The sequence below is a fragment of the Micromonospora sp. DT81.3 genome (assembly GCF_049847225.1).
Classification (GTDB): domain Bacteria; phylum Actinomycetota; class Actinomycetes; order Actinomycetales; family Microbacteriaceae; genus Microbacterium.
Genome location: NZ_JBNCNY010000009.1, coordinates 57,672 through 112,406, shown reverse-complemented (window position 1 = coordinate 112,406; position 54,735 = coordinate 57,672). Strand labels below are relative to the sequence as shown.

Here is a 54,735-nt window from a genome sequence, read left to right as displayed (position 1 = left end):
CGATCAGGTCGTCGGCGACCGGCTCGACGGCCAGCACGACGGAGATCGCCATGCACCGCTCCCCCGCGGCGCCGAAACCGGCGTTGACCGCCTGGTCGGCGACGAGGTCGAGGTCGGCGTCGGGCAGCACCAGCATGTGGTTCTTCGCCCCTCCCAGAGCCTGCACGCGCTTGCCGTTGCGCGACGCGGTCTCGTAGATGTACTGAGCGATCGGGGTGGAACCGACGAACGAGATCGACTGCACGACCGGGCTGTGCAGCAGGCCGTCGACGGCGAGCTTGTCGCCTTGCAGCACGGTGAAGACGCCGTCCGGGAGTCCGGCCTCCTTCCACAGCTCCGCAAGCCACAGCGCGGCCGATGGGTCCTTCTCGCTGGGCTTGAGGACGACGCTGTTGCCGGCGGCGATTGCGATCGGCACGAACCAGAGGGGCACCATCACGGGGAAGTTGAAGGGCGAGATGACGCCGACGACGCCGAGCGGCTGCTTGAGCGAGTACACGTCGATGCCGGTCGAGGCGTTCTCGCTGAACGCCCCCTTGATCAGGTGCGGGAAGCCGGTCGCGAGTTCCACGACCTCCTGGCCGCGCAGGATCTCGCCCATCGCGTCCGAGACGACCTTGCCGTGCTCGGAGGTGATGATCTCCGCGAGCTCCAGCTTGCGAGCGTTCAGCAGCTCCCGGAACGCGAACAGCACGGTCTGGCGCTTGGCGATCGAGTACCGGCTCCACAGCTGGTAGCCGCGCTGGGCGGATGCGAGGGCCTCGTCGATCTCGGCCTGATCGGCCAGCGCCACCCGGGCCTGGACGGCGCCCGTCGCGGGGTTGTACACGGGTGCGGTGCGCCCGCTCGAGGACGGGCGCTCGGCGCCGTCGATCCAGTGGGAGATGACCCGCGTGGGCGCGGCCTCCGTGGCGGGGGCGGAGAAAGTGTCTGTGGTGCTCATGAGTTGTCCTTCTGGGGGTTGATCAGGCTTGGGGTTTGATCAGGCAACGACGCTCAGCGTGGGGTGGACCATGGCGGCTGCCGTGTCCACCGCTCCGGCCACATCGCCGTCCGGGGGATAGAGGAGGGTGCGTCCGACCGTGAGGCCGCGCACACCGGGAAGGGCGAGCGCGTCCTGCCAGGCGGCGAACGTCTCGTCGGGATCGACGCCGGAGTCCCCGCCGAGGAGCAACGTCGGCATGGTGGTGGCCTCCATGACGCGTTCCATGTCATCGACCACGGGCAGCTTCATCCACGTGTACGCGCTGCTCGCGCCCAGCCCGGACGCGATCGCGACCGAGAGGATCACGGCATCCGTCGACAGGTCGTTGACGATCCGGCCGTCCTGCCACCGGCTCATAAACGGCTCGAGCATGATCGGCAGGCGGGCAGCGGCGGCCTGCGTGACCGCATCCGCCGTCGCCTGCAGGGTCGGCGCGGTGCCCGCGTCGTCAAGGTTCACGCGGATGAGCGTCTTGGCGAAGTCGATGCCCGCGGCGGTCATCGACGCGACGTCGAAGCCGGTGTACCGGTCGTCCATCTCGAAGGATGCGCCGCGCAGCCCGCCCCGGTTCATCGAGCCGACGATCAGCTTGTCGTCGAGCAGACCCAGGGCGGCGAGATCGTCGATGATGTCGGGTGTACCGAGCACGCCATCCACGCCGGGACGGCTGAGCGCGGTCGCGAGCCGGTCGAGCAGTTCGTAGCGGTTCGCCATCGCGGTGGCGTTCTGGCCGACGGCCAGGGCACCACGCGCCGGGTGATCGGCCGCGATGATGAACATGCGTCCGTCGCCGCGCAGCACCTCACGGCGGCTGCGCGTCGCGAAGGCCCGTGCGATGGCGCCCGGCTCATTCGCGCGGATGTCGCGCAGCCGGTCGAAGTCGAGGGCCGTGAGGATGTCGTTGCTCATGTCAGAATCCCCTCTGAAGGATGGCGTCGACCTCTTCGGTAGTCGGCATGGCGGTCGAGCATTCAAGCCGGGATGCGACGAGGGCTCCGGCGACGTTGGCGAAGCGCAGAACGCGCTCCAGTTCCCAGCCTTCGAGGAGGCCGTGGCAGAGCGCGCCGCCGAAGGCGTCGCCGGCTCCGAGGCCGTTGACGACGTCGACGAAGTAGGGCGGGACCTCAACGGTCTCGTCTGCTGTCTTGGCCAGCACGCCCTTGGGGCCCTGCTTGACGATCGCCAATCGCACGCCGCGCTCGAGCAGGGCGTCCGCCGCGCGCAGCGGCTCGGTCTCGCCGACGGCTACCTCGCACTCCTCGCGATTGCCGACGGCGACGGTGGCGTGCTCGAGCGCCCGCGCGACCTGCGCGGTCGCCTCCGCCGCATCCGTCCAGAACATCGGCCGGTAGTCGAGGTCGATCACCGTGTTCTCGGCACGCCCGCGCGCCTGCAGCGCCGCGTGGTGGGCGGCGCGGCTGGGCTCCTGGCTGAGACCGGTCACGGTGAACCAGAACACCTTGGCAGCGCGTACCGCGTCGAGGTCGAGCTCGGCCGGCTCGACGTTGAGATCGGGAGCCTTGGGCTCGCGGTAGAAGTAGAGGGGGAAGTCGTCGGGCGGAAAGATCTCGCAGAACGTGACCGGAGTCTTCAGGGAGGGGTCGGTCGCCACGTAGCGGTTGTCGACAACGAGCCGGTCGAGCTCCCGCAGCAGGTAGCGGCCGAACGGGTCATTCCCGACGCGCGAGATGAGCGCCGAGTGGTGACTGTAGCGCGCCGCGGCCACCGAGACGTTCGCCGCGCTGCCGCCGAGATACTTGCCGAACGTCTGCACGTCTTCGAGGCCGACCCCGGACTGGAGCGGGTAGATGTCCACTCCGAGGCGGCCGATCGCCAGGACGTCGGGGGTGCTGGATGTCTCAGTCATACTCCGCTGTACAACTCTCTCGTGCGCGATGGGCAGGGCCAGTGGGTGTCCGATACAAGGACCGTGACGGACGAATATGTCCTAACAATAGCACAAAGATTGGACTCGGCAAATAGAATCTTCGCGTCGGGGGCTTGCCGCTCCGCTGACAAAGCGGGGTCCGTGTAACGTTGTCCCGACAATAGGACGTCAAAGGTTCCAGGGGAAGGCCGGCCGATGGCAAGCGACCAGACTGTGTGGCCCGACGAGCTCTTCCTCGACCTGGACCGCACCGGGCCTGTGCCTCTCTACTTCCAGGTGTCGAGCCGCCTCGAGGCGGCGATCCGGTCGGGGGCGATACCCGCGGGCGCCCGGCTCGAGAACGAGATCGCCATCGCCCAGCGACTCGGCCTCTCCCGCCCTACCATCCGGCGAGCCATTCAGGACATCGTTGACAAGGGTCTCCTCGTGCGGCGACGAGGGATCGGAACGCAGGTCGTACAGGGAACCGTGACCCGGCAGGTCGAGCTGACGAGCCTCTACGAGGATCTGCAGAGCGCCCACCACGAGCCGGGCACGAGGGTCCTGACGCACGAGATCGTCCCCGCGAGCGACGCGGTCGCAGCCGGGCTGGGCCTGACCGCCGGAGACGACGTCGTCTACATCCGCCGCCAGCGCAGCACGGATAACGTCCCCGTCGCCGTGCTCGAGAACTACCTCCCGGTGGAGTTCGCCGACATCTCCACATCCCAGCTCGAGGAGCGCGGGCTGTACCAGATCATGCGCGCACGCGGCGTGACCATCCGCATCGCCAAGCAAAAGATCGGCGCACGCCGAGCGCACGGCGACGAGAGCGACCTGCTGGACATCGACAAGGGCGGCCCCGTGCTCACGATGGAGCGCATCGCCTTCGACAGCTCCGGACGCGCCATCGAGTTCGGCCATCACTGCTATCGCCCAGACATGTACAGCTTCGAGACGACACTCGTAGCCAAATAGTCGCGCAGTCGACGAGCGATGCCGGCTCCCGAGTGCTCGCGAGCCTACGCGACATCCCCCGCCCGCTCACGCGACTCTGGCCGCCAGATCGAGGGACGCTCACCGGCCGCCTCGGCTCTAACCCCAACCAAGCGGCGATCGATGCCAACTCGGTTCCATCCTCGAATTTGAGCGGGAGTATTGCAAGCACACACCCCTGGTTTTGGGCGGGCCTGCTCGTCATGCGCTTTGCCTGGACGTTGCGCGTCAAGCAGACCTCTACCGGTCCCATGAGCGACTCGAGCTGAGCCTGGATCTCGGCTAGTTCCCGGCCGCCAATGCTGTGCAAACCGCCTCCGTAGTGCACGTCAATGCGCTTCATGAACGCCCCCCCCCGGGGTCGGGACGGTCCCCGGCTCGAGGGGTTCCGGTACCGCGTACTGTCCGGTCGGCGAGTTTGCAGTGAGCATCAGCACGTCGATCCAGGCCTTGTTGATGGCTGGTGGAACCTAGTAGCTGTCGCACCCTCGAGATCGTCTAATGATCCGAAGACGTCAGAGCGTCGGGTTGGGGTACACCCCATCTAGACGTCAGTCTCCCCCCGCGAGAGCCGTCCAGTTAGGACCCGGTCTGGCCGCATCGGCACCACTCCCCGCCCAACTCATAGAGTTCAACTTGACGCTCTCGGGCGGGACGACCGTCGAAGAGGACACGCGGGCAACCATCCTGGATCAGCGAGGAGCCACCGACCATCCTCTCGGCACTGAGCAGGCCGCCTTGAAGGCACCGCGCCGCCGGGCTACTGACAAGATGTTTGGCGCTACTGACACGTCGATGGCGCTACTGACAAGATGTTTGGCGCTACTGACAAGATGTTTGGCGGCGAACAAACACCGACGCAACACTGCTGCCACCACGCTTGACACCGTTGATAGGATGGCCCCGCCGCAGTGCCGAAGCGAAGCGAGGTAAGCGGAGGCGGGCCACCCCACCCCCGGGTCGCTTTTTCAGCCGCACATCCCTCTAGCGGTATAGCGCAACACCGTCTGCATATCGCCGCAACATCGTCGGCAACATCAGTTAGTCGGTCTCGGTGGCCTGGTCTTGCCGGCGTCTTTCCCACTCCGCGCGCAGCCATTCGCCTTGTCGCTCTGCCGCGGCGCGACTCACCCCGCGAGCCGTGTCTGGGGCGGGTGGGAACGGGGCGCCGGCGTTGTGCAGCTGCTCGAGGCGCGAGGCCTCCTCGGTGAAAGCACGCTCGACGAGACCGGCCAACGACGGTGCACCGTCGGGATTAGCCCGACTGGCCCACCAGGCGGCCTTGAGCCGCGCATGCAACGCCACCGGGAGGTAGTAGGCGCGGTGGCCGTAGCCGGTGACTCCGCGCGGGTTCGTACCCTGTGCGCGCAGCGGCGCCGGCGGGAACGGGGCGCCAGCGTTGTGCAGCTGCTCCAGGCGCGAGGCTTCTTCGGTGAAAGCACGCTCGACGAGACCCGCCAAAGAAGGTGCGCCGTCGGGCTCATCTCGAGTCGCCCACCAGGCGGCCTTGAGCCGGGCATGCAACGCCACCGGGACGCGATAGGCGATCGAGCGGTAGCCGGTCGCGGAAGCGCCATGCAGCGGCTTTCGCGGGCCGTTTCCGCTGGTGTCGCTGGTCGGTTGGAGCACAGATCACCGTCTGGAAATCGGAATGGGAGCCGGTTCGGGTCCGGCCATTCCGTAGCCTACCGGTCCGGTTTTCCAGACGTAATCGAAGACCCAAAACCCGCGATGACGCGCTTTTCAGGGGGTTAGAGGCGGCGGCAACTTCCATCGTTGGGGCAGACCTCGATGCCGAACAGGCGCATGAACTCCTCCGGGTTGACGAAGTCGCTGTAGTAGCTCGGGGCGCCCAGCGTGCCGGCGGTGGTGAGTTGCGCGACGGCCGGATTGGTGTTGCCGGTGACACTCATTGCCAGGTGCAGGTGGCAGCCGCCGCTGGGTGGCACGTTCCCGGTCAGGCCTATCTGCTGACCTGCTTCGACGGTGTCGCCGACGTCGACGAGACGTTGGCTCTTGTACATGTGCAGGTAGTGGACGGTGAACCCGTCCGGGTGCCGGATGGAGAGCCAGAGCTCGCTGCTGACGGTGACGGTGCCTGGCAGGATCGCGTAGACGTTGTCGCCGCACGGTCCGGGCCACAGCTGCAGGTCGATGCCCGCGTGCCAGCTCGAGGCGCCCTCGACGGTGACCTCGCGGGGACCATAGTCGGAGGTCATCTGGTATCCGGGGTCCATCGGGTAGGCGGCCTGACCGGCGGTGCCGCTTCCGCAGGTGATGGATCCACCGACAGTGGTGACGATCTTCTGCGCCGCCAGCTCCCACTTGTCGTAGGCGTCGGGATACGCCGAGTTCTGCACTGTTTGGGCGGCTTCGCCCAGTGGCATGCTCTCCCAACCGGGGATGTCGAGCAGTCCTCGAGGCGACCCCGCGTTGGGTCCTTCGGGTCCTCCGAAGAAGGCTTTGGCGGCGTAGGTAGGGTCCATCAGCTGAGCGACCGTGCCCCAACCGGAGACGCGCTGCTGGAAGAAGTTGACCGAATCGTGGTCGGAGCCGACCGCGTCATGCGGGTAGTCGAGCGACTCCGGAACAGTGGAGTTGGCGTACATATGCAGCCCCGACTCCTGCAGCGCGGTCATCATCGCGATCTGCTGCCCCTGCAGCGGCACTCCCAGCGTGCGGGCCACGGCGAGGATGCCGGCAGCGTTCGTGAGCTGCTTCTCGTTGAGCGTGCGGGTCGCTCCCCCGGTGGTCTCGACCTCGAGCTGGGTGACTGTGGAGCCTGCGCTGGCGGTGCAGGCTCCTGACGAACCGCCGAGCGTGGTGCCCAGGAACACCATGATGAACATCGTGTAGCCGGCGATGATCACGATCGGCACCAGGATCACCGCGCCGATGATCAGGATGAGCTTCCTGTTGCCGGCGTCGCCGTTGTCGGTACCGACCTCGGGGCGCTCGAGGGTTCCTATCGACATGAGGTGGCTACTTCTGTGCGATCGCCAGCCGTGTGCGCAGCTCGGAGTTGCGCGGCGACTGCACGCGGGCGGGCAGCGACGAGATGTCCTGGATCTCGCTCGAGCGGCGCACGACGTGGCCGACACCTGAGCTGTCAACGACGATGCGCCGGGCCTCGGGGGTTCGGGCAGACTGCGGTGCGACGACCATCGGTGCGACATGCAGCGCGGTCTGCGTGGCCGTGGCGGTCTTGCTGGGCGTCCCATCGTTGGCTCTGGTGCTGGACTCGATGGCTTTGGACGCTCCCTTCTTGGCGATGCGGCCGCCGACCTCGATGCCGGCGGCCGCGATCACGCCGGGAACGCCGCCGGCGGCGCCGCCCTTGGCGATCCGGGCGCTGGTGAACACGAGATCCGCGGTCCTCTCCGCCTTCGATCCGCCAGCAGTGCCGCTGGGGGGACCGCCAGGGCCGCGCTGCGGCGCCGGAAGCGCCGGACGGCCTGTTGCCCCGCCCGTCGGCCCGACAGGGCCGGAGGGGGCCGCAGGCGTTCGTGTGGCGGTCATCGTTCCGATGTCTGCTGTCGCTCCTGGAGCACCTGGAGCTCCTGGGCCGAAGTGGATGGACCGGGCGTCGACGTTGCGGTCGGGACGTCGGAATGCGGCCGCGGCGACCGCGGAGAGTGCGCTCATGGTGGCGACGGCCTTCATGCCGTCGTTGTCGCTCGCCTCGTTGCCCTTGTTGAGACCGAACTTCGAGAGCTGTTCGGCCATCGTCCGGCCTGCCTTCTTGGCCCCCTTTCTCGCGCGAAGCAGAAGGAAGATCAGCACGAGCATGACGAGGTTGGCGAAGATCATCATCGCGGTGATCGGAAGTCCGAGGTCCATGAGCCCGGTGATCGAGGCGACGGTGAGTTTGAGAACGGCAGCCATGACGACCGCCATGAAGACGATGGATACGAGTCCGGTGAAGGTGTCAGCGAGGGACCGCCACAACGGGTACCGGTTGATGGGCAGGATGCCGAGGTAGACGTTCCACATGGTCTTGAGCGCGGCGATCAGGAACCCGAAGACCGTGACCAGCATTAGGACGCCGATCGCCATCGGGATGATGAACACCGTTAGAGCACCCGGCGCGATCGTCGCAGCCGTCATCACCTGGCCGAAGTTGGGGTTCTCGTTGTACGCCTTCGCGGTCGGGTCGCATCCGTTGACGGAGTCACGGACGGCGTTGCCGCCACCGGCGACCGGTGAGGACGTCAGCATCGAGTCGGTGAACCCGCTGGCGCACGCACCGTCGAGGACCTTCCCGAAGGCGATCGTCTGGGCGGGGATGCGCACGAAGATGTCGACGAGCTGCGACGAGACCGCGGAGGAGAGCAGGTCGTCGTCGGCGATCTCCACGCTGGTGATGTCCTCGCTGACCACCGCCGCGGCGATCTGGCCGCCGTACTCCTGAGCGGTGTCGAACGCGCCACCTGCTGCCGTGAGGGTGGCGACGGGGTTGGCGAGCATGCCCACGGCCAGGACGGCGCAGGTCGCGGAGATGAAGACTTCGGCCCACCCGGAAGCGTGGCGGCCGAGCATGATTGCGATGCCGGCGGAGCCGCCGGCGATCATCAGCGCGACCGGGATCCAGTGGATCTCGCCAAGGAAGTCCTGAAGCAGGTCGGCGAGGATGTTGAACGGCGCAGCCACCACGCTGACCCACTCGAAGGAGACCAGCCAGTTGCAGAACCAGATCATCCACGACACCAGTCCGAGGTGCCCCGTCCAGATCGGGTCCAGCCAGGCGGCGATGAACGCCTTGCCCCAATTGAAGACGTCCCCTCGGTCGATCGGCAGCATGGCGTAGTTGATCAGCGGCACGCCGTTGCTGTCAGTGATGGTGGTGTCCAGGATGTACGGAGCTGTCGGATCCACGGTGGCCGCGTAGGCGATGTAGACGTTGCCGAACACCACAAGCAGCAGGTCGATGACGACCACGGCGATGACCCGCGTCCACCAGGGATGCTCGTGCGCAAAGTGCCGCACCCGCCACAACCCACCGGTGAGACTCGCGAAGGTGTGTCGGTAGAACGTGATCACGTCGCCACCAAGGAGGGAGTCGACAGGACCGCACTGCGCCGGTCAAGACGCTCGGGAAGGGTCTTGCGGAACTTGCCGATTCGACCGCGCTGGTCGACCATCAGGCCCTCGCCGCGGCGATCCTGGGGAACCGCTCCGTCGGGGCCGAGCGGGGAGAGCTCCTCGGTGACGATCTTCACCATCGCGGCATCTGCGGTCTCGCCTGTCAGCCATTCGATCGCCCGCCGCGCGAGCTCCTTGTCGGTCTGGCGCATCACGAAGCGGGTCTTGAGGAGGCCGCGGGTCTGCACGTCACCGAAGTCTGCGGGGTCGTGGGAACCGAGACCGAAGAACGCGCGGTGCTTGCGGCCGTCGCGGATGCCGATCCGGAGGTCGCGTTCACCTTCCGGGGACGCGGTGACGTGGTGAGTTTCGTCGTAGAACCCGCCGGCCAGCTCCCGCGGGTTCATGAAGCAGACCTCGCGGGTGACGCCCATCAGCATCGCGTACATGGCCCGGCCGTAGATCTTCTCCAGCGGCATCTCGTCGTACAGGTGCTTGTGCTCGAGCTCGGTCTTGTCAGGCAGTGAGAGCCCGTGCGTGAGGAACACCAACGCACGGGACTTCAGATCGACTGCGGGGAGCCCGTCGTTGAAGAGGACCTCCCCGATGTCCTTGGAGGCGACCAGGTTGATCAGGTCTGCGAGCTCGTCGGTTTCCGGGGACGAGAACGACTTGAGGTGTGCGATGAGCTTGCCCAGGCTGCTGATGTCGTGCGCCGCCATGTAGTCGGGCTCGAGCAGCTTGGACAGGGCCACACCGCGGTTGTCTCGAGCGCGGATGCCGAGCATCACCGCGAAGAGGCTCTGCACCATGCGGGCCCCGATCCGTGGGCCGAACACCCGCAGAGGGTCCACCGAGTACGACGGGTCCATCAGGTCGACGATCATCGTCGTGTCCGGCTGCAGGCTGCGCGCGAACGAGGCGTACTCCTTTGCCTCAGTGCGGTCGATCGCGACGATGCGGCCCTGCCTGTCGACGACGTCGCCGATCTCGCACTTGAGCAGCACGCTCTTTCCGGCGCCGAGCTCCGCCACGACACCGAAGCTGGCGCTGGTGTCAGCTTGGATGCTGCCGTCCGCGTCGCGGAGGATCGGCGTGTGCCGTGCGGTGGAAATGTTCTCGCCGAACCGCGCGCCCTTCTCGTCGCCGAGCTCGTTGCTGACGAGTGGAACGCCGGTGGCGAACTCGCGGCCGGTCGTGATTTGAGTGAGCTCGCGAGCGATCCTCGTGGTCGGGATACCGGGAAGCATTGACCACCACAGCTCCTCCTGGACGCCCAGCGGCGCCTCGAGGATGAAGTCGGCCCTCTTGTACTCGGCTGCTACGAACCGGGCCTTCCTCTGGGCCAGCTCAGCGGTGTCTGCACCGACCGTGAAGATCATGGTCGCCTGGACCTCGACCTCCCTGTCTGAGCGGTTGAGTGAGGCGTGGTAGGCGGCCAGGGACTCGGCAATCTGCGCGAGGTCGGAGCCACCGCCGGTGATTGTTGCGCTGCCCTCCTGGTGCTGGTACTGCTCACGCAGCGCGGATTCTGCCTTCTTGTTGCGCCGCTTGACTTCATCGGCGCCGGTCACGGTGAACCGAATCCCCCAGTCAACATCCAACGGCAGCTGGTCGACGTGGGACATCCATTCGACGCCCGGGGACTGCCACCCGGCCTTCGGCGCCGCGACGAGCACCTGCATGACCTGGTAGGACGACTCATCGCCGGCGTAGGGACTGTGGACCTTGAGGTATCGCCGCTTGAAGGGGAGGAACTGCTGCCCGGTCTTCGGGTTGAGGTCGCTCTGGCCGCCCTCGTCAATCCAGGGATTGGGCATGCTCGAAGGCATCTGGAACTGCGCGAGCGAGTCCGCGTCGAACCCGTCCGCTTCCCCTCGAGCAGGAGGAACCGGAGCTACCGCATCGACCGAGAGGCCGCGCTGCTGAGAGTGCAGCGCGATCCAGATCTGCTCGGCCGCGGTTGCACGGGTGGGCTGGAATGCGGCCGGGATCCGCGCCTCGATCTCCTTGGCCATCCGCATCGCCGCATCGATCTCGCCCTGTGTGGGCAGCTGGCGCGGCAATGCAAGCGCATCCCTGAGTGCCTGGTCACCCGAGCGGAGCGCGGACATGAGACGAGCTTTGGGATCGCCGGCGGCCAGAGGGACCGCGAACCAGAACGCGCGAGTTCCGAGCGGGACCTGCTCGAGCGCATCCAACGTGAGCTCGACCTCTTTGGCCCAGTCGGGGCATTCGTCGATTCGGACCCCATCGAGCATCCGCTCGACGATCGTCACAGGATCCAGATCCGCGCACAGCCCGAGCAGAAGACCCTCGCCGCGGTGCGCCTGGAAAAGCGCCTGGTGGTGCGCCTTCACGAGTCCCTTGGTCGTGGCCGTGGCGTAGGAGAAGGGCAACGGCTGCAGACGCCAGGTCGCCCAGACGACCCCCGATCGGGTCCACATCAGGTTGCTCGTCATGGCGGTTGCGGGAATCTTCATTGCTGCCCTCCTCGGGCTTGCTGCAGCAGTCGCTCAACACCGCTCACCGCTTTCGCGTATGGAGGAGTCGGCTGCGCCGTCGAGTGCTGCTGCGGGCTCGGCTGCGGCACGGATGCCACAGGGATCGGTGTTGTGGACACGTCCACCTCGAGAACGGAAGCTGCGATGTCCTCGGGCAGCTCGCTTATCGAAGTGCTGCCCCCCGCGTAGTGCGGGGTGCGTATCTTGAGCGTGCCGGCGCGGTACCTGCCGGCTGTCGGGCGGGTCATCGCCGACAGGGAGCTTGCGGCAATGCTCAGCATGTTGCGACGGGTGCTGGGGAGGCGGCCGGCACCCCACGCCGCCCCCCAGGCGATCACCACGGCGAGTGGGATGTCGACGATCGGATTGCCTGTGCCCCAGATCTTCACGGTTGTCAGGCCGAGGATCAGCACGCCGGCCAGGACCACCCCCTGAGCGATCGTGTAGGGGCCCCCGATGATCCGCGTGCCGTCAGGAAGACGGCCGATGACCTTCGGGAACCGGCGGCTGCCCGTGTAGAACCGGGCAACTTCGATTCCTTCGCCGGGCTCGGCCATGGCGCCCCCTACGCGACCAGCACGTAAGCGGTCGCGCCGAGGGCGTTGACGGTCTCTCCCTGGATGAGAGTCATGACCCACTCGCCGCCGCCGAGCGCGAGGAACATCGCGAATCCGCACAGCAGGCCAGTGATCACCGTTGTCGCGACGGCGAACTTCACCTTTGCCGCCACGACGAAGAAGATGATGGCGGCGACCACCGTCACGAAACCGCGGAATGCGGTGGCCAGGTCGAGCGTGATGCCGTTGAACCAATCAAAGAACCCCATGATCAATTTCCTTTCGAGTTGCCGTCACCGGTCGGTGACGGTTGGGGCGTTGCCGATCCCGAGGTGGGGATCGCTTGCGGTGCAAGATCAATGGCGCTGACTTCCCAGCGCGATGCGCGAACAGTCAGCGTGAGCGTGTACGTCGACGTCAGCTGCTGCTCGAGTGGGCTGAGGAGTGACACCGTCACGAGAGCGCGGATGGTGTCGCCGTCGGACAGCGACGTGGACGGGAGCACGTCGGAGCGGAGATCGATGACCTCGACCATCACGTAGGGGGCGGGGTCGAGAGCGATGAAGTCTGTGCCGGGCGAGCTGTAACGGGAGAGATCGCCGGATCCGGCGAGGTATGCGCCGAGGAACGCCGTCACCGTTTGAGCAGCAGGGTCGGAGGAGCCGATCGTCTGCGTATAGATCAGTACCGAGGTCGATCCCTGGACGGGAGGTGCGACCGGCGCCGGCAGCCCGACCACGCGCAGCGCGCCGTCCTCGAGCGACACGGCAACCTGGAAGTAGCGACGCGGCCAGATCTCGGTGCTGCCCTCCCCCGTCTCGCTCAAGCTGAGCTCTTTGACGTTGGCAGCGACGACAACGTTGACGAAGCCGCTGTCTTCAACGGGTGTGACTGTTGCAATGCCGAGATCCCGGTATTGCCATGCCTCCTCCGACACCTGGCGCAGTGCACCGACGTCGATGTAGTTCGCGAGATCCCCCGGGAGGTTCTTGGTCGCGCTCAGCCATGAGGCGACGAATCCGAGCGCGTAACCGCCGGCGCGCTGCTGGTCCACGCTGAGGCCTTCAACCTGTGACTGCGGTGCAGCTGCGATAACCGGAGTAGGACGAGAAAGCGACGCGACAAGCGCAATCGGTCCGCAGGCGATCGCGCCGATCAACAGTCCGGACACCATCCGCCCGCCGAGGGCTCGCCCTTGAGTCCATGAACTCCCGTGAGCGTCCGGCGACCTCTTCTGCCGGCGCGGCTTCTTCTCCTGCTTCTCCCCCGCCATCAGACGCCCCCACCCGACTGCAGCTGGGCCACCCGAAGCGCCGCCGGCACGGACTCCCGGAGCTCCTGCACGGCCGCGACCACGCGCCCATGCGTGCTCAGGTCGAAAGGACGATCCAGCGTCACAGCGACCGCATCCTCGAAGCCCTGGCTGGCACGAATGGCGCGCGCGGCGTCTGGCTTGAACCCCTCCCACATCGCGTCGTCGACGCTGCTGTCCTTGGTCACGTCTGTTCCTTCCGATCTGCCTGATGGCCGCCGTCAGGAGCGGGGCCTACAGGTATAGGCCCCCGTTTCGGGGCTTCGCGGACATCGCAGATCGAAGAAATGTGGCGGGAATGTTGCGTGGATGGGGCGCGATGAATATCCGCCGCTGACCTGGTTTTTACAGGGGCATGGTGGGACCGCCACCGACTGGAAGAGGCATCGGATATCGGTCGTGACCCGGGAGCGCTGATCTTTTCCAGGATCTGAGCCAGGGGTGCTGAGGAACGTGGCCCTTCGTCAATACGACGTCACGACGAAGGGCCATTTCGCATGACTACAAGCACGGGTACCAGTCCCCTAGCCACCCACCTCTTCGATGAGTGGAACGCGACTCTCGCCGACACCTTGCACCAATTCGGAGCTCTCGGGGAGCTCACCTGCGATGAGGCAGTAGACCTCATCCGCATGCCCCAGCCGGCTGAGCAACGGGACGCGGTTCTGCTCGAGCTGCTGACCCTCGAGCACGATGGCGACACCGTCGCGGGCCGAGTCATCCTGAAGTCGTTCCTGCCCCTGGCATTCCGGCTGGCGCGAACGAATGGCCACACCCGGGACCTCTGGATGCACGACCGCGCGGATGCCACCACCACAGCCATCGGTGTCCTCTGGGAGGTCATCCACAGCTACCCGCTGACCCGACGCGCTGCGGTCTCAGGCAACATCCGAGGCGAGATGCTCAAGCTCCTCGAATCTGGCTTCGGCAGCCCGCGCAGCGTGGACGACGTCGCCGTCGAAGACGACATGCTCGATCGCATCGTCGGGGCGGACGAGACCGACGACGTCTTCCGCGACCTCGTCACGATCCTCACCTGGGCGATCGACTCCGGCGCGCTCCGCCGGGACGAAGTCCAACTCCTGGCGCGCATCGAGCTCGCCGAGGGCGACCCTGGACAGGCCCGCGAAGACACGGCGGCCGAGCTCGGGATCTCCCGGGAGACGCTCGCCAAGCGCGTCAGTCGCATCCGCGGGAAGCTCATGCACGCCGTGTGCGGTGATGTGCAGGCGAAGGTCGCCTACTCGCCTCGTCGCAGCTGAATCCCACTCCCCCGCCCCTATCGCCGGCATCCATCGATTGCCCGGTCGACCCCCGAAGCCGACAGGGCCCCTCGGATGGGCCCCCAGGGGCCCTGTCTCCTCCTAACGCGGTACAGGAACACCGAACATGGCCAAAACACGCTCAGCGGGCCGCACAGCGGCCCCCAGGGGATATTTCACCCAGCAGGACGACCCCGCATCTGTCGCAGATCCGATCAGGACGACGACGATGAACGCTCGCACACTCACAATCACCGCCCTACTGCCACGTTCACGCCCTACCCGTGGTGGCATTGCCGCGATAACCTCGTCCCACCGTCGCAACACCTCTGCAATGCGGCGCAGCCCCCGGCGCTATACGGTGAACGCTCCCCCTGAAGACGTGGCGCTCGTAACGCAGAGGGCTTGCACAGCACTTGCGTTAGATGTTGCGCCTGATGTTGCGGATGGGATGCGCTATACCTTCGCAGTAGGTGGCGACGATAATTGCTGGCCGTCGACGCGGGGTTGTTGCGTACTAGTCGCGCCGTGCAGATATACGCAACTGCGCTGTACTTGCGCCAGTTATAGTCAGCGCAATGCGCACGGACCTACTACGTTGTGGAACATCTGTCGCGTCACCCTGGCGCAGAACACGCACAATAAATGTTGCATCCTTGCGTGAATGTGACGCTACACTGGCGGCCATGAACCCGTCTTCGCTTCACAGGTCGGGCGCAGGCGTGCCCGACTGCAGCTCGCTGACCCGCGCCGCCCACTTCTCCTTCCCGCTCGAGGTGACGGAGTGAGGATCCTGGCCCTCGTAGGCCAGAAGGGGGGAGTGGGGAAGACGACGACGTGCATGAACCTCGCTGCGTCGCTCGCTCGTGACAATCGCGTCATCGTCGTCGACGTCGATCCGCAGCAGTCGGCCACTCGCTGGGCAGAACGCGCTGGCGATGATCTGCCCTTCGACTTCGCTGCGGACGCTGATCCTGAGAACATCGCGCAACTGCGTGAAATCGACTACGACATCGTGATCATCGACACGCCTGGCAGTCACGAGAACACCGGTGTCCTCGACGCCGTCCTGCGGGTCGCTGACTTCGTCATCCTCCCTGTGGAAGCGAGCACCATGGCGATCGAGTCGATCGCAGACACCATCGCCGGGCATGTTCTACCCAACAACCTCGAGTACCGGCTGCTCATCAACAAGGTGAACCGGCAGCGGGGGATGCGCCGCCTCGAGGACTGGGAGTCCTTCATCGATCAGGGCGAGCTCATCGAGGGACAGGTCGGGATCCCGAGGTTCCGCAATCACATCCGCTTGTCAGCCAGCGTTGAGGACGCTCCGCTGGACGGCAAGGTGGTCACGCAGTACACCGACACGCGCGCCAACCAGGCCGCGATCTTCGATTACAGCAGTGTCGCTCTCGAGCTGACTTCACTGTGGGCCAACCAGACGAAGGGCAACTGATCATGGTGCGCCAAGACCTCTCCAAGATCGCTAAGGCAAAGGTGCCGCAGCCGACCCCCTCAACCGACCAGCCGGCACCAGATGAGACGGCCACTAGGACGGTCCCGGCTCCCGCCGCAGCGCCGGTAGAGGCAACGAGGCAGGCGAAGGGGCCGGCCTCCCGCCGCGCCACCAGCGCAGCTCCTCGAAACGAGCAACCAGCAGCAGAGACCGCGAGCGTGGGCGTGCCGTTTCACCTGCCGGATTCTCTCGACAAGCGGCTCGCCGCCTACATGCAGAAGACCGGAAAGAGCCACCACCGCGTACTGCTCGAGGCGATCGCGAGAACGTATCCGCAACTGCCCGATCTGGTCCGTAAGTCCATGTCGGGGGAGGACGTCGAGGAGTCCGAGCTCGACGAGGTCACCGCCCTCTTCGACCTGCCCGATTGGTCCGCCCCCCGGACATCTCAAGAGCCCCGGGTGAAGCACACCGTTCGTGTCAGCCCCACCAACCGAAAGAAGTTGGAAGACATCCGCCACGAAGTCGGGGCCCCTTCCCGGAACCTCCTCATCGTCACCGCCTACAACGCATTCCTTCCGTCCATCAACGAGAGCTGAAACCCCCATGTCAACCACCACGAGCGACCAACGCACCAAGCGCGGCAAGCAGCCCGCCGATCAGGCCCAGCAGCCCGAGCCGCGCCAGGCAGCCATCCTGCGGCCCACGAAGTCGCGGCGGCGCCCTGTGATCATCGCCCTCGGTGTGGCCCTCGCCCTGCTCGGCGGGGTCGGTACGTGGTGGGTGACCACCAATCTCACCCGGACAGTCAGTGTGATGGCCACCGGCGTCGACGTCGCGCGCGGCGAGACGATCACCGCGGAGGACCTGACCACGATCCAGCTCGCCGGCGGCCAGCAGGTGGACTCGGTTCCCGCAACCGATGCAGCCGAGGTCGTCGGTTCGACGGCGCTCGTCGACCTTCCCGCCGGAACCCTCATCACCTCGGCGAACACCGGCAATGCGATCGCCGTAGCTTCGGGGGAGTCCATCGTCGGTGTCTCCCTGACGCAGGCCCAGATGCCCGGCTACCCACTAGCGGCCGGCGACCAGGTGCGGGTCGTGGAGACTCCGGTCACCCAGGGCGACCCGCCGGCCGAGACCCCCCGAAGCTTCGAGGCCACCGTCTTCACCACTCGATTCGACGCCGAGACAGGTGTGTGGGTGGTCGACCTCGTCGTGCCGGAACGAGAGGCCGCGGACATCGCCGCACGCGCATCCACCGGCCGTGTCGCGCTTGTCATCGACGCGACGGGGGAGTAGCAGACGATGGCCATCCTTCTCCTCGCGAGCACTGCGGGTGCTCCAGGCGTCTCCGCTGCGGCCGTCGCACTCGCGATGAACTGGGCGAAGCCCACCATCCTGGTGGAAGCGGACACCAGCAAGACCAGCAGCATCATCCCCGGCGCACTCCGCGGACAGGTCTACCACCGCACTGGCTTGACCGAAGCCGCCGTCGCCGAGCAGTACGGCGCTCTCACCGCCGAAAAGCTCTGGGAGCAGACCGTCGAGTTGGGGCCGCAGAAGGTGCTCATCCCCGGCTTCAAGAGCCTTCAGGGTGCGGCCGGAGCGGCACCGCACTTCTGGCGGTCGCTTCTCGACGCACTCCGCCCCTATGAACGGACCGGATACGACGTCATCATCGACGCAGGGCGTCTCCAAGTCGCGGATCCGCGCATCCCGCTGCTGCGTGAGGCCGACAGCGTCACGATTCTGGCCGACCCGACACTTCCCTCGATCGCCAGCATCCTTCCGCACTGGCAGAGCCGCGACCAGCAGCGGCAGTCGACGCCGGAGTGGCTCATGGGCGCTCTCAGCGAGGTCGGTCACGCCGGATACGTCAACCTCGTCATCACCGAGCGGCCCACAGCGCAAGAAACCTGGCCCGGGCATGAGGTCGCCAAACTGACCGGACTCAACCTCCTCGGCACGATCCCCTGGGACCCCAAGGGCGCCGCGACATACGCCCTGGGGGCGGCCTCGCTCCGCGGCCAGCGCACCCCATACGGACGTGCGATCGGAGCGCTCCTGCACAGCTACGGAGAGCTCCTGAGCACCCGCACCTACACCTCAATCCAGGAGGGACAGCAATGAGCAACCCCAACGTGGACGCCAGCCCTGGTCCAGCAGACCTGACCAGCCTTCCCTTCTTCGCCGCCCCCGCACCGGCCGAGCCAGCCGTGAACCCTAACGCGGGGCATGCAGCCGCCCACCTCAGCCGCGCAGCCCAGCGGCTGCCCGGCGCCATCCCCGCTGGTACGCCGGCCCTGCCCCCGCTGCCGCCCGTGCAGCCACTGGTCGACCTTGCAGTGCCGCCCAGCACGGAGGCCACGCTGATTGACCGCAGCGACCTGCCCTGGGACGAGATCGCGGCCATCCGGGACGAAGTTTCGCGCGACCTCGCGAACATCTACAGCGAGGCCATGGACATCAGCCTCGAGCAGCGTGAGCAGGCCGCGCAGGACAACATCGTCGACCGAGTCCGCACGCGCGTCGACGAGCAGACCCGACGTCCTGGTGACCAGCGATGGTCACCACGGATGCAGCAGCTGATCCGCCAGGCCGTCTTCGATCTCCTCTTCCGCCTCGGCCGCATCCAGCCCCTCGTCGACGAGCCTGGAGTGGAGAACATCCACATCAACGGCTTCGACGACGTCTGGCTCTCCTACGCGGACGGCCGCGTCGAGAAGTACCCGTACACGATCGCGACAAGCGACCGCGAACTCGCCGAGGAAATCAACCTGCTCGCCGCGCGATCCGGGGAAGGCGGCCGCAGCTTCACCCGCGCCCGCCCGCGCCTGCACCTCGATCTGCCGAGCAACGCTCGCCTCGCCGCGGTAGCAGAGCCGATCGCGACACGACCCACCGTCGTGATCCGCATCCACCGCCTGGTCGACGTCACGATTGAGCAGCTCGTGGAACGGGACACCCTCAGCCGGCAGGCCGCGGCGTTCCTCACAGCCGCGGTCGAGGCCGGCGTCTCCATCGTCACCAGCGGGTTCCCCGGCGCGGGGAAGACCACCTTGCTCCGTGCGCTCGCGGATGCGATCCCGCCGGAGGAGAAGATCGTCACGATCGAGATGGAGCGGGAGCTGTACCTGCACAAGATCCCGGAGCGGCATCCGCGGGTCGTCGCCCTCGAGTACCGGCCGGGGGAGGGGGAGCCGGGCGCGGACGGCAAGCTGCCAGGTGAGATCACCCTCGAGGACCTCGTCTACGACACGCTGCGCCTCGATACGCAGCGCTTCATAGTTGGAGAGGTCCGCGGACCGGAGATCTACGCGATGCTGCAGGCGATGCAGTCCGGCGTGGGATCCCTGTCCACATTGCACGCCGCCAGTGCCGACGACTCGATCGACCGCATGTCCGCGTTGATGCTCTCCAAGGGCAGCAACACGACGCCCGTCTACGCCTATCGAATGATCGAGCAGAACATCAAGCTCATCGTGCAAATCGCCAAGATCACCGACTCCGATGGCAAGCCGCGTCGAGTCGTGACAGAGATCGCCGAAATCGAGAAGGGGGAGGACCAGAACAACTTCCGCCCGATCGCCAAGCAGGTCTTCCGGTTCGACCGCTCAACCATGAGCCTCATCCCTGCGGAGCTGCCCTCCAAACGGCTGCTCGAGACACTCCGCCTGTACGGGTTCGACGACACCAACCTGGGGGTGTGACATGTCCCCAGCAGCACTCGCAGTGAGCATCGTCGTCGGCGTCGTCGGCGTCATCCTGATCGTCCTCGGCTTCGCCGGCCGGGACACGACCGCCGGCCTGCCTGCGTCGCGCACCACCACCCGCACATCGATCACGCTGACGCGCGCTCAGAAGATCCAACTGATCGGAGGCGCTGTAGCCGGCCTGATCATCGCCCTCATCACCGGATGGTGGGTGCTGGTCGTGGTTGTTCCCGTCGCCGCGTTCGGCATGCCGTGGCTGCTCGCCAAGGGTCCCGAAGAGCACGTCATCGCCAAGCTGGACGCCCTCGAGTCATGGACCAGAAGCCTCGCCGGCCTTACCGTCGCGGGCGCCGGACTGGAGCGCACCATCTCCGCCTCACTCGAGAGCTGCCCCGATGCGATCCGTCCGGAGGTCACCCAGCTGGTGGCTCGCCTCAACGCTCGGTGGACCACCAGCGCTGCACTGCAAGCGTTCGCCGACGACCTGAACGACGAGACAGCAGACGTCCTCGTGATGCACCTGCTGCGCAAGGCCGAGCTCCGTGGCGCTGGCCTGGCGGACGCGCTCCAGGATCTCGCGAAGAGCATCTTCGAGCGGGTGAAGATGCGTCGACAGATCGAGGCGGACCGCGCCCAGCCGCGAAGCGAGACGCGCACCATCGTCTACTTCACGATCGCGCTCCTGGTCGTTCTCGTGCTCGCCCACGACTACGCCGCGGCCTACGGCACACCCGTCGGCCAGCTGCTGCTCACCATCTACCTGGCCATCTACACGGTGCTGCTGCTGGCGATGCGTCGCATCAGCCGAGGCAAGACTGCGCCACGCCTTCTCGTGGTCTCCGACAAGGGCGGTGTGAAATGAACCCGGCACTCGTCGTCATCCCCGGACTCATCTTCGGACTCGGGGTGGCGCTCATCATCGCGGCCCTCACCCCGTCACAGCCCAGACTGTCGGCCGCGCTGGACCGGATCGGCACCACAACCGTCACCGAAGACACCTTCTACGCCAACACCTTCGAGAACAGGATCGGGTCCGCGGTCCTTCGCCGGTTCAGCGACAACCCTGCTCTGCGCATCCCCACCAGCGACCTGCGCCTCATCGGTATGAGCGTCAACCGGTACCTCTACCAGAAGGTGCTGTCGGCTGGCCTCGGCCTGATCGCCCCGATGTCGATCGGAGTCGTCTTCCAGGCGCTCGGGCTCACCGCTTTCTACATCCCCGCCCTCCTCGGCATCCCTCTCGCAGTCGGGGCATGGTTTCTGCCGAACCTGCTCGTCCGCGACCAGGCAAAGGAAGCCCGCGACGAGTTCTCCCGCGCAGTCACCGTGTACATGGAACTGGTCGGCGCCGAACGAATCAGCGGCGCATCGCCGAGCACCGCCCTGGACAACGCCGCACAGGTCGGCCGGAGCTGGCCCTTCGTCCGGATCCGCCAGACCCTCACCGAAGCCCGCTACGCCGGCGTCGCCCCCTGGGATGCGCTCGAGCAGCTCGCCCACGAAATCAACGTCCCGGACCTCGGCGAAATCGCCCAGGTGATTCGCCTCTCGGGGGAGCAGGGCGCATCGGTATATGAGACACTCAGGGCACGAGGGCAGAACCTTCGCGACCGGCTCATGAACGACGAGAAGACGGAGGCGAACAAGGAAACCACCAAAATGTTCATCCCCATGTCACTCACGGGCGTGATGTTCATGATCATCCTCGCTACCCCGTTTTTGCTGGATGTGTTCTTCTAGACCTTCATCTGTCCGCGAAGACCCTGCTCCGGGGCCTATACCAACGAAGACCGCACACCCCCACCAATGAGAGAAAGGAACAGGATCACAACATGTCGACCCTGAGCCGCGAGTTCCGCTCCCGCATCCGCGGGCGTGTCACTCGCTTCACCACCGAAGATCCCGAACGCGGCGCCATCAGCCTCGAGCAGGTGATCTGGGCATCGATCATCGGCGCGGCCGCCGTGATCGCAGCCGGCGCGATCGTCGCGATCATCGTCACCTTCACCAGCCAGATCCCCACGGGCTGAACTAGCAAGGACGCAAGGATGATGAGCACCACCCGACTCGATCATCGGTCAGGGATCCTCCGATCTCTGACCGATGATCGAGGTGCCGTCACCCTGCAGAATGTGATCATCGCTCCTCTACTGCTGACGATGTTCGCGGTCTTTCTGCACTTCGGGATCCTGCTGCACGCCAACAACCTCGCCCAGGCCGCAGCGACAAGCGCCTACAACGCCGCACGGAACTACAACGCGAGCAGCTCGGACGGAACGACCGCAGGGCTGGCCATCCTCTCCCAGAGCGGCTCACCTATCGACGCCGCCTCTGTGGCGGTCGACCGCAGCGCCACGGTCGTCACCGTCACCGTCACGGGTCAGGCGCCCTCCTTCGTCCCCGGCATGGCGACCGCGATCGACGTCACCGTCACCGGCCCTGTGGAGAGGTGGGTGAACTGATGCGCACCCTCCGTCGACTCATCTCCCGATTCGGGGACGACCGCGGGTCCTCTGGACTGGAGATCGTGATTCTGGCTCCAGCCTTCGTCGCGATCCTTGTGCTCCTGGCAGCCGGCGGTCGCCTCGCGCTCGCTGGCAACGCCGTCGAGTCAGCGGCATCCGCCGCCGCCCGCGAGGCATCGCTCGCGCGCAGCTCGAGCAGCGCTCAGACTGCCGCGGAGGCCATGGCACGCACATCCATGACCCAAGCCGGCGTCAACTGCCAGACCCTCAGCGTCGTTATCGACTCCTCGGGGCTGAACGCCCCGATCGGCACCACCGGCACAGTGGGAGCCACCGTCACCTGCACGGTCGCGCTGAACGCCGCCGCCATGATCGGGCTGCCAGGAACGCGAGATCTCACCGGCGCAGCCATCTCGCCCGTCGACGCCTACCGGGAGCGCAGATGAGAGCCTTCATCGCCCAGCTGCGGGAGAAGCTGCAGGAGGACAAGGGGATCGCGACGCTCTACTTCGTGATCATGGTTCCCGTCTTCCTCGGCCTCGTCGCCCTCATCATCGTCGCGGCCGGCAAAGTCCAGGCCAACCAGCAGGCCTACAGCACAGCTGCCGGCGCCGCACGCGCCGCGGCGAACGCCGTCAGCGGCCAGGCCATCATCAACGGCACGGCGGTCATCGACGCGGGCGCCGCAGCAAGCGCCGCCAACAGCTACCTGAGTGCTGCCGGCGTCGGCGGATCGGTCGCCGTCGATGGCGACCGCATCACCGTCACCGTCGCCTCGACCTATGACTTCGTTCTCCTCCCCGGCAGCGCCGCGATCGATGCGGTCGCCACCGCCGAGCTCATCACCCAGTAGAAGGAGCACCCCATGACAACCAAGCGCACGCTCACCGCACTCGTGGGGTTCGCAGCTGGGCTGGCCCTTCTCGCCGGCTGCACCCCGTCGGCACCCACCCCGTCTCCGTCTGTCACAGCGATCGAGTCAGCTACCCCGACGCCGACCGCTACCGGCGGCGCCCCGACTAGCGAGGATGAGGCCATCGCCGCAGCCGAAGCAGTTTTGGTCGCCCGCAACGAGATGTTCGACCAGGTCGCTATCGACGGGTGGACGGACTACGAGCGGCTCCAGGAAGTTTCAATCGGTCAGGCGTACACGGATGCCCTGCCGGGCTTTGAGGCTCTCAAGGCAGAGGGGCGAACTCAGACCGGGATTGCCACGCTCGAGATCATCGACTCGGTTGTGGTCCCAGGGCCCAATGAAGTCGAGTTTGGCACAGTCGCTATCCGGGCATGCTTCGACCCCTCCACGCGGGAGCAGAAGCTTGCGGATGGTTCGCCTGCGCCGCTTCCCAGCCCCGTTCGCTCGATCAAAGAGTCAACGGTGGCCTACTTCCCGGAGCAGGACAAGTGGCTGGTGACCGACTTCGGCGATCCTGCTGGAGGCCGTGAAGAATGCTGATCGCAAAGCGCGGACGACTCGCCGCTCTGTTCGCGCTGTTCGCGCTGATCGGAGGGTTGCTCTTCGCTGTCGCGCCGGCCGCAGACGCGGCTGATGGAACGTGGTGCGACCAGAACGACAACTGCTGGGTGCTGGCGAGTGCGCCCGGATCAGATCCGCCCTTCAACCCCGATCCGGAGACTGGGTTCACGCCTGGCACTCCGTACTGCACGTTCACCCAGCTGTGGGGCGTCCGCGCGACGGTGGAAGTGCCGTGCACCACGGCGCCGGGCAGGAACTACTGGTCCCACCGATACCAGTGCTACGTCGCCCTCGCCGGCGTGCAGGGCGGCGTTCCGTCCTGGGCGGGCAACCCGGACGGGGCCTGGTATTGGTGCGACGACGGTGTTCCCGACACGCTCCGCTGCGCTCCAGCTGATCCCCTTGGATGCCGCGGCGGCTACTCTGCGTCGTTCTGGTCGGATTACCCCCCGCCGGGACTGTACGTGCTCACACCTCGACAGGCGGCGATGAAGTTGATCAAGACCTTCGCGCTCGAGGGAATTGAGATCGGGATGGCACCCGAGGTGAATCCCGAGTGGGGCCATCGCCGTGGCTACGTCGGGGTGCCCATCTGGCTGTGGGTGAACAACCCCCAGCCGCTGACTTGGGGCCCATACTCCGAAACCGCCACCATCGGCATGCAGACGATCACCGCGACCGCTCGCGTGACATCGGTGATCTGGAATATGGGTGAAGGAGGTTCCACCGTCTGCGGCAACGTCGGGACCCCGTACTCGGTCGGATATGGCATGACCGCATCTCCGACCTGCGGGTACCGGTACTCCTCAACGTCCGAACGGGCAGCCGGCGACCGATTCACTGTGACGGCCACGAGTCAGTGGACCGTCGATTGGGCAGCCGCGACCGGCCAGACGGGAACCATCAACCTGACCACGGACAGCGCCGTCGACCTCGAGGTCAACGAGCTGCAAACCGTCATCGTTCCGTAGCAACGGAGGACACCAATGAACCGAATCGGCAAAGGCCTGGGAGCACTCCTCCTGCTGGCCGTCGTGCTCGTCGGCATCCCGATCGGGCTCATCGTCTTCGCAGGGAACCCGCTGCCGACCATGGCGGAGCTGCAAGCAGCGTTCACCATGCCGGACTACACAGGCTCCTTCCTGATCGGCACCATCATGCCGATCGCGGCGTGGATCGCATGGGCAACGTTCGCCGTCGGCTTCCTCCTCGAGCTGCCCGGCCAATTCCGCAGTCGCCCGCGACTCCGAGTTCCGGGTCTCGGATTCCAGCAGAAGCTCATGGGCGGTCTCCTCGCTGCGGTCATTGCGCTGTTCGCGCCGGCGGCCGCATTCGCCTCCGAGATCCCCGTGTCAACTCCCGTCGCAGCCGCCAGCGTGTCGACCTTCTCCGACGTCGACGAGGCACCTGCGACCTCCCTCGCCACGGTGGAACGCGGCCCCGACTACGTCGTGCAGGGATCGGACACTCTCTACAGGATTGCGGAGCACACACTTGGTGACCGTTCTCGATGGACGGAAATCGCGCAGCTGAACTACGGCGTCCCCCAGGCCGGCGGGGGAGCGCTCGATGACACGAACTGGGTACAAGAGGGTTGGGTGCTCACTCTGCCGGCTGACGCCCTCATGACGGCCGCCGCGACCGCGGCTCCAGCGGCAGTCGTTGAGACGACGACACAGGTGACGTATGAGCAGCGCGTCATCGTCGAAGGCGACACGCTCTGGGACATCGCGGAAGAGCAGCTAGGAGACGGCGATCGCTACCCGGAGATCTTCGAGGCGTCAAAGAGCATCATCCAGCCCGACGGGCGCACCCTCACCGACCCCGACTGGATCGACCCGGGTTGGACAGTTCAGATCCCGGTCGTGACAAGTGTTCCTGTGGCTCCACCGGCCGGCGACAACACCGGCAGCGGGGGAGCGGTCGACGATGGCTCGGGCGCGATCGAGGATGGCTCCTCTTCTGACGGAGCCGGCGGCGCTGCAGGCGGTGCCGGCGCTGCTGGTGGAGCTTCTGGTGCAGAGGGAGGAAGCGGCGGTGCAACAGGCGGTGCGGAGACCGAAGAGCAGGGCGCTGGCGCCGGCCTCGGGTTCAGCACCGAACAGACACCCATCGCCGAAGAGCAGGCGCCTGCGGCCGCGGATCCCGAAGCGGCAGTCACAGACGTCGACGTCCAGGGCATCGAGGACTACTTCAACGTCTCGACGGTCGGCGGGGTCGGCGCGATCCTTGCCGCCGGCCTCCTCACTCTGCTCGGCTTCCGTCGACGCGCTCAGCGACGCAACCGCAAGCCCAGACAGCGGATTGCGATGCCCGATGAGACGCTCGCGACCGTCGAGCTCGAATTGCGCGCGGTCGAGAACCCGCTCGGCGCCGAGGCCGTCGACACTGCGCTTCGCCACCTCGCGTTGTGGGCGCAGGAAACCGGCAACCGACTCCCTTCGCTCTACGCGCTCCGCTTGGACGAGGCATCCATCGCGGTCTACCTGGACGAGCCCACCGACCTGCCCGCCCCCTTCACCCAGTACGACCCCGACGACAAGCTCGCATGGATGGTTGCGCTCACCGACCTCGAGCCGCTCGACCGTGTCCCCTCCGCGCCGTACCCGGCAGTGGTGATGCTCGGCCACGACGACGGGGATGGCCACATCTTCGTCGACCTCGAGCGGATCGGTGCCCTCAACGTCACCGGAGCAGACGAGGAGCAACGCCGTGGTGTTCTTACCGCGATCGCGCTCGAGCTCGCCTCCAACACCTGGTCGGAGGATGTACAGGTCACCCTCGTCGGTGTGGCTGACCGTCTGCCCCTGGCGATCGGCAGCGGCCGCGTGCGCCACGTCGAGGACACGGAGACGCTGCTGCGCAACCTGCAGGGTCAGGCCAGCGCCGTGGAGAAAGGGCTGGCCGAGATCGGCGTCGAGGGTCTTGAGCAGGCCCGCACCACGGGGGCCAACGCGGAGGCGTGGGCGCCGGAGATCATCATCCTCGGCGACCTCCCCGACGAGGCGACCCGGGCGGCAATCAGCGAGCTCGTCACGAGGCTCCCTCGGGTGGGTATCGCCGCAGTCAGCGCCGGCCACCTGACGGGCGGTTGGAACCTCGCCCTCGGGGCGGATCACCGGGCGCAGCTCGAGATCCCCTCCGATGATCCCGTGGCGATTCCGCTCACACCGCAGGTGATCGGTCAGCGTGAGTACGTGGAGATCCTGGCGCTGTTCGACGTCGCGACGGAGGGTGCCCCCACCGGCGAGGCTGTTGACGACGAGCTCGCCCTGGACGAGATCCCCATCGCTGCGGCCGAATCCGTCGACGGGGGAGATGCCGTTGCGACCGACGAGGCGATCGGCCTCCCAGCCGTAGAAGCGGTGGAGGCGATCGACACGCCCGGCGCCGTGGCGTTCGACGAGGATCACTCCGAGCTTCGCGAGACTGCAGAGGAGGAACGGCTTGCGGCCGTAACCCACATTCACCAAGGCCCGTACCTGGAGATGCTCGGTCCTGTCGAGGTCCGCGGTGCTCGAGGCGAGGCCCCGGTGAACCCGAACACCGCAGCGCAGTGGCGCTCGTCGATCCGTCGTGGCACGGAGCTTGTGGCGTTCCTTTCCGTCACTCCCAACGCCACGGCCGAGCAAGTGCACGCCGTGTTCTGGCCCGGTAAGACGGCCAGCGGCACGAAGGCCAACGACGACCGTAACGGGCTGTTGTCCAAGACCCGTCGCTGGCTCGGGCAGGACAATGCCGGCGAGTGGTTTGTGCCGTACATCACAACGGGGGAGTACCGCCTCCACGACGATGTCCGGTCGGACTGGCAGGACTTCCTCGAGCTCGTTGGCCAGGACATGGCGGACGCGACTATCGAGCAGCTCTCGGCAGCGCTCGAGCTCGTGAAGGGTCAGCCGATCAGCGGCGTGCCCGACAAGCGATACGTGTTCGCCGATCGGCTGCGCAACGAGATGATCGCCACCATCGGCGACGTCGCCCACGAGGTCGCGCGGCGCAACCTCTGCGAGGGCAACGTGCGGGGCGCCCGGATGGCCGCGGCGATCGGCCGGATGATCGACCCGGTGAACGAAGTCTTCTGGCGTGATGGCCTGCGAGCGGAGCATCAGGCAGGCGACGTCGCCGGCGTGGAACGGCTTGTCACCCAGCTCGAGCAGAACCTCGCTGGCATCGACGAGGACTACGAGCCGGAACCGGAGACGCAAGCCCTAATCGCGCAGCTGCGCCGCCGGCATGCGATCGCGAGCTAGCCGACGTGAGGATCATCGTCGCGCGGGAAGCGGAGACGTCGTCAAGCACGAACATGGCTGATGCCCTCACCATCATTCCCGAGAACCGTCGGAGCGGCGCTCACCCCGTGCTCGGGTACGTCGGGGCGCTCGTGGCCGGCTTCGCCGCCTCTGTGGCGCTCACAGCGCCGCTGAGCCACAGTTATGCCGTCTGGGTGTGGGAATGGTTCGCGATCGCCGTGTTCGCCGCCTGCGGGCTATTGATGGCCGGACACGACCTGCGCTCCAAACGGCTACCAGACCGACTCACCCTCGGCCTCGCTGCGGTCCTCGCCGGTGGCGTCCTGGCCGTAGCCGTCACCTCGGACGCCGGGTTCCAGGCTGTTGCAGCGATTGCCGGCGGCCTCGGCCTCGCCGTCATCCTCGCGCTCATAGGGCTGGCCGGGCAGATGGGATTCGGTGATGTGAAGCTGGCGCTCAGCGTCGGAATCCTCACCGGTTGGCACACCTGGTATCTGCCGGCAGTCGCGCTGGCGGTGGCGTTCCTGCTCGCGTTTCCTTTTGCCGCGATCGCAGCGGTGCGGCGCGTCCGCAGAGCTCCTATCGGCAACGACATGCCCTTCGGGCCCTACCTTATCGCCGGCGGGCTCGCTGTCGCCGTGGTCGCCCCTCTCGCCAGCTGATCTCGATCGGCGCTCAGCGCCGTGCTGCTGCCGTCCACGAGTGCTGGCGTCACCCGATCGGTGGTCTTCTCGATCCTGGCAAGACCACACGCAGGACATTTGCAGCCGCCGGCGGTGTGATGCATCACGACGGCACAGCACGGGCAGCGCGGCTGCTGTCCTTCCTCGAGCCCGTCAGATCTCATGCGCTGAGCGTAGGCATTTGCATTGACGCCGCGTCGCGGGCTGTGAAGAACGCGGTCCAAGCGAACGGTTCAGCTCGCGTGCACCGTCGCGAGCTCTTCCCAGTGCGTTGTCGCTCGACGGGTGAGCATGCTCCGTTTCATCTGCCACCTCGGTCCAGGTCGAAGCCCGGGCGTACCCGAGCCCCAATGCATCACGCCCGATCTTGCGCTGCACTCGATCCATCAGTTCGTCGATTCGAGACTGGCTGAGCAGATCACGGTGTACACCACCGGCCCGTCCTGTGCCCGGTGCACGCTCACCAAGAACGTGCTGACCCGCAAGGGCGTGGAGTTTGTGGAAGTCGACATCCGTGATAACCCCGCAGCGCGGGCATACGTCGTCGAGGAGCTCGGCTACTCCGATGCACCCGTCGTGGTCGTCTCCGATGAGGACCACTGGAGCGGGTTCCGTCCCGACCACATCGACCGGATCGCAGTAACCGACAGAACAAGTAACCGATAGAAGGAGAGCACCCATGTCCATTCGCACCATTACCGGAAACCTGGCCGCCGACCCCGAGGTCGTGCAGGCAGGCAGCATCTAGATCACCAAGCTGCGGATCATCGAGAACACGGGGGAGTACCGACAGGGTACGTGGCAGGCCCACGACACCCCGACGACCCACTTCATTGAAGCCCGGTTCGAGCTGGGCGGAAACGCGGCCGCATCCCTGCGCAAGGGGGACGCCGTGATCATCACCGGACGCGAGCACACCACCAGCTGGGGGACCGAGGGCAACACGCAGTACGGCCGCGTGATCGACGCGGACAGCATCGGTGCCGACTTGGCCCGCGCCACCGTCACCATCACCCGGAATACCCGGGACGACCGGCAGTAACCATTCGAGGCGCGGCCGGGGCTGGTGGATGCCGTCCCGGCCGTGTCCGTGATCGCAGAGGAGATGAGTGATGACTATCAGTGGGCTGGGGGTTGATGTCGGCGATGCCGCGCATACTGTCGCCATGGGAACTGTGTTCGCGTCCGCGTCGCTTGTCATGACGGTGGCGCTGGGGATCGTGGGCGCTGTCGCGATGCTCTGGGGCGCGGTCACAGCGGGGATGGGGAGTCGAGCGCGGAGGGAAGACGAGACGTACCGCGGTGTGCTGATCCTTGAGTGTGGTTTCCTCGCCCTTTTCGCAGCGACGAGCATGACGGCCATTACGGATGTGCTCAGTGGTGCGATTCCCGTCCTGGAAGGGTGGCTGGGTGAGGAGGGCTTCGCGCAAGTTATGGCGTACGCGACCCTCGTACTCGCGGCTGTGCTGATCCTGACCGGGTTCGTTCTCGTCGTGCGCCTCGTTGCCTGGGGCGTTACGAAGGTTCTCGTTCAGCCGGCGAGCCGGGCCGAAGACTAAGCCCGTCGGACTTGGGGCACTTTTGGCACGCGTCACGATGGGTCATTAGCACTGTCCGGGAGAGCAGTTGCCGTTATCGTGTGGGCAGACCCGCGGCCGCGTTGGTGCCGGTTCCCCCATGCTGAGCACTCGCACCGCGTAGCTGCAGCCGCGGGGCGGCTGGCGGGTTAGGTTCCTCCGAGATCCCTGAATCTTCAGGGGCCCCAGCTCGGCGGAACCGCCTGCTACCTCGGTCACTGCGGGCGATTCAGCGGCGCGGTAGCGTCGGCGCCTGACTGTCGTGGTTGCCGAGGGTCGAAGATTGGAGCCAAATCATGTCAGTGCACAGGGCGACGATCCTGCCGCTGGGTTCGCGGTGGGCGGTTCTGGCGGGCTTCAGTCAGACCCTGACCGAGTACGGGACCGAAGCCGAGGCCATCAACGCGGCACGGTTCGCGCTCTCGGCAATCGGAGGTGGAGAACTCCTCGTGAAAGACCGCACAGGCGCCATCCTCTACAGCGAGGTCTTCCCGCCACCCTAAGGATGCCTCACCGCGTCGTGCCATGCAGTCCGGTCTCGAAAATTCTCCCAGCTGAGCATCCCGGCTCGAGCACGAACGCCATGCGGCACTATCAGAGTGATATCTCTCTGCACACACCCCGCCCGCTCGGGGCGTGGTTCGGGCTAGAACTGTCTGCCCGATACCCAAGTGGCTTGCTGGGACGGGTTGTTGACGTTGTGGGTTTGTCCGCTTAGCTTGCGCTGTGCGTTGAGTTGTCCGCTGTAGTGCCCCCGCGCCCCAACCCATTGGATGTCGAAATCCACTGACGAGTCTGTCACTGTCCCCTTCGTGATGTAGCCAGCCCTGAGGCCGTCGCCGGACCCGACGAACGCTCCGCCGACGAGCCGATTTCCGTTGAGCACTTCGACGTCCTGTAGGACCACCACCGCACCGTTGCTCTGACGGATCTCGGTGCGCCCGAAGATGTTCAGCGCCATGATTCGTCTCCTTCTCGTGTTGGATCGTTTCGCAGACGCATCTACGGGGCCGGCCGGGACTTCATGCGCGCCTCTCGCATGGTCCGCTGCTCGAGGAACCCGACGAACGCGAGCGCGAGCGAGGCGAGTACCAGCAGGGCCCAGCCGACGATGTTGGACCAGTCGCCGGCGAACGCGGCGGGGGAGAGCTCGACGGTCACCGCGCCGACGAACAGCGCGAGTCCGAACCACACCATCCCGTTGGAGACGGCTGCTGTCCGGGCGATCCGGTCCCGCTTTCCCATGTCCCCAACCTGTCACCGTGGAAGCGGACTGTCTACCGGGTCAGGACCGAAGGTCGGTCTCGTACGCGCGTGGGGCCGTTCGCGAAGGATCACGGCGTCGATGGGCAGCTCGCCCCACTCTTTACGCTCGGGTACGCGGAACCGTCCGAGCAGGGTCGGATTCATCGCACGAAGAACTGGATGAGGGCTACCTGGAGCCACGCTGACCGGGGCGAGCCTCGAGCTCCGGGGGAGGTGACTCGTACGGCGGTGCAGGCGTCTGGGCTGAATGCGGGTGGCTGCTCACCCATGGATATGCTCCGGGGATGGGCAGATTCATCTACGCCGGCGCCGCCACGACCGCGGTCGATATTGAGGACCGGACCCTCGCGCACCTGCGCGTCGTGGTGATGAATAAGCTGCGCCGCAACGAGTCGTTCATGTTCGACGTGGACATCCGTGATGGCAGCGGGCGGCGCAGCTACTGGCTCAGCCCGGGTGTGGCTGTGCAGTTTCACTTCTTCGGCAGCCGCAACGCACAGATCAACCGGAGCTGGGTGGAGGTATTGATGTCCGAAGCCAGCTCACCTCACGGACTGACGATCGTGCCCGAACCAGAGGACACGCAGAGGATCCCTCTCCAAGGTTGAGGGCGCGCCCAGAGGGCGACCCTCGGCGGGGTGACTACTTTCCCGAGCTACCCCATAGACCGTGGCCCGAGCCGGTCACGGTGTTCTGTAAGGCGTGGGGATTGCACCCGGCGCCGCTAGCACGGCTGGAAGGGTGAGACAACCCTTTGAGCGCGCTGGTCCGGGCGTTTTAGCGTTGTGCCCCATCCTGGCCCGGTCAGGAGGATGCCATGGTCATGTACGCACACGTTGTCATTGACGAGCACATGTACGTCATCCCGCACGGCCAAGTGTTGGTGGAGCTGACTCGTCGACTCCTGGCCGCTGTCCGCAACGGTGGCGAGTTCGTTCCCGTCCCCGCACCCGGCACCGGTGCCGAGGTCCTGGTCGCGCCCGGCACCAGCATCCGCATCGAGCACATCGAGGTCGAGGATCACAGCTCGGAAACGTCTCCCGAGCCGCAGCCGTATGACACCAGCGAGGACTACGAGTGGTGGCTGTGAAGCGTAGGATCGCACTTTTGCCCAGGCGGGCCGCCGCTGGGGGTCCCTGCGGGGAGTGCGCGAAGAACTCAGGCCGCGCCGACGGTCCCTCGCATCGGGTGTGCTGACTGAGTCCGCCTCGCGGTGGGATCTCGCGGTCCCACCTGCGTGCCCACTCCCACCGCCCGGATGTTGGCTCCGGTTCGAGGAGGGAAAGACTGGTCGCGACACCCGCGATGGGCTGGGTCGTGTTCGATACGCGGTCGCGAGATGATGCCGAGTCCTATCGGTCTCGCGGAGGACATGTCAAGGCGTGATGGTGTCCGCATCACCGGATGCTCCGCGGACGCCGACACATCCGCGCTCAACCCGGGAACGGGGCGCGTCCACGCCCGCGCCGGTGATCGGTCTTGGGTTAGCACCGCTCGGGCGGACCACCGCGGCGATAAAGCGGTTGTCTGCCCGACAGTTCACGGAAGGAGGAAGATCATGGACTCTTCCGCTAGGGGCAGGGAGATCGCTGCCATCATCGAGCGGCTCGAGAAGCAGTTCCCCGACGTTGCACCGCCGGAGGTGGAGGCGGTCACGTTGGAGGCGCATGACGCGTTCAACGATCACCCGATCAAAACTTTTGTGCCTGTGCTCGTAGAGCGGCACGCCCGGGAGCGCCTAAAGGGACGTTCAGCCGAGCGATGACATCAGCCACCGGACGGGAGCGGGCATCCAGAGGAGCGCCCAGATCCGTGCGGTTCTCCGGGCGGGCCGCTACGTCACGTGCGGGCGGCGCCGCCGGGGGGCGGCCAGTCTGGGGGAGGGGGCTGCCTCCCGGCGGCACCTTGCTTCGAGAGTGACCCATGCATCGCCTGGGGTGAGCGATCACGCATGAGCGGAAGGCCCGAAGTGCGTTGAATCTATGCCTGCCGCCGGGGTCTTGTCGGGGGGATCGACTAGCGCTCTGGCTCGTGGTAGTCGTGAGCGGACTCTCATCCGGGGAAGGAGCGTTCCCGTCGGTGCGTCGGTAACGTACCGAGGGTGGTTCCTCCCGAGAACGGCCTCCTCTGGGGATTGGCGTTCCCGGGAGGAACCTGAACCCTTGCCGACCCGGCGATCAGATCGCGCGGGTATGCAGTCCAAAGGGACAGGCACCGACGCGGCGGCGGGTCTACCCGGAACAGTACCGCTCCAAAATGCCAGGTACGCGACCGTTTCGTTACGAGCCGATGGCACTCTTCGGCCCCCCGTTCGGTCGACCCGCCCGCAGCACTGCCGTCGCCACCGTTGGTGTTCCTTCCTTGACAGCGTGGTGTCCGGGGCGGAAGCTGAACACCCGACCGCGATGATGCGGGCGCGGGAAGGCCACCATGAGTGCGGGGACTTTTGAGGTCGTCATCACGGGCACGTTGAGCGAGGCGTTCGTCGCCGTGTTCGAGGGGTTCACCGTCGACACCACCTCCCGAGGGGTCACCCGCCTGGTCGGTTGGGTTCCTGATGGGGCACGTCTGCACGGAGCACTGGAGATGCTTCGGGACTTCGGCATCGAGGTGGTGTCGGTGACACGGATCAGCACTCCGCACGACGTCCTCGTCCGCCCGCCCACGCGAGGAAACCGTTACAACAGAAGTGTCCCGGTCTGATCCACTGATCCTCAACGAGCCCCGTCGCTCCTGGGCCGTTCAGGGCTGCTTCATCACCTCCGCAATGTCGCCGCCCTGCTCGCGCATCAGACGTTCGAGCGGCACGGACTGGCCGCCAGCGATGACGACGTCGTGCTCCTGAAGGACGCCACGGATCGAGCCCTTACCCAAGGAATCGCCATCGCTTCACGACCGCCACAGCGATGCAGGGCAGCCGGTTGTCGATGGCGTCGAGTTCCGCTCCTGTCATGGCGATGACATCCGGGTACGGGCGGTGTTCGAACGAGCTGTCGATCCGTCCCGAAGCCCCGCATCAAGCCCACCAGCGCACCGGCTCGACTCTCGCCGGGAATCCCCTGAGTTTGCGGGACGCGTTCAGCCGCTTCCGGCTGCATGGGTAACCACATTGAGCAGGTCTTCGATTCCGCTGCCTTCGTCCCCCAGGAGCGAGTCGAGGTACGCGATCGCGTAGTCGATGGCGGGGGAGTCCACGCCGGCCGCTTGCCGTTCAGCGAACGCCCGAACCTTCTCAAGCCGGTGCCGGAGGATCGCCGGGAGATCGGTTTGGAGGGGACCGAGAAGCTCCGCCCGACCCTCACGGGTCAGGTGATGCGGTTGCACACCGAAGTAGTCGGCGAGGGCCTGCCGGACCGATGGGTCGGTAACCAGGCGTTGCCCGTTCATGATGTAGTTCCAACGCGATCGCGAAAGCTTGACGTCGTGCAGGTGCCGGCTCACCTCCGCGAAGCCGATGCGGGTCCCGTCTCGCACCCACGCAGCGTCAATCAGTAGCCGCAAAGCGGACGCCAAGTAGTCCTGCTCTGTCAGCAGAACGGGAGCGTCACTCGTCATGGAGCTATCCTCCACGCCTGAAAGTCCCGCCGACCTGTCGGCAGCGGCCTAGTCCGCGTCATCAACGCGCCTCATCTCGCTGTCGCAGCGGCCACCGCTGAGCAGGTGGAGGTAGGCGTCGAACGCTGCCGGCTGCTCTTCGGCTGGGTGCCGTGCTCGCGAGAGTATCGGTCAAACGATGGCGGATCGGGCTCCGCGGCAGCATCCATGAGATCCCCCTCCCGGTCACCCGGCATGCCTCAGCGCGGCTGTTCAGGGAGGTAGCCGGCCATCGGCCGCTGGACGCGCCGCTGCGCGGCACTGTCTCTTCTTTCCAAGGGTCGAGCCGGAAACTTCGAGCCTACGTCAGCTCCCACGGCTCCGTTCCCTCCGGTCGCTCTTTGCAGACTCCGCCCTCCGCTGCGCTCCGGGCTGCGCTTATCAACCGCTCCCTGCGGGCAATGCGCCGCCTCCGCTGACACCGGCACTGCGTGTCCGGCCCGACGCCGGGAAAACGGTGAAGGGGAGAGGGCGATGACCGAGAGCATTACAGCCGAGCAGCAAGCCACCGAGTTTTTCACGCGGCACCGGTCGAGGACGGAGATTCAGGCGCTGAAGAAGGAGCGCTACTCTCCTGAACTTCTCCAGGTCACGCGGGAGGCTACCGGGTACAAGTACAACGCGCTTGTAATTCAGCGACGCAGGCGGTCGCAGGAGGACCAGCGGGCCGCGTTCGCCCGCGCCATGGCTTCACCTTTGATCGACGACGCGGCCCGGTCGATGCTCCCCGCCCCGCGCTTCAACGGCCGCAGCAAACGAGCCGACTACTGGCAGGGACACGAGCGAGCCGCCCGCAGGTTTTTTGGTCGCGTTGACGGCGAGAACCTCTACGCCAGTGAGGAGGCAGGCCGACAGGGATGGCGCGACCGGGTCAGCGCGCGGCGTATCGAAGCCGCCGCGGTGGCCATCCTGCACCATTGGGCGACCGCGCCGATTGACCCGATCACGACCGCGGAGTACCGGGCGATTACCACGAAGCACCCCGCGACCATCCGCGCGATCGCGAAGGAGCAGAAAGACCGGGACCACCGCTACACCGGTAGGCGCATCCAGCCAGTCGGCGGAATGACGCTGGGCCGGGCCTACGAAATCGCCCAGGCGGCGCTCGAGGCGATCCAAAACGGCACCGCCCCGCCCCGCATCAGCCCACCCCGCGGTGACGGGCGCTGCCCGCCGTGAGGGGGAGGAATCCCCCTTACCCCCCTCCACAAGCGCGACTTTCGGGGGAGTTCTCCACAACTGTGCCGAGGCTGAACAAACGCCGGCGACCGAGAGCAGGATCGCCGCATGGCCAGATTTGAGCAACTTGTCATCTCCGACCAGCGCGACCGATGGGGCATCCCTCGCGCCACCGAGACGATCATCGTCAACCTCGACACCATCAGCACCGTCACCGACCGGACCGTCGACACCACGTATCAATCGTTCTTCTCCGCCGACTGCCACGGGGGCATCTACGCAGCCGTCGGGGTGACCGTGCAGAACGGCGATACTCACACACTTCTGCTCGGCCAGTTTGATCAGGTCGACGAGGCCGACGCCGAGGTCGACCGCTTCACCACCTGGCTCACCGGAAGACCGCTTCTCGCCTGACGAACCGTGCAGTCTCGAGTCGTCTTGATTGATGGGGCGCGGCTCGTCGGGCTCATGATCAAGTACTACGTCGGCGTGCAGAGGCGCCGCACCTATACGGCGGTGGAAGTAGACGCTGACTTTTTCGACTGACGACTTGCAGATCGACCTCGGTACCCGTGGGGGAGTGGGCGACGCGCCGGACACTGTGGGATCGACTCAAACGACCCACCCCGTGCCGGCTGGTGGAGCGACATCGAAGGAGGGGAGCACCTGCGAATCAGGTTTTGGTCTCGACGCGGATCCTGACGTAGTTCCGGACCGCTCGGACGGCATTGGGAGCGTTCGCGCAGCCCAGGGCGAGGGCAATCTCATCCCACCGGCGCCCCGAATTCGCATCGCCCAGGCGTCGTGCACCCGCTGCATCGCGGGGCCGTTCCGGCCTCGGGCTCTTGTCATTGGCTTGTCGGCTGGCATGCCTGGAGAGTACGCCCACGTGCGCGTGAACGACCACTGGCGTCTTGGCCGCAGATGCGTCTCCATCCCAGTCAACCCCACAACGCCGGACTGCTTACCCCTCAAAGTCTCGCCGGCGTTGCGGATCCAGGAGGATCGATCTCGGGATGTCCGATGAGTGAACACCTCGGGGCCTGAATGAATGCCAGCAGAGCCGCGCGGGCAAGGTTGGAGAGAAGTACAACCCGCATCGTTGGGGCGCTCGCCCAATCCGCCATCGCCAGGGGGGAGAGTCCTGGACCATTGTGCGTCGGATGGGATCTGGCGTCATAGACCGCCTCCAAGAGCTCCCGCCGCTGGCGTGGCACTCCGCCCTTGGGAACGAAGTCGAATGCGCCCGGTGTGTATTCATGAACGAGGACTGCATCGACTGCGTCGGGGCAGAGCTCCGCGAGCGATGAGGTGAATCTCTTCGTGACCTTGTCCCGTCCCCAAGGAGGGCGTGGCGCGATGAGCGCCTCGATGCTACTCACCAAGAGCATGACGGCGACGTCCGGGGTCCGCTGAGAAAGAGCCGCGTGGTAAGCGAGAACGGAACCACGCGCGCGAAGCAGGGCGTCCGCGCCGCCGACGCTGAGCAGGTAACCGAAGATGTCCAGAGTCAACCCATTCCGCGCAAGGTTCAGTATCGACACATCATCCCGACGCCTCAGAGCCGTTCGCGCCTCGTCTTCATCTTCACCGAATAGGGGCGCATGGAACTCGACTGCGCGGCCCGTTGCTACGGCGCACACTGCTGCCGCTGTCTCGGTCACGGCCGCGGCGAACCTCGCCGTGAAATCGCTCTCGATTGGGCCGTCGGCGAAAATCGTCATCGTCACAACACTGACGGGTGCAGGTTGGAAGCCGCCTGGCAAGGCCCCTCGGAGCAGCCCCTTCGGGAAGTCCAGGAGGACGCCACGACCGAGTCGGCGCGCTCCCTCGATGTGTATCTGGCGCTCGAAGAATCGCAGGAACTGCGGAGGGTCGGCGAGGTCAAGCGCTCGAACCGTTAGCTCGGTCACGTAGACGACGGTAGAGCCGAGGTCGCGAGCGGCGACCTTCGCAATCGCGTCCAAGATGATGCGTTCGGCAATGTCCCCGGCGACCTGGCTCGTGCTTTCGAGCTCGACGGAGATCCCGCTCCGGACGACAACGAAGTGCGCTCCGCCGGCATCGCCGTAGGTATATCGCTGACCCCCAAGCAGAGGAGCTGCACCATACTGCGTGAAGCGGAGTTCTTCTGAGGCGAGCCGGACGACCCACGCGTCGAAGAGAGAGGCTGCGGCGTCGAGCGGGAGGTCGTCACCGGTGCTCAGTTCGTGCATGACTCTCCTTCGCGTTCCGCCGCACTGAGGTCACTTCTCCCAGACCACACCGTCGCCGACGCGGTCCTGATACCAGGCATACTCCGGGTCAACGCCGGAGGAGTAAGGGCCGTAGCTTGCATCGTTCGCCTCACCGCACGTGCCGAACTGCGGGTCGGTAACCACGGGCGCCGGTGCTCATAGCCCGAAGGTAGCGGACGTGCTACCACACGGGGGGTGATAGACCGATGTCGGGCGGTGGCATCTGCCCGTTCGGGCCGTCAAGCCGGTCGGATGGCACGAGACGATCAAGAGGCCGAGGCGTCCCGGCGGGTAACGGCGTTCCGCCAGACGATCGTGTTTCGCTCGCCTCGGTCGGTGTCCCACGCGACGATGCACACGCGATCATTCATCCCGGTCACCCACGCGGGCAGCCGCTCAGCGGCCTTGTGCGGCCACGAGATCCAGGCCCACACCGCGGCGCGTGTGTTCAGCCACTGGAGCGGTTCGGGGTCATAGGCGTCTTTGGGCAGCGTGCACGGTGCCACGTTGTCGAGGACGACCGGCAGCTTCTCGTCGGTGACGAGCGTCGTTCCCATCCGGTCGGGTTCCTTCCTCCGGCCGAGGTGTTGATTCTACGCGGAGCCACCGACGACCAGATCGGGGAACATGGCGACGTCCCACACCCATCGAAGACCCGCCTCGTACTGCCCGGTAAACAGGAGTCGCGAATCCGAGCGGGACTTTAGCGCCCACGTCCGATATGCCGCCTCGCGATGCGCGTTGTGGAGCGCCCGGAGGTCAGCGCTTATCGGCTTCACCCCCGCGATGATAAGCACGATCGTGTCGTCCGAGAGGGGGATTGCACCGAGGATGCTCTCGTCTGCGCGGACTCCAACCGGGTGCTCTAGCTCGACCATCACGATGTCAACCTTCACGCTGTAACCCGGGGCCGAAGCGGAGAGCCACACGACCTCATCCGGCCGTGGAACGCCTCCAGGCGACGCCCCGATCAGATCGTCGGTATGGATCGTTAGAGCGTGGGTGATGCCGTGCTCGTCCGGTTCGGGCCGCTGCCACTGATCGACGATCCGTTCAGCCCCCGTCTGTTTCACGATCCCTTCAAGGTGCGCCAGCCGCCAGTCGCCACTGGCATGAAACGACCACTTGCTGACGACGTCGTTACGGACCGTCAGGTAGAGGTCGCGCTTCAACGCATTGGCCCACACCCGCCAGACCAGCCCATGAGCGTCCGGGGCACCAACCGCGAAACGCACTGTGCCGCGATGGGCGAACTCGATGCGCTGCTCCGAGCCGCCGTCTGGGACGAAGCTCATCCATCTCTGCTCCGGCGTGTTTCCACCGGGAAGCGCCTCTTTGCCCATGGCCCGAACCTAACGGACTTGCCTACCGCCTCTGCAGTGATAGGCGGATCTGGGGAGCTGACAGCTGTCCGTTGGGGCCGAGAGGCCCGATCTCCGGATCGGGTGGGGTAGTGGGTACGCGCGCCTATCACTAACTGAGTGCTAGCTACTAGCTAGATTCCACCTCACGTTCCTGGGTCGCAGATGGGGTAGTGCCGGGATGCCGGGCCCGGAATCTGCCCGGTCGGCGGGGTAATCGGGGGCGCGGCCAAACGTTGGGCGGGCGTCGATTGGGCGCCGCTCGACTGACTCTTAATAAGTGGGTTATGGGTCTAACACCCAACCTTCTGTTCCGCAGTCCAGAGTCGTACATCTTCGATGTCTTCCGTGCCGGACTCCTGGCATCTGCACCAGGCGCACGCTTGAGCTCCGTGCGCCCGTGAGTTACGAGCGCTGCCACCCCGTCGCGACGCTGAGACTGACGTCCAACTAATTGACTAGTTGACTACTAACTAAGTACCGCCTAGGGTCGGCGTGTGAGCATTCCCAAGGACATCCCTGTGGTCCGAATCAAGATCGCCGCCGAGCAGCCAGCTCGCCGGGACAACGACCCCCGATCGAGGATCGGCTGGCGCGAAGGTCTCGACCAGAGAACGGTGTGGGATCGCGGCCGGGAGGCCTGGAAGCTGAAGGCGGACAAGGTGCTCAGCTGCGAGCTGGCTCTCATTGCCCACGCGGGCATCATCAGGGCGGTCGGAGAAATCCACGGCGTCAGCAAGCTTGGCGATCGCCTCATCATCGAAGGAGATGTGATCGAGGACCATCCCCTCGTGGGTCGCCCTGACCCATTGCACAACACATCGCAGAACCCCATCACCTACGGCACCGTCCACGTGCCCGTGCTTGAGAAGTGAACGCGGACCCGAAGATGGCAATCAACGAAGAACACCGCCAGGCCCAGATCGCGACCGAACTGTCCGAGTTGACGCGGACGATGGCGCACTCGACGCGGACGGTGCCCGTGCCGTCTGACTCGTACGACATCCTCGGAGATCTCGCGGCTTCCGTCGGCCATCTCGAGCAAGTGTGCCGGCAGCTCAGCAGCTGGCATGTGCACGTGGTCGACGGTGTTCACTACCAGGGCGAAGACGACCGCGGCGATGGGGCCACAGAAACCGTCACCGCCGCTGCTGCGTTGGCACGCGCGGCCGCAGCACTGGGCGAAGCATCCGCAGCTCTTGGGACGGCTCACTCCGCAAACGGAGTGGTCCGGTGGTTTGAAGTGCCACGTCGATCATGACGCCGAGCCAAGGCTTAGCCGTGCCAGTGCAGCCTCAGCGGAGAGGAACGGGCTCGTGACCGAGCTGGCGCTTCCGGGCGATTACGCGAGCGTCCTCATCGGGCTCACGGAGCGTGTTCGTGAGTCGCGATACCGCGCCCAACGGCAGGTCAATACCGAGTTGATCGAGCTGAACTGGCACATCGGTCAGGTGCTCGCGGAGCGCACCGACGATGCCCAGTGGGGTGCCAAGATCATCCAGCGGCTCTCCGCGGACCTGGGCGCCGAGTTCCCCGACTCCCGTGGATTCTCGCCCCGCAACCTGACCTACATGCGCTCGTTCGCCCGCGCCTGGCCAGGACCTTCCGAGATCGCGCAACAGCCTGTTGCGCAATTGCCGTGGGGGCACATCACCGTGCTCCTGGACAAGCTCGCCGACCCGGAACTGCGGGATTGGTACGCCGGCCAAACCGTGACGCACGGATGGACCCGTGCCACGCTCGAGCACCACATCAAGACGAGGGCGCACCTGCGGTTCGGTGGCGCGCCGACGAACTTCGATCGCATTCTGGAGCCGGGGGCGTCCGATCTCGCGCAGCAGATCACGAAGGACCCTTACGTCTTCGACTTCCTCCGCATCGAGCCGGGCCATGCGGAGCGGGAACTCGAGCAGGCGCTGGTAGAACGCATCATCGAAACCCTCGGAGAGTTGGGCAGCGGATTCAGCTTCGTCGGCCGGCAGGTCCCGTTCGACGTCGACGGCGACGAGTTCTTCGTCGACCTGCTGTTCTTCCACATCGAACAGCTCCGCTACGTCGTCGTGGAGCTGAAGGTCGGCAAGTTCAAGCCCGAGTACGCGGGCCAGCTCGGCTTCTACGTGGAACTTGTCGAGGACCGGCTCCGTCGACCCGCGCACGGGGCGACCGTCGGCCTCCTGCTGTGCACAGATAAGAATGACCGGGTGGTGCGGTACGCCCTCGCAAGCAGCAGCCAGCCCATCGCAATAGCCAGCTACGACCTCCTCCCCGCAGCCGAACGGGCAGTGCTTCCCTCAGAGGCCGACCTCTCACGGGCGCTCGGGAGCCCCTAACCAATGGCGCAACAGCCGTTGCGCTATTGCCCTGGAAGGCGACTCGAAGTGGACGGGCGTTGGATCGCTTCCGCAGGAGCATGATGCGGGTGTCAGCCTCCGGTCCACGCGACTGCGTAGAGTGCAATTGTGGGGTTCGTGGGCCGAGCGACGAAACTTCTGCTCGGCGTAATGCTCATCGGCTTCATCGCTCTCGTCTCTGAGCCGGTCGGCGCCGATCACGAGCCGGTCAAAACCGAACCAACCAGGGCACCTCGAACGGCGAGCCGCGCTCTTTTCAGTGTTCTTGCCGCGCTATTGCTCACCGCGGGACTAGCGGCGGCTGGATACTTCTTGTGGACGGAGTACGAGCGGTCGGAGCCACCGCTCACTGAGCGTCCCGACATTGGCGCTATCAACGTGTACTTCGATACGCCCGGCGTAGACGCCGCGCTTGAGGTGGCTGTCAACTCGAACCCTTACAACTCTGAATCGCTCGACGTCGCGTCGGACAACATCGACGTGAGCTTGGTCGTGCGAGGAGAAGCTGCGCAGCAAGTCCGCTTCACGCTGGTCTTGTCCGGCTCCGCCTACCCACAGACCCTCTACCCGGCCGGTATCCCGCGAGAACTCGAAGCAGGCTGCTTCCGGGGTTCGGTCCACGGAATCGACATCGAGTGCCAAGGTTTGCTCGCGGATCCTTCCGGAATGGCCCCACCAGGAAAGGACACTGTTCCCGTCTATGTGATCACTGGCGTTACGTCGCCAGCCTTCAAAGACGGTCCGCAGTCCGCCCGTGTCACGCTTGAGGGTGAAGGCGAGACGGTCGTAGAAACCGCCGAGCAGAGAATTTTCCAGCTACCGGAGGTCGGGACGAGGTTCATACCGCTCGAGTTTCGAGAGGCCACGTCGTTCGACCTTGCATCTGGAGCGCGCGTATTCGTTCCTGTTCAACTGACATCCGTCATGACGTACGACACGCTGGAATCGACCGAAGTCGTCGAGGGTGTTCAGCCCGAGCCACTTTCGCGGGCGCCGCTTACCTGGGTGAGCTCGGCGAACCAAGCCCCGTCCGGCACGGTTATCGACCTCCGCGAGGAGCGTAGCCGCGACCGCAACGTGTTCGTTCTGGGTGTTCTAGCTGGAGTCATCGGTGGGCTTGTGCCTGCGGCGTTACTGCTTTGGTCTCGCGTCTTCTTGCCTGCAAAGTGAACCCACATTGAGTGGAGCATTCGCGACACCAACACCGCGCTGGGCGTACGCAATCGAAGGTTTGCGAGACACGCGCCCCGGGGTGCGCTTGGGCGCTCGGTGCGGACTTCAGCGCTATGTCGCGGGCAGGCCGATACGGTTCTCAAATGATGACGCGGAATCAGCTGCCCAAGTTCGTGGTCGAGCATCCCGTCACGACCGCGATTATTCTCACCGTCGCATGGCACGCGGTGCTGTTTCTCATCGCAGCGGTGTTGCCGCCGCTGTCGTTCGACTGGTTCCCAGAGCTCGGGGCCTCCATCATCAACGCGATACTGTTCGCGCTCACGGTCTGGCTCATCTTGGTCTGGCGATTCGCGCGGGAATCGGGCATCGGCCGGCCGCGGCCGGAGCGGGCATGGTGGCTCGTCGCTCCGCTGCTGGTCATTTCGGTGTCCTACGGATTCCCGCGACTGGAGGGCACCCCGGCACAGTTCGTAAGCACCGCGGTCCTGTGCGTGTTCGTTGGGGCGAGCGAGGAGACACTCAGCCGTGGCCTCATCCAGGGCATCCTTCGACCAATCGGGCCGTACCGGACCGCCATCCTGGTCGGAATCTTGTTCGGCCTGGGCCACGCGCTCAGCGGGCTGTGGTTCAACCGACCGATCGACGACGTTGCATGGCAGGTTCTCTCGACCGCAATCTTCGGTTTCTGCCTCGCCGCAGTGCGCTTCCACCTCACTACAATCTGGCCGCTCGTGCTCGTGCATGCCGCCGACGACTTCTTCATGCTCCGCTCCCCGGGTGCCGCACCGTGGTGGATGGAGATAGTGACCTTCCCGTTCTATATCGGATTCGGCATCTTGCTGATTCGGGTCTGGAAGAGGCAGGAGTCAACCCGAGAGCGCACGGGTCTGCCACACCGCACGCAAGGTTGACGACGGATGGCAGGTGTCCGCGTCGATCATCACCCGCCTGGCGCGGGATGCGTCGGGCGAAATCCGGATCCGGCTTGGCCGTGCACCGCGCAAGCCGGAGCCCCCGCGTGTGCCCTCGTTCGGGTGGATGCAGACCACTCAGATCGGCGGCTGATGCGGCGCGTTCCGTGGCCAATCTAGGCCGCACCGAAGTGGTGGCGGTGCTGACCGGGGGTGGTGTTGAGTCGTCTTCTGAATGTCCGATTCATCGTTTCGGGTACACCGAATCCGCAGACGGTGGCGATCTGCTCCATGGATTTCGAGGTCGTCTCCAGGAGCCGGCACGCGGCCTCCATGCGTACCGCTTCGACATGCTCGGCCGGGGTGATGCCCACCTCGGCTTTGAACACCCGGCTGAACTGGCGGTCGGAGAGGTTGGCGCGCACCGCGAGGGCGGGGATCGATAAGTCTGCAGTCAGGTTGTCGGTGAGCCAGGTGAGCACGTCGCGTACCGGCTCATGATCGCTAGATTGCGCGGCAAGCACCGCCGAGAATTGCGCCTGCCCTCCCGACCGGCGGAGATAGACGACGAGTTGGCGCGCGACCTCCCCGGCAGCTCGAGCGCCGTGGTCGTCTGCCACCAGGGCGAGCGCGAGATCGATGCCCGCCGTCACCCCGGCCGAGGTCCACACGTCTTCGTCGTGAACGTAGATGGCGTCGGGCTCAACGGCGACAAGCGGGTAGTCGCTGGCCAGCAACGCGCAGTCGGCCCAATGCGTCGTGGCGCGCCTGCCATCGAGGAGCCCGGCGGCGGCGAGGAGGAACGCCCCGGAACAGACTGAGGTGACTCTGCGCGAGTTGGCTGCGAGGCGGCGGATGTGCCGCACCAGGTGCTCGTCTCCGCTGGCCTCGTGAATGTCGCGACCCCCGGCGACCACGAGGGTGTCGATCGGGCCGGCGACAGCGGCGATAGCTGTGGTCAGGAACTGCATGCCGCTGGTGGAGAGCACTGCTCCGCCCTCGGCGCTGACCACCTGTGTCCGGTACGGGGGGATCGGGAGAAAGCGAGACGCGGTGGAGAAGACCTCCATCGGGCCGCTGACGTCGAGAATTTGGCCGGACGGGAAAGCGACGATGACGATGTGTGGCTCGGTCACGGTGCTCCCTTGTCGGAGCTGCTGGGGCGCGGGTGGCCGAGATCGTCAACGACGTGTCCTAGGGGGCGCGGAGGTCGAACCCTACCTTGAGGTTAAGCCCTCCAGCCGAAAAGAGACCCTCATGCCTTCCAAGACTTCCACCGTCATACGGCTCGGGGCGGTGGTCGCCCTCGGCACACTGTCGATAGTTGCTCTCGCTGGTTTCATGCCGCTCGCAGCTCAATCAGGGGCGCGCCCAGAGCTTGTTGCGTTGACTGATCGGTTGGATCATGACGAACCGCTGATCATGGCTGCCTTGAACGTGCCCGGAGCGGCCGTTGCGGTTGTGCGCGACGGTGAGACCGTCTGGTCGACCGGCTATGGGCTCGCCTCCGTGCGTGAGGGGACTGAAGTGAGCACCGACACCGTGTTCCAGGTGGGTTCCATCTCCAAGACCTTGACGGCGTGGGGGGTGATGCACCTGGTCGAGACGGGGCAGATTTCACTGGATGCCCCGGTCGAGTCGTATCTCACGAGGTGGGCGTTTCCGCCGTCTGCGTACGATTCGAGCGACGTGACCGTCTCCCGAGTGCTGAGCCACACCGCCGGCCTCAACCGGGTCGATGGCTACCCACTGCCCGGTGACCAGCCGCTGCCGTCTCTCGAGGACCATCTCGACGGCAACAACGGCGGAGGGCAGAGCCTCCGAATCGACCTGGAGCCCGGCCAGCAGTTCAACTATTCCAACGCCGGCTACACCCTGCTGCAGCTGATGATGAAGAGGTGACCGGGCACCGGTTCTCCGACTACATGCAGGAAGTCATCCTTGACCCGCTCGGGATGACGGACAGCACCTTTGACCCTGACCGGGTGTCTGTCCAGGCCACGGGGTACTACCCCAACGGCAATCCTCTGCCGCACTACCGATTGACGGAGCAGGCAGCTGGTGGCCTCTACTCGACAGCCAGCGACCTCGCCCTCCTCCTGGCCGCCAGCATGTCCAGCTCCGATGGTCGGGTCGCCGGGCGGGGGGTACTGACCAGCGAATCAGTTCGCACCATGATGGCCGAACGAGACATGCCCGACGGCAACGTCGTCAGTTTCGGCCACCTGCCCGAGCACCTCGACGGTGGGCTGGCCGGGACGGGAAACAACGGCCACACGGAGGGCTGGATCGCGAACATGGTCATGATTCCCGAACTGGGAGAAGGCATCGTAGTTCTGACCAACAGCGACACGGAAAGCACCGGCCTGACGCTCCGAGCCTGGACCCAGTGGCTGGGTGTATCAGAAACCTTCACCACGCAAATCGCCGACGGCGCCCTCGACCAGGGGCGCACACTTCTGCTCGGCGGTGCGGCGGTCGTCTTCATCGGCGTCCTGGTTGTCATCATCGTCACCGCCGTCCAGGCGCGGCGCGGCAACCGCCGCTGGCTCTGGCAGACAGGACAGACCACCTCCCGGCAGTTTGCTGTCCGCGGCATATTCACTGCCCTCGCCATCGGCGGGCTGATCGCATTTCTTATCTGGCCGGAACGACAGGTGTACGTAGCGGTCATGCCGGAAGAAGCGGCCACCGTCCTCGTGGCCGCCGTCCTCGCCGTTGCGGCTGTCGTCCTGGGCGCGAGCACCAGACGGGTAAGCAAATGAACCGGCTGATCGTCATCCCGGCCCTCGCCGCGATGCTCGCACTCTCCGGATGTGCGACCGGCAGCAACTACCAGGTGAAGGGAGGCCAGGCGCACCTGGACTGTCAGGGCGAGGGGAGCACCACTGTCGTGCTGATGGCTGGCATGGGCGATGACTCCGCCGTCTGGCAGCCGTTCAGAGACACCCTCGGACTCGACGTCAGAACCTGCGCCTGGGACTACCCCGGTGTCGGCGGATCAACCGGCACCCCCGCCCCGATGACAGCCGGTGTAGCGGCGGCATCCCTGAACGCCACCCTCACTGCCGCCGGAATCGACGAGCCAGTCGTCCTCGTCGGGCACAGCATCGCGGGCCTGACCGTACGCCTGTTCGTCGGCCAGCACCCGGACGCCGTCGCAGGAGTGGTGCTGTTCGATCCGACCGTCTCATCCTTCGCCTGGCGATACCACTTCAGCCAGTTCGCACCCGCCTGGGACGGGGCAGTGAGCTCACGTGAGGTCGACCGGATCACGGCCTGGCCCGATATCCCGTTCGAGATTCTCCGGCACGACCCTGCCGTCTATCGTGACCAGCAGATGTGGGACGCCGAGGTCGAGGACGCCTGGATCGAGGGCCAAGCCGACTACGCCCGACTGGCTCCCGCCGGAGTCGTGTCCGAAGTGCAGGGCGCCGGCCACTATGTTCATCTTGACCAGCCGCAGATCGCCGCGGACGCCGTGCTGCGTGTCCTTAACGAAGTCGAGTAGGTACCCGATGGTCTTCCGTCTGGTGCTCTCCGTCGCCCTGATCGCCGGGATCACTGCGTATGCGATCATCGCCCGGCACTATCGCCACAAGGAGCTCATCGCTCGAGCCGTCGCGTACGGGGCAACCCGCCGCGCGCTGGAGAAGAGCGAATCCGTCGGCCGGAAACTCGACCGCTCGCCCGCCCCCGACACACGGGCACCCTAGGCTCGCCAGGTGCTTCCCACGATCCGGGCCCCGTTCCGTCGCTTCCTTGCGTTCGACGTACGCACCGGCATCCTGCTTCTCGTCGTCTTCGGCATCGTCCGGGTGGCGCTCGTGCTGCAGGCGAACCTGACCGGGAGCTATCAGCTCGTCAGCTTCGTCTTCGTCGCGATGGCCGTACTGCCCTGGGTGGTGCTCACCCGCGAGGGACGCCGAAAGATCGGCATCGTCCGTCCGTCCCGATGGCGCTGGATCCTCCCCGCCGCCCTCGCCGGCGGGATCACGATGCTGGCGGTCTACGCGGCGGCGACGGCGTTCTGGGGTCGAACCGTCGCGAACCCGTTCGCCTACATCGCCGGCACGTATACGAACGTGCCCGACTCGCCCTCCGACGCTGACCGGCTGACCTACTTCCTTATCTACGCGGTGATTGCGATGCTTTTCAGCCCGATCGGCGAAGAACTGCTCTACCGCGGCCTCGCGCACGAAAGTCTCGCGTCGCGGCTCGGCAATCGCGGCGCGGCGCTCGTGGACGCGGGCGCCTTCGCGGCCACCCACCTCGCCCACTTCGGCATCGTGTACATCGCCGGTGTATGGACATTCCTTCCGCTGCCGGCGCTGCTCTGGGTAGTCGCGATGTTCCTCAGCTCGCTCGTCTTCTACGTGTTTCGCGTGCTCACCGGCTCGATCCTCGGCGCGATCGTCGCGCATGCCGCGTTCAACCTCGCGATGACCTACGTCATCTTTTACAGCGTGCTCGCCTGAGATGCTGCTGGCATCGACACGATCCGAAGAAAGCTGGGGATCGCTATGGGGTCGACTGTTAAGGAGTTCGGATTCGCCGGCTATCGCTGACCGGACTACGGCAGACGGTGCCGGTGAAGTCCTGTAGGGACCACCCTGAAGCGGTACTGATGCCCGGGCTCGCGTATGCAAAGGAACATTTGCGAGATAGCCGAGCGGCGGAGCTGCCAGCTGCGTGCATTTGATCGCGTCGGGGCGTTGTGCTGGGATCGCTCGGGGCCCATGTCGATACGTCGCGAGGACCCGGGCTGAGAGTCTATTGAGCCTCGCATTGTGACCGCAACGGGTGATAAAGTCCGCATCTCGGATTGCACGCTGCGCCTGGCAGATACGTTTGCAAAGCCCAGCGGCGAGCCACCAACGCGCTGGCGTCCCGTTTCCAGGGCAACAACGGTCGGACGGAACCTCCCGGCGTCCCAAACATCCGCTACCTCAAGTTCCCGGAAGGACGACGGGACCATGGACTCTCCCCATCAGGACAAGGAAATCGCCGCCATCATTGCGCGGCTCGAGAAGCAGTTCCCCAACGTTCCGCCGCCGGAAGTGGAGGCCGTCATCCTGGAGGCGCACGACGCCTTCTACGATCATCCGATCAAGAATCATGTGCCCGTGCTCGTGGAGCGCCACGCCAGGGAGCGTTTACGGGGACGGTCGCGAGAGGACTGAATCGGTCGGCGCCGAGGCGACGGTGTTCGGCCCGGGGTGAGTTGGGCTTCATGTTCTTGGGCCCTATCGGGGTTGCTTCCACAGCGTCGCCCTAGGGGGTTCAGGCGTTGGGTCCCGACCGACCCAGAAGAGGGTGCAGCCTTGACAGCGCCGAGCTTGTCCGCGTGTAGCCTTACTGTGTACGATTCCTCGATCGGATTGGTGAAAGAGTTGCCGAGGAGTGCTGGTCACGTTGGAGAGTCGCGGGTTCGACTGAGTCGGGATCGCGTGCTGAGTGCGGCTGTTCGAGTCGCTGACGAGAGCGGCATCGAGACGCTGACGATGCGGCGCCTCGCGGAGGACCTTGGCTCCGAAGCGATGTCGTTGTACTACCACGTAAGCAACAAGGAAGACGTCCTAGACGGCATAGCCGAAGTCGTCGCTGCCGAAATCAACGACGTGGTCGATCGGCTGGAAGCACCCGCCGAGCCCTGGCAATGGAAATCAGCCACTCGTCGACGGATTCTGGCCGCGCGGAAGGTAGTCCTCCGCCATCCCTGGGTTCCTGAAGTCCTTGAGACTCGCACCACCACCGGCCCGGCAGTCCTGCACTACCACGACCGCCTCGTCGGTCTGTTGCGCGCCGGCGGCTTTTCCTACGATCTTGTGCACCGGGCACTGCACGCGCTCGGCAGCCGATCCCTGGGGTTCACACAGGAGCTGTTCGACCCGGGTGCCGGAGCGCGGGAAACCCCGTCCGCGGAGGCGCTCTCGGGCATGGCGGTGCAGCTACCGAATCTCGTCGGGCTGATGTCACAGATCGTCCACGACCAGCCCGATACCACTCTTGGCTGGTGCGACGCGCAGGCCGAGTTCGAGTTCGGGCTCGATCTCATTCTGGACGGTCTCGATCGGCTCCGTCCTCTCTCCCAGGAGCCGCGCGCGCAATAACCTGCTGACCCGCGCCCGCTCCTCGGTCTACGTCCTCGACGGCGGGCTTTCCATGTGCTGCCCCGGTTGACAGGTCCTCCGTCGGCTGTCATTCTTACGCTGTACTACTTACAATGTAAGAATTGCCACTCTGGAGGAACACGCAATGACCACCGACCGACGAGCCTCGATTACCACCGGAGTTCTGTTCATCATCGCCACCGTGGCTGTGCTTGCCGCAGCCGCTGTTGTGCCGGCCCTCACCGGCCCCGCGGCCCTCTCCGCCGTCGGTGACCAGCCGACCCGGGTTGCCGTGGCCGCATTGCTCTACCTGGTGGCGGCGGGCACCAGTGTGGGGATCGCTATCGTGCTTTACCCTGCCCTTCGCAGGTTCGGCCCCACTGCAGCCTTAGGTTCGGTCATCTTCCGCACCATCGAGGCGGTGTTCTATACGCTCTCCGTGGTGATGCTGCTGTCGGTGCTGCCGCTCGCCCGGACGCTCACCGTCGACGCGGAGCTTTCCTCCTCAGCCCAGATCATCGCCCAGACGCTCCTGGACGTGCGGGAGCACTCGGATGTGGTCGCCGTGATGGCCCTCAGCATGGGAGCGCTGCTGTACTACACGCTCTTGTACCGGTCCCGGCTCGTCCCCCGCTGGCTCTCGGGCTGGGGCATCGTCGGAACACTTCTGATCCTGACGGCCGCCATCCTGGCCCTGGTCAGCAACGCCCCCGTCACGGGCTACGCGCCGCTCATCCTGCCGATCCTCATCCAGGAGATGGTGCTCGCGGTCTGGCTGGTGGTGAAGGGATTCAACACCTCAGCATCCGCCGTTCAGGGATCAGCCACGTCGACGGCGGTCCTCCGGTGAGCGCGCCCACGGGGCTCGAGCCGTCTCATCCTGGTATCGAGGAGCGGCCTCCCGAACGTCAGGTTCACCAGCTGTCGCTACCCGGAATCATCGGGGTGTGGGCGGCCGCGGCGATGCCGATGGCGTTGCTGGCGTGGGTCGTGGCGCCCTGGGCGGCCTCCGGCTCGGGCTCACCGCTCGCATTGACCCAGGCGTTGATCCTGTTCCTGACCGCGGGGCTCGCCTGGCAGTTCATCCTCGTGCTCGCACTCGTATTCAGGGAGCAAAGGACACTGCGGTGGTCCGTCGTTCGGGATGTGCTGTGGCTTCGTGCCCCGCAGAACCCCAAAACCGGGCGTCGTGGCGGCCGGATGTGGTGGATCGTCCCGATCGCCGCTGTCGCATTCGGTCTCGAGGCACTTCTGCCGTTCGAAATCGCACCCGCGGCCGGCCGCGATTTCGGAGAGTTCCTCGAGTCAGTGCAAGGACAGGCGATGCTCTCCGGATCATGGCTCTGGCTGAGCGTAATCTTCGCCTTCCTGATCTTCAACACCGTGCTGGGCGAGGAACTGCTGTTCCGCGGCTACCTGCTTCCCCGCATGCAGGGCGCTTTCGGCAAGAGAGATTGGATCGCCAACGGGGTACTGTTCGCCGTGTATCACCTGCACATCCCGTGGACCATCCCGATCACCCTGATCGACACCTTCATCCTCTCCCTCCCATCCCGCCGCTACCGCAGCGCCTGGATCGGTATCATCGCGCACAGCGCGCAAAGCCTGGTTCTGTTCCCCCTCGTCCTGCTCTTCGTGTTCCAGCAATGACGCAAGAGAGGGCGACGGGACCCTGCCCCAGGGAAACTGTCCCAGATCCAAGGGGGCTCGTGCTCGCGGTGTGGGCGACGGCACTCTTCCCGATCGCGCTCTGGCATCTGAAGCACCGCCACGACCGACTGCTGCCCCGAGCCTTCGACGCAATGAACGGAGAACAACATGAATTCCGCGGATCGACCCGCATCGATGCCCTTGAACCCAGGGCCAGGACCAGAATGCTCGGAAGAATCGGTGGTGACCAGCAGTCCAGTCCTGTTCTCCTCCGTCGTGACGGAGTACTGGATTCCTCGAAACTTCGACCGCTGGATCGAGGGAGCGTTCCACGTCGTTGTCGATCCGTCACTCGAGGACGCATAGGTTCAACCCACTTCGAGTTCTCTGCTCATGCGTGATCGCTCACCCCAGGCGATGCATGGGTCACTCTCGAAGCAAGGTGCCGCCGGGAGGCCGCCCTCCTCCCCCAAAGCTTGGCCGGCCCCCGGCGGCCCGCCCGCACTTCTCGCTGCGCTCGCACGGAGGTTGCCGACCACGAACCGAAGTTAGGCTTCCGACCTGCACCCCAGCGTTACTGGCCAGCCCAGAGATCGACGCTTTCGTTCTCAGCTTCGAGAAGGCAGCAGACACGCCGGCGCCCCGCGAGGGGATCGCCAACGAACCGAACCCCACCGCCCGCACAGTCATCGTCCTACTCCCACACTGGCTACAGTCCACCGCCGGCGAGGGATGCTGCCTGGGCCCGTGCGGGACAAGATTTCCCGCTCGGATGCGCGTCGTGGGATGATCGCGGCGCAGCCCTATTGCTGTGCTGAACGGAGGCTTCAATTGACCGGCGACGCACCCGACCCGTCCTCTCGGGTCGAAATCGAGATCAACCTCGGTTCGCCCGATTACATCGCCGCCGCGACGAGCTTTTACGGCGAACACACCGAGCAATGGTGGAAACGTCTCGGGGACCTGCTGGGTGACCGACCCGGCTGGAAGTGCGAAATCGCGAACACCGGTAGCCAGATCGAGCTGATGTGGTCATTCGGCGCTCTCGGCTCATCGCTGTTCAACGTCTCCCGTGAAGAAGACGGGGAGGGATATCACCTGTTCGACTACGAGGCGGACAAGGTGATCGTCTTCGGCGCCCTGGAAGAACTTCGAACGTGGCTTGAGGAAAACGAGCAACGGCACGTTGACTACCCGCGGACGCTGCGTGGCTTGGCCGCCGACAACGATTGGGCGCTGCTCAAGTCCATGCCGTTCCAGGTAGACGTCACGTATGACGGGTCCACCTGGATTGCCACCTTCCGCCAGCTGCCACTGGAATACAGCAGCGGTGCCACCCTCACGGAGGCTATCTCGAACGCGAAGGAAGCCATCGCGCACGCCTTCGACGCACCAAAGAACATCGCGCCACGAATCCAAGTCACCGCCCGATTGGATGTTGAAGCAGTAGCAGCTCTCTGAACGGCCGCGCAAGATCTCACAACCTGACTCGAACACGCGGCTCGGGAGCACAGTCCATGTCTTGAAACGCTTCCCTTTCGAAGCGTCGCCCTAGAGGTGGTTCAGCGGGCCGCGTGAGACCGCGACCGCGCGGCGAGCAACTCTCGGGGACTGTGCCTCGCAAGTTCGTGAGTGCATCTGAGTGCCGACCTCCGTTACGAGACGCAGCCAGGTAGAGGTCCCCGCGTACGCAGACGAAGGTCGTGAGACGGACCCGCCGACGAGGGATTGGTGAGTCTCTCACCCTTGATCAGTGGTTTCAGGGTCCGCGCCGAACCGTTCTCGGCGCGGACTTACGGAAGCGATAAAGGGTGCCGACGCGTTCGTAGCTATCTTGTAGGCATGACGTTGGACGACCTCGCATCTCTGTCCCAAGTTATCGCGGCGGTCGGTGCGATCCTTGCCGTGGTGGCGTCCCTCTACTTCACAAGAAGGACGCTTGATGAGGTGCGGGAGGATCGCCGCCTTCGGCAGGCGCCATACCTTGTCTGGAAGCCGGGGCCGTATGTCACGTGTACGGAGGAAGTTGACATTGGGCCCTCCGTGCCCGGCGTCAACCCTGCTTTCATACGCCAGTCCTTTCCCGAGCTCGTGGCTCGTCAAGGAATCTCGATTCTTCCAACCGTCGACTTCGGTGAAATCGCCAATATCGGGGCCGGTGCAGCATTGGAGCCGTCGATTGTGTGGATCCCAGACCGCATTTGCTTAGGCGCGGAGGAGTTCGCCGTCGACGACGCCAAGCGAAGCGAACCCAGCTATCACAGACCCCTTAACACGATGCCAGTGGTACCTGCGGTGCTTGCGGCGGGCGAGGTAGGGGAGATCACACGGCTTCCAGCCTTCATCGTGAAGGACTACGACCGTCGTGTGACTTGGGTCAAAGGCACCATCGAGCTTTCGTGCAAGGACGTCGGCGGGCTCCGTCAATCCTGGCGCCAGGGCTTCTACCTGTTCACCCAGCCTGCCGACGAGCACCCGCGCGAAAACCATGACCACCGTCACGTCCGAGTCACTGTCGGGCTTGACCCCGCGAGGTTCGGAACCGAATAGCGAACAGAGACCCCTTCCGCCCCGGTGGCAAGCTCAATAACCGACTCGTGAAGTGACCAGAGGGAACGATGATCCAGGCTCGGAAAGGACCACCATGTCAAGTGCGCCGGACGATCACCCTGCAAAGGTCCGACGTACCTTCCTGATGTGGATCGGTG

General features: G+C 65.6%; 66 protein-coding genes (2 of these 66 running past the window's edge). 45 read left to right on the top strand and 21 right to left on the bottom strand.

Annotated elements, in window-relative coordinates:
• The 3 genes in view from ACPW96_RS18390 to iolC are tightly spaced (at most 39 nt apart) and all read right to left on the bottom strand, a layout consistent with a single transcriptional unit that may run on beyond the window.
• Positions 1-943, bottom strand: the 5' portion of a protein-coding gene (locus ACPW96_RS18390) for a CoA-acylating methylmalonate-semialdehyde dehydrogenase (protein ID WP_425884775.1). Its footprint begins 626 nt before the window's first position; the window shows 943 of its 1,569 coding nt (coding positions 1-943); the start codon lies at positions 941-943; the stop codon falls past the left edge of the window.
• Positions 944-982: 39 nt separating this feature from the next.
• A complete protein-coding gene (locus ACPW96_RS18385) occupies positions 983-1,894 on the bottom strand; it encodes a class I fructose-bisphosphate aldolase (protein WP_425884774.1) in 912 nt (303 codons plus the stop codon).
• A gap of 1 nt (position 1,895) precedes the next feature.
• The gene (gene iolC / locus ACPW96_RS18380; RefSeq protein WP_425884772.1) at positions 1,896-2,852 is read right to left on the bottom strand and encodes a 5-dehydro-2-deoxygluconokinase; all 957 of its coding nucleotides are present in this window, start codon (positions 2,850-2,852) and stop codon (positions 1,896-1,898) included.
• Positions 2,853-3,068: 216 nt separating this feature from the next.
• Between iolC and ACPW96_RS18375 the strand changes: the two genes are divergently transcribed.
• Positions 3,069-3,830 carry a GntR family transcriptional regulator gene (locus ACPW96_RS18375; protein ID WP_425884770.1) on the top strand — a complete coding sequence of 254 codons (762 nt, stop codon included), beginning with the start codon at positions 3,069-3,071 and terminating at the stop codon, positions 3,828-3,830.
• 1,059 nt (positions 3,831-4,889) lie between these two features.
• Here the strand turns inward: ACPW96_RS18375 and ACPW96_RS18370 are convergent.
• From ACPW96_RS18370 to ACPW96_RS18335, 8 genes are all read right to left on the bottom strand, one after another.
• Entirely contained in the window at positions 4,890-5,477 is a 588-nt protein-coding gene (locus ACPW96_RS18370; protein ID WP_425884769.1) for a hypothetical protein, read from the bottom strand.
• A 122-nt stretch (positions 5,478-5,599) separates the two neighbouring features.
• Positions 5,600-6,823 carry a M23 family metallopeptidase gene (locus ACPW96_RS18365; RefSeq protein ID WP_425884768.1) on the bottom strand — a complete coding sequence of 408 codons (1,224 nt, stop codon included), beginning with the start codon at positions 6,821-6,823 and terminating at the stop codon, positions 5,600-5,602.
• A 7-nt stretch (positions 6,824-6,830) separates the two neighbouring features.
• Positions 6,831-8,888 carry a hypothetical protein gene (locus tag ACPW96_RS18360; RefSeq protein ID WP_425884767.1) on the bottom strand — a complete coding sequence of 686 codons (2,058 nt, stop codon included), beginning with the start codon at positions 8,886-8,888 and terminating at the stop codon, positions 6,831-6,833.
• A complete protein-coding gene (locus ACPW96_RS18355; protein ID WP_425884766.1) occupies positions 8,885-11,413 on the bottom strand; it encodes an ATP-binding protein in 2,529 nt (842 codons plus the stop codon). Before ACPW96_RS18355 ends, ACPW96_RS18360 begins: the two co-directional genes overlap by 4 nt.
• Positions 11,410-11,991 carry a hypothetical protein gene (locus ACPW96_RS18350; RefSeq protein WP_425884765.1) on the bottom strand — a complete coding sequence of 194 codons (582 nt, stop codon included), beginning with the start codon at positions 11,989-11,991 and terminating at the stop codon, positions 11,410-11,412. The genes ACPW96_RS18355 and ACPW96_RS18350 overlap by 4 nt, the downstream gene beginning before the upstream one ends.
• A gap of 8 nt (positions 11,992-11,999) precedes the next feature.
• Complete coding sequence (locus ACPW96_RS18345; protein ID WP_425884763.1) at positions 12,000-12,260, bottom strand: hypothetical protein; 261 nt, start codon at positions 12,258-12,260, stop codon at positions 12,000-12,002.
• Between the two features lie 2 nt (positions 12,261-12,262).
• The gene (locus ACPW96_RS18340; RefSeq protein ID WP_425884762.1) at positions 12,263-13,045 is read right to left on the bottom strand and encodes a conjugal transfer protein; all 783 of its coding nucleotides are present in this window, start codon (positions 13,043-13,045) and stop codon (positions 12,263-12,265) included.
• A 218-nt stretch (positions 13,046-13,263) separates the two neighbouring features.
• Positions 13,264-13,491: a hypothetical protein gene (locus tag ACPW96_RS18335; RefSeq protein WP_425884761.1), complete on the bottom strand. Its 228-nt coding sequence runs from the start codon at positions 13,489-13,491 to the stop codon at positions 13,264-13,266.
• Positions 13,492-13,800: 309 nt separating this feature from the next.
• On the opposite strand from ACPW96_RS18335, the gene ACPW96_RS18330 reads away from it, so the two are divergent.
• The 16 genes from ACPW96_RS18330 to ACPW96_RS18255 all read left to right on the top strand — a co-directional run bounded on the left by ACPW96_RS18330 (position 13,801) and on the right by ACPW96_RS18255 (position 28,591).
• A complete protein-coding gene (locus ACPW96_RS18330) occupies positions 13,801-14,565 on the top strand; it encodes a hypothetical protein (RefSeq protein WP_425884760.1) in 765 nt (254 codons plus the stop codon).
• Positions 14,566-15,349: 784 nt separating this feature from the next.
• On the top strand, positions 15,350-16,021 hold the full coding sequence (locus ACPW96_RS18325) for an AAA family ATPase (protein ID WP_425884758.1): 672 nt from the start codon (positions 15,350-15,352) through the stop codon (positions 16,019-16,021).
• 218 nt (positions 16,022-16,239) lie between these two features.
• The gene (locus tag ACPW96_RS18320) at positions 16,240-16,620 is read left to right on the top strand and encodes a hypothetical protein (RefSeq protein ID WP_425884757.1); all 381 of its coding nucleotides are present in this window, start codon (positions 16,240-16,242) and stop codon (positions 16,618-16,620) included.
• A gap of 7 nt (positions 16,621-16,627) precedes the next feature.
• Positions 16,628-17,323 (top strand): SAF domain-containing protein, encoded by a 696-nt coding sequence (locus tag ACPW96_RS18315; protein WP_425884756.1) that lies wholly within the window; start codon positions 16,628-16,630, stop codon positions 17,321-17,323.
• 6 nt (positions 17,324-17,329) lie between these two features.
• Positions 17,330-18,154, top strand: coding sequence for a hypothetical protein (locus ACPW96_RS18310; protein WP_425884755.1), 825 nt, complete (start codon positions 17,330-17,332; stop codon positions 18,152-18,154).
• A complete protein-coding gene (locus ACPW96_RS18305) occupies positions 18,151-19,734 on the top strand; it encodes a CpaF family protein (RefSeq protein ID WP_425884754.1) in 1,584 nt (527 codons plus the stop codon). Before ACPW96_RS18310 ends, ACPW96_RS18305 begins: the two co-directional genes overlap by 4 nt.
• 1 nt (position 19,735) lies before the next feature.
• On the top strand, positions 19,736-20,599 hold the full coding sequence (locus ACPW96_RS18300; RefSeq protein ID WP_425884753.1) for a type II secretion system F family protein: 864 nt from the start codon (positions 19,736-19,738) through the stop codon (positions 20,597-20,599).
• Positions 20,596-21,477: a type II secretion system F family protein gene (locus ACPW96_RS18295; RefSeq protein ID WP_425884752.1), complete on the top strand. Its 882-nt coding sequence runs from the start codon at positions 20,596-20,598 to the stop codon at positions 21,475-21,477. Before ACPW96_RS18300 ends, ACPW96_RS18295 begins: the two co-directional genes overlap by 4 nt.
• Positions 21,478-21,569: 92 nt before the next feature.
• Complete coding sequence (locus tag ACPW96_RS18290) at positions 21,570-21,767, top strand: hypothetical protein (RefSeq protein ID WP_425884751.1); 198 nt, start codon at positions 21,570-21,572, stop codon at positions 21,765-21,767.
• A 21-nt stretch (positions 21,768-21,788) separates the two neighbouring features.
• A complete protein-coding gene (locus ACPW96_RS18285; protein ID WP_425884750.1) occupies positions 21,789-22,199 on the top strand; it encodes a TadE/TadG family type IV pilus assembly protein in 411 nt (136 codons plus the stop codon).
• A complete protein-coding gene (locus ACPW96_RS18280) occupies positions 22,199-22,648 on the top strand; it encodes a pilus assembly protein (protein ID WP_425884749.1) in 450 nt (149 codons plus the stop codon). The genes ACPW96_RS18285 and ACPW96_RS18280 overlap by 1 nt, the downstream gene beginning before the upstream one ends.
• Positions 22,645-23,055 carry a hypothetical protein gene (locus tag ACPW96_RS18275; RefSeq protein ID WP_425884748.1) on the top strand — a complete coding sequence of 137 codons (411 nt, stop codon included), beginning with the start codon at positions 22,645-22,647 and terminating at the stop codon, positions 23,053-23,055. The genes ACPW96_RS18280 and ACPW96_RS18275 overlap by 4 nt, the downstream gene beginning before the upstream one ends.
• Positions 23,056-23,067: 12 nt before the next feature.
• Positions 23,068-23,658, top strand: a complete 591-nt coding sequence (locus tag ACPW96_RS18270) for a hypothetical protein (protein ID WP_425884747.1) — start codon at positions 23,068-23,070, stop codon at positions 23,656-23,658.
• The gene (locus ACPW96_RS18265; protein WP_425884746.1) at positions 23,652-24,650 is read left to right on the top strand and encodes a hypothetical protein; all 999 of its coding nucleotides are present in this window, start codon (positions 23,652-23,654) and stop codon (positions 24,648-24,650) included. Before ACPW96_RS18270 ends, ACPW96_RS18265 begins: the two co-directional genes overlap by 7 nt.
• 15 nt (positions 24,651-24,665) lie before the next feature.
• Positions 24,666-27,929, top strand: coding sequence for a LysM peptidoglycan-binding domain-containing protein (locus ACPW96_RS18260; protein WP_425884745.1), 3,264 nt, complete (start codon positions 24,666-24,668; stop codon positions 27,927-27,929).
• Between the two features lie 53 nt (positions 27,930-27,982).
• Positions 27,983-28,591: a prepilin peptidase gene (locus ACPW96_RS18255; protein ID WP_425884743.1), complete on the top strand. Its 609-nt coding sequence runs from the start codon at positions 27,983-27,985 to the stop codon at positions 28,589-28,591.
• Positions 28,592-28,845: 254 nt separating this feature from the next.
• Here ACPW96_RS18255 and ACPW96_RS18250 read toward each other — a convergent pair whose 3' ends face one another.
• On the bottom strand, positions 28,846-28,917 hold the full coding sequence (locus ACPW96_RS18250; protein ID WP_425884874.1) for a DUF4113 domain-containing protein: 72 nt from the start codon (positions 28,915-28,917) through the stop codon (positions 28,846-28,848).
• On the opposite strand from ACPW96_RS18250, the gene ACPW96_RS18245 reads away from it, so the two are divergent.
• The 4 genes from ACPW96_RS18245 to ACPW96_RS18230 all read left to right on the top strand — a co-directional run bounded on the left by ACPW96_RS18245 (position 28,904) and on the right by ACPW96_RS18230 (position 30,692).
• Complete coding sequence (locus ACPW96_RS18245; RefSeq protein WP_425884741.1) at positions 28,904-29,278, top strand: glutaredoxin family protein; 375 nt, start codon at positions 28,904-28,906, stop codon at positions 29,276-29,278. The two genes, ACPW96_RS18250 and ACPW96_RS18245, sit on opposite strands and share 14 nt — an antisense overlap.
• Before the next feature lie 226 nt (positions 29,279-29,504).
• A complete protein-coding gene (locus ACPW96_RS18240) occupies positions 29,505-29,654 on the top strand; it encodes a hypothetical protein (RefSeq protein WP_425884739.1) in 150 nt (49 codons plus the stop codon).
• Between the two features lie 124 nt (positions 29,655-29,778).
• A complete protein-coding gene (locus tag ACPW96_RS18235; RefSeq protein ID WP_425884737.1) occupies positions 29,779-30,171 on the top strand; it encodes a hypothetical protein in 393 nt (130 codons plus the stop codon).
• A gap of 314 nt (positions 30,172-30,485) precedes the next feature.
• Positions 30,486-30,692, top strand: coding sequence for a DUF2188 domain-containing protein (locus tag ACPW96_RS18230; RefSeq protein ID WP_425884735.1), 207 nt, complete (start codon positions 30,486-30,488; stop codon positions 30,690-30,692).
• Positions 30,693-30,835: 143 nt separating this feature from the next.
• Here ACPW96_RS18230 and ACPW96_RS18225 read toward each other — a convergent pair whose 3' ends face one another.
• Complete coding sequence (locus tag ACPW96_RS18225; protein ID WP_425884733.1) at positions 30,836-31,150, bottom strand: hypothetical protein; 315 nt, start codon at positions 31,148-31,150, stop codon at positions 30,836-30,838.
• 41 nt (positions 31,151-31,191) lie between these two features.
• Positions 31,192-31,434 (bottom strand): hypothetical protein, encoded by a 243-nt coding sequence (locus ACPW96_RS18220; RefSeq protein WP_425884731.1) that lies wholly within the window; start codon positions 31,432-31,434, stop codon positions 31,192-31,194.
• A gap of 305 nt (positions 31,435-31,739) precedes the next feature.
• Here ACPW96_RS18220 and ACPW96_RS18215 point away from each other — a divergent pair, with 305 nt between their 5' ends.
• From ACPW96_RS18215 to ACPW96_RS18200, 4 genes are all read left to right on the top strand, one after another.
• Positions 31,740-32,063: a hypothetical protein gene (locus tag ACPW96_RS18215; RefSeq protein ID WP_425884730.1), complete on the top strand. Its 324-nt coding sequence runs from the start codon at positions 31,740-31,742 to the stop codon at positions 32,061-32,063.
• A gap of 209 nt (positions 32,064-32,272) precedes the next feature.
• On the top strand, positions 32,273-32,545 hold the full coding sequence (locus ACPW96_RS18210; RefSeq protein ID WP_425884729.1) for a hypothetical protein: 273 nt from the start codon (positions 32,273-32,275) through the stop codon (positions 32,543-32,545).
• Positions 32,546-33,013: 468 nt separating this feature from the next.
• On the top strand, positions 33,014-33,220 hold the full coding sequence (locus ACPW96_RS18205) for a three-helix bundle dimerization domain-containing protein (protein WP_425884728.1): 207 nt from the start codon (positions 33,014-33,016) through the stop codon (positions 33,218-33,220).
• 665 nt (positions 33,221-33,885) lie between these two features.
• Positions 33,886-34,158 (top strand): hypothetical protein, encoded by a 273-nt coding sequence (locus ACPW96_RS18200; protein ID WP_425884726.1) that lies wholly within the window; start codon positions 33,886-33,888, stop codon positions 34,156-34,158.
• Between the two features lie 39 nt (positions 34,159-34,197).
• On the opposite strand, the gene ACPW96_RS18195 is transcribed toward ACPW96_RS18200, so the two are convergent.
• Positions 34,198-34,329 (bottom strand): hypothetical protein, encoded by a 132-nt coding sequence (locus ACPW96_RS18195; RefSeq protein ID WP_425884724.1) that lies wholly within the window; start codon positions 34,327-34,329, stop codon positions 34,198-34,200.
• 204 nt (positions 34,330-34,533) lie between these two features.
• Entirely contained in the window at positions 34,534-35,010 is a 477-nt protein-coding gene (locus tag ACPW96_RS18190) for a hypothetical protein (protein ID WP_425884723.1), read from the bottom strand.
• A 513-nt stretch (positions 35,011-35,523) separates the two neighbouring features.
• On the opposite strand from ACPW96_RS18190, the gene ACPW96_RS18185 reads away from it, so the two are divergent.
• Complete coding sequence (locus ACPW96_RS18185) at positions 35,524-36,228, top strand: hypothetical protein (RefSeq protein WP_425884721.1); 705 nt, start codon at positions 35,524-35,526, stop codon at positions 36,226-36,228.
• A gap of 108 nt (positions 36,229-36,336) precedes the next feature.
• The gene (locus ACPW96_RS18180; protein ID WP_425884720.1) at positions 36,337-36,642 is read left to right on the top strand and encodes a hypothetical protein; all 306 of its coding nucleotides are present in this window, start codon (positions 36,337-36,339) and stop codon (positions 36,640-36,642) included.
• A gap of 557 nt (positions 36,643-37,199) precedes the next feature.
• Here the strand turns inward: ACPW96_RS18180 and ACPW96_RS18175 are convergent.
• The 4 genes from ACPW96_RS18175 to ACPW96_RS18160 form a co-directional block, all read right to left on the bottom strand.
• Positions 37,200-38,444 carry a hypothetical protein gene (locus tag ACPW96_RS18175; protein WP_425884719.1) on the bottom strand — a complete coding sequence of 415 codons (1,245 nt, stop codon included), beginning with the start codon at positions 38,442-38,444 and terminating at the stop codon, positions 37,200-37,202.
• A gap of 30 nt (positions 38,445-38,474) precedes the next feature.
• The gene (locus tag ACPW96_RS18170) at positions 38,475-38,609 is read right to left on the bottom strand and encodes an excalibur calcium-binding domain-containing protein (RefSeq protein WP_425884717.1); all 135 of its coding nucleotides are present in this window, start codon (positions 38,607-38,609) and stop codon (positions 38,475-38,477) included.
• 122 nt (positions 38,610-38,731) lie between these two features.
• On the bottom strand, positions 38,732-39,022 hold the full coding sequence (locus ACPW96_RS18165) for a hypothetical protein (protein ID WP_425884715.1): 291 nt from the start codon (positions 39,020-39,022) through the stop codon (positions 38,732-38,734).
• Positions 39,023-39,058: 36 nt separating this feature from the next.
• Positions 39,059-39,808, bottom strand: a complete 750-nt coding sequence (locus ACPW96_RS18160) for a hypothetical protein (RefSeq protein ID WP_425884714.1) — start codon at positions 39,806-39,808, stop codon at positions 39,059-39,061.
• A gap of 515 nt (positions 39,809-40,323) precedes the next feature.
• Here ACPW96_RS18160 and ACPW96_RS18155 point away from each other — a divergent pair.
• The 5 genes from ACPW96_RS18155 to ACPW96_RS18135 all read left to right on the top strand — a co-directional run bounded on the left by ACPW96_RS18155 (position 40,324) and on the right by ACPW96_RS18135 (position 44,264).
• Positions 40,324-40,701 carry a hypothetical protein gene (locus tag ACPW96_RS18155; protein ID WP_425884712.1) on the top strand — a complete coding sequence of 126 codons (378 nt, stop codon included), beginning with the start codon at positions 40,324-40,326 and terminating at the stop codon, positions 40,699-40,701.
• Positions 40,698-41,087: a hypothetical protein gene (locus ACPW96_RS18150; RefSeq protein WP_425884710.1), complete on the top strand. Its 390-nt coding sequence runs from the start codon at positions 40,698-40,700 to the stop codon at positions 41,085-41,087. The genes ACPW96_RS18155 and ACPW96_RS18150 overlap by 4 nt, the downstream gene beginning before the upstream one ends.
• Before the next feature lie 55 nt (positions 41,088-41,142).
• Positions 41,143-42,156 carry a PDDEXK nuclease domain-containing protein gene (locus ACPW96_RS18145; RefSeq protein WP_425884708.1) on the top strand — a complete coding sequence of 338 codons (1,014 nt, stop codon included), beginning with the start codon at positions 41,143-41,145 and terminating at the stop codon, positions 42,154-42,156.
• A gap of 129 nt (positions 42,157-42,285) precedes the next feature.
• Complete coding sequence (locus ACPW96_RS18140; protein ID WP_425884707.1) at positions 42,286-43,347, top strand: hypothetical protein; 1,062 nt, start codon at positions 42,286-42,288, stop codon at positions 43,345-43,347.
• A 146-nt stretch (positions 43,348-43,493) separates the two neighbouring features.
• Entirely contained in the window at positions 43,494-44,264 is a 771-nt protein-coding gene (locus ACPW96_RS18135) for a CPBP family intramembrane glutamic endopeptidase (RefSeq protein ID WP_425884706.1), read from the top strand.
• A gap of 176 nt (positions 44,265-44,440) precedes the next feature.
• Here ACPW96_RS18135 and ACPW96_RS18130 read toward each other — a convergent pair whose 3' ends face one another.
• The gene (locus ACPW96_RS18130) at positions 44,441-45,400 is read right to left on the bottom strand and encodes a GlxA family transcriptional regulator (RefSeq protein ID WP_425884704.1); all 960 of its coding nucleotides are present in this window, start codon (positions 45,398-45,400) and stop codon (positions 44,441-44,443) included.
• Positions 45,401-45,662: 262 nt separating this feature from the next.
• Here ACPW96_RS18130 and ACPW96_RS18125 point away from each other — a divergent pair, with 262 nt between their 5' ends.
• The 13 genes from ACPW96_RS18125 to ACPW96_RS18065 all read left to right on the top strand — a co-directional run.
• Positions 45,663-46,166 (top strand): serine hydrolase domain-containing protein, encoded by a 504-nt coding sequence (locus ACPW96_RS18125; protein ID WP_425884702.1) that lies wholly within the window; start codon positions 45,663-45,665, stop codon positions 46,164-46,166.
• Positions 46,163-47,029, top strand: coding sequence for a serine hydrolase (locus ACPW96_RS18120; RefSeq protein WP_425884701.1), 867 nt, complete (start codon positions 46,163-46,165; stop codon positions 47,027-47,029). Before ACPW96_RS18125 ends, ACPW96_RS18120 begins: the two co-directional genes overlap by 4 nt.
• Positions 47,026-47,775 (top strand): alpha/beta fold hydrolase, encoded by a 750-nt coding sequence (locus ACPW96_RS18115; protein ID WP_425884699.1) that lies wholly within the window; start codon positions 47,026-47,028, stop codon positions 47,773-47,775. Before ACPW96_RS18120 ends, ACPW96_RS18115 begins: the two co-directional genes overlap by 4 nt.
• Positions 47,776-47,782: 7 nt before the next feature.
• The gene (locus ACPW96_RS18110; protein WP_425884698.1) at positions 47,783-47,980 is read left to right on the top strand and encodes a hypothetical protein; all 198 of its coding nucleotides are present in this window, start codon (positions 47,783-47,785) and stop codon (positions 47,978-47,980) included.
• 9 nt (positions 47,981-47,989) lie between these two features.
• Positions 47,990-48,742 (top strand): CPBP family intramembrane glutamic endopeptidase, encoded by a 753-nt coding sequence (locus tag ACPW96_RS18105; RefSeq protein ID WP_425884697.1) that lies wholly within the window; start codon positions 47,990-47,992, stop codon positions 48,740-48,742.
• A gap of 498 nt (positions 48,743-49,240) precedes the next feature.
• A complete protein-coding gene (locus ACPW96_RS18100; RefSeq protein ID WP_425884696.1) occupies positions 49,241-49,447 on the top strand; it encodes a three-helix bundle dimerization domain-containing protein in 207 nt (68 codons plus the stop codon).
• 177 nt (positions 49,448-49,624) lie between these two features.
• On the top strand, positions 49,625-50,377 hold the full coding sequence (locus ACPW96_RS18095; RefSeq protein ID WP_425884695.1) for a TetR/AcrR family transcriptional regulator C-terminal domain-containing protein: 753 nt from the start codon (positions 49,625-49,627) through the stop codon (positions 50,375-50,377).
• 145 nt (positions 50,378-50,522) lie between these two features.
• On the top strand, positions 50,523-51,227 hold the full coding sequence (locus tag ACPW96_RS18090) for a DUF4386 domain-containing protein (RefSeq protein WP_425884694.1): 705 nt from the start codon (positions 50,523-50,525) through the stop codon (positions 51,225-51,227).
• Positions 51,224-52,027 (top strand): CPBP family intramembrane glutamic endopeptidase, encoded by an 804-nt coding sequence (locus ACPW96_RS18085; RefSeq protein ID WP_425884693.1) that lies wholly within the window; start codon positions 51,224-51,226, stop codon positions 52,025-52,027. The genes ACPW96_RS18090 and ACPW96_RS18085 overlap by 4 nt, the downstream gene beginning before the upstream one ends.
• Positions 52,028-52,270: 243 nt before the next feature.
• On the top strand, positions 52,271-52,393 hold the full coding sequence (locus tag ACPW96_RS18080) for a hypothetical protein (RefSeq protein WP_425884691.1): 123 nt from the start codon (positions 52,271-52,273) through the stop codon (positions 52,391-52,393).
• Positions 52,394-52,774: 381 nt separating this feature from the next.
• On the top strand, positions 52,775-53,488 hold the full coding sequence (locus ACPW96_RS18075) for a type II toxin-antitoxin system HicB family antitoxin (protein ID WP_425884689.1): 714 nt from the start codon (positions 52,775-52,777) through the stop codon (positions 53,486-53,488).
• 381 nt (positions 53,489-53,869) lie between these two features.
• Positions 53,870-54,577, top strand: a complete 708-nt coding sequence (locus tag ACPW96_RS18070) for a hypothetical protein (RefSeq protein WP_425884687.1) — start codon at positions 53,870-53,872, stop codon at positions 54,575-54,577.
• Positions 54,578-54,671: 94 nt separating this feature from the next.
• Positions 54,672-54,735: the 5' end (the start) of a hypothetical protein gene (locus ACPW96_RS18065; RefSeq protein WP_425884686.1), read on the top strand. Its footprint extends 488 nt past the window's final position; 64 of the gene's 552 nt are visible here — the first part of the coding sequence; its start codon is at positions 54,672-54,674; the stop codon falls past the right edge of the window.

Bases quoted from the DNA above. Each gene is read 5' to 3' on its own strand.
- ACPW96_RS18385 (WP_425884774.1), bottom strand. From the start codon at position 1,894: ATGAGCAACGACATCCTCACGGCCCTCGACTTCGACCGGCTGCGCGAC.
- iolC (WP_425884772.1), bottom strand. From the start codon at position 2,852: ATGACTGAGACATCCAGCACCCCCGACGTCCTGGCGATCGGCCGCCTC.
- ACPW96_RS18375 (WP_425884770.1), top strand. From the start codon at position 3,069: ATGGCAAGCGACCAGACTGTGTGGCCCGACGAGCTCTTCCTCGACCTG.
- ACPW96_RS18365 (WP_425884768.1), bottom strand. From the start codon at position 6,823: ATGTCGATAGGAACCCTCGAGCGCCCCGAGGTCGGTACCGACAACGGC.
- ACPW96_RS18355 (WP_425884766.1), bottom strand. From the start codon at position 11,413: ATGAAGATTCCCGCAACCGCCATGACGAGCAACCTGATGTGGACCCGA.
- ACPW96_RS18350 (WP_425884765.1), bottom strand. From the start codon at position 11,991: ATGGCCGAGCCCGGCGAAGGAATCGAAGTTGCCCGGTTCTACACGGGC.
- ACPW96_RS18345 (WP_425884763.1), bottom strand. From the start codon at position 12,260: ATGGGGTTCTTTGATTGGTTCAACGGCATCACGCTCGACCTGGCCACC.
- ACPW96_RS18330 (WP_425884760.1), top strand. From the start codon at position 13,801: ATGACTACAAGCACGGGTACCAGTCCCCTAGCCACCCACCTCTTCGAT.
- ACPW96_RS18315 (WP_425884756.1), top strand. From the start codon at position 16,628: ATGTCAACCACCACGAGCGACCAACGCACCAAGCGCGGCAAGCAGCCC.
- ACPW96_RS18310 (WP_425884755.1), top strand. From the start codon at position 17,330: ATGGCCATCCTTCTCCTCGCGAGCACTGCGGGTGCTCCAGGCGTCTCC.
- ACPW96_RS18305 (WP_425884754.1), top strand. From the start codon at position 18,151: ATGAGCAACCCCAACGTGGACGCCAGCCCTGGTCCAGCAGACCTGACC.
- ACPW96_RS18300 (WP_425884753.1), top strand. From the start codon at position 19,736: ATGTCCCCAGCAGCACTCGCAGTGAGCATCGTCGTCGGCGTCGTCGGC.
- ACPW96_RS18295 (WP_425884752.1), top strand. From the start codon at position 20,596: ATGAACCCGGCACTCGTCGTCATCCCCGGACTCATCTTCGGACTCGGG.
- ACPW96_RS18290 (WP_425884751.1), top strand. From the start codon at position 21,570: ATGTCGACCCTGAGCCGCGAGTTCCGCTCCCGCATCCGCGGGCGTGTC.
- ACPW96_RS18285 (WP_425884750.1), top strand. From the start codon at position 21,789: ATGAGCACCACCCGACTCGATCATCGGTCAGGGATCCTCCGATCTCTG.
- ACPW96_RS18280 (WP_425884749.1), top strand. From the start codon at position 22,199: ATGCGCACCCTCCGTCGACTCATCTCCCGATTCGGGGACGACCGCGGG.
- ACPW96_RS18275 (WP_425884748.1), top strand. From the start codon at position 22,645: ATGAGAGCCTTCATCGCCCAGCTGCGGGAGAAGCTGCAGGAGGACAAG.
- ACPW96_RS18270 (WP_425884747.1), top strand. From the start codon at position 23,068: ATGACAACCAAGCGCACGCTCACCGCACTCGTGGGGTTCGCAGCTGGG.
- ACPW96_RS18265 (WP_425884746.1), top strand. From the start codon at position 23,652: ATGCTGATCGCAAAGCGCGGACGACTCGCCGCTCTGTTCGCGCTGTTC.
- ACPW96_RS18260 (WP_425884745.1), top strand. From the start codon at position 24,666: ATGAACCGAATCGGCAAAGGCCTGGGAGCACTCCTCCTGCTGGCCGTC.
- ACPW96_RS18255 (WP_425884743.1), top strand. From the start codon at position 27,983: ATGGCTGATGCCCTCACCATCATTCCCGAGAACCGTCGGAGCGGCGCT.
- ACPW96_RS18245 (WP_425884741.1), top strand. From the start codon at position 28,904: ATGCTCCGTTTCATCTGCCACCTCGGTCCAGGTCGAAGCCCGGGCGTA.
- ACPW96_RS18235 (WP_425884737.1), top strand. From the start codon at position 29,779: ATGGGAACTGTGTTCGCGTCCGCGTCGCTTGTCATGACGGTGGCGCTG.
- ACPW96_RS18230 (WP_425884735.1), top strand. From the start codon at position 30,486: ATGTCAGTGCACAGGGCGACGATCCTGCCGCTGGGTTCGCGGTGGGCG.
- ACPW96_RS18225 (WP_425884733.1), bottom strand. From the start codon at position 31,150: ATGGCGCTGAACATCTTCGGGCGCACCGAGATCCGTCAGAGCAACGGT.
- ACPW96_RS18220 (WP_425884731.1), bottom strand. From the start codon at position 31,434: ATGGGAAAGCGGGACCGGATCGCCCGGACAGCAGCCGTCTCCAACGGG.
- ACPW96_RS18215 (WP_425884730.1), top strand. From the start codon at position 31,740: ATGGGCAGATTCATCTACGCCGGCGCCGCCACGACCGCGGTCGATATT.
- ACPW96_RS18210 (WP_425884729.1), top strand. From the start codon at position 32,273: ATGGTCATGTACGCACACGTTGTCATTGACGAGCACATGTACGTCATC.
- ACPW96_RS18205 (WP_425884728.1), top strand. From the start codon at position 33,014: ATGGACTCTTCCGCTAGGGGCAGGGAGATCGCTGCCATCATCGAGCGG.
- ACPW96_RS18200 (WP_425884726.1), top strand. From the start codon at position 33,886: ATGAGTGCGGGGACTTTTGAGGTCGTCATCACGGGCACGTTGAGCGAG.
- ACPW96_RS18190 (WP_425884723.1), bottom strand. From the start codon at position 35,010: ATGACGAGTGACGCTCCCGTTCTGCTGACAGAGCAGGACTACTTGGCG.
- ACPW96_RS18185 (WP_425884721.1), top strand. From the start codon at position 35,524: ATGACCGAGAGCATTACAGCCGAGCAGCAAGCCACCGAGTTTTTCACG.
- ACPW96_RS18180 (WP_425884720.1), top strand. From the start codon at position 36,337: ATGGCCAGATTTGAGCAACTTGTCATCTCCGACCAGCGCGACCGATGG.
- ACPW96_RS18175 (WP_425884719.1), bottom strand. From the start codon at position 38,444: ATGCACGAACTGAGCACCGGTGACGACCTCCCGCTCGACGCCGCAGCC.
- ACPW96_RS18165 (WP_425884715.1), bottom strand. From the start codon at position 39,022: ATGGGAACGACGCTCGTCACCGACGAGAAGCTGCCGGTCGTCCTCGAC.
- ACPW96_RS18160 (WP_425884714.1), bottom strand. From the start codon at position 39,808: ATGGGCAAAGAGGCGCTTCCCGGTGGAAACACGCCGGAGCAGAGATGG.
- ACPW96_RS18135 (WP_425884706.1), top strand. From the start codon at position 43,494: ATGATGACGCGGAATCAGCTGCCCAAGTTCGTGGTCGAGCATCCCGTC.
- ACPW96_RS18115 (WP_425884699.1), top strand. From the start codon at position 47,026: ATGAACCGGCTGATCGTCATCCCGGCCCTCGCCGCGATGCTCGCACTC.
- ACPW96_RS18110 (WP_425884698.1), top strand. From the start codon at position 47,783: ATGGTCTTCCGTCTGGTGCTCTCCGTCGCCCTGATCGCCGGGATCACT.
- ACPW96_RS18100 (WP_425884696.1), top strand. From the start codon at position 49,241: ATGGACTCTCCCCATCAGGACAAGGAAATCGCCGCCATCATTGCGCGG.
- ACPW96_RS18090 (WP_425884694.1), top strand. From the start codon at position 50,523: ATGACCACCGACCGACGAGCCTCGATTACCACCGGAGTTCTGTTCATC.
- ACPW96_RS18070 (WP_425884687.1), top strand. From the start codon at position 53,870: ATGACGTTGGACGACCTCGCATCTCTGTCCCAAGTTATCGCGGCGGTC.